Raw genomic sequence first — 43,980 nt, forward strand, 5'->3', positions numbered from 1 at the left:
GGATCAATAACTGTTTTCGCATTGCCGCACACAACCGGCTGATGAAGACTTTGTTCGGAACTGCTGCCCGATTCATCTGCCCCATCCTCACGAAGAAAGCTTGCTATGAATTCGCACCGCCCCGACCGAAAGGCCGGATGGGGGATCGTGCTCGTCGCGGTCACCACGTTGCTCGCCGCCTGCGGCCAGAACAACTCGACTCCGGCGCCGGAGTCCGACGACCCGGTGACCATCACCTTCTTGTCCTACACCTACGGTCAGGCCAACCCGCTGGGCGACGGCATCGCGAAGCTGATCGACAACTTCCAGGCGGCCAACCCGAAGATCACGGTGAAGCCGCAGTCGGTCCCGACGTCCGACGCGCTGACCAAGCTGCAGGCAGGCGTCGTAGCGGGCGATCCGCCGGACGTCGCACAGATCGGCTGGAGCAAGGTCGCGCAGGCCTCGCAGACTTTGCCGCTGCGGTCCCTCGAGGACATCGCCGGTGCCGACGAGTGGAACAAGCACATGGCCGGGTACGTGCCGTCGGTGCTCGAAGCCACCCCGACCGCAGGCTCCAAGAAGCCTGTCGCGATGCCGTTCATGATGGCCACCCCGGTCATCTTCTACAACGCCGACCTGTTCAAGGCCGCGGGCCTTGACCCGGCGCAGCCACCCAAGACGATGGCCCAACTCGCGCAGGCCGCGCGGGCGATCAAGGACAAGACCGAGGCCCAGGGCGTGTACGTCTCGGCCGTCGACCCCGGCAAGTCCGACTACCTGACCCAGTCGCTGGTCAACAGCGCCGGCGGCGCCTTGGTCTCGGGCAGTGGTGAGGTCACCGTGGACTCCGCACCGGTGATCACCGCGCTGTCCGCCCTCCAGGACTTGACCAAGTCCGGCGTCCAGCCCGCGGTCGACTTTGCCTCGGCGCAGAGCGCTTTCAGCGCAGGCAAGCTCGGCATGCTGGTCACCACCGGTGGGGGCCTGCTCACCCTCGACCAGGCCGCCAAGGGCAAGTTCACTCTGCAGGTGGCACCGCTGCCCGGCTTCGACAACCTGCCGGCCCGACCCACCTTCTCCGGCTCCGGCCTGACGATCGTGGCCAAGGACGCCGCCAAGGCGAAGGCTTCGTGGAAGTTCGTGCAGTACCTGACCAATGACGACAGCTTCAAGCTGATCGCCTCGCAGATGGGCTACCTGCCGCTGCGCACCGCGGCCGCCTCCTCGGCCGACCCGCGCCTCGGCTCCGCCGTCGAGCAGATGGCCGACCTGGTTCCCTACACCGCCTTCCCCGGCAAGCAGTCCAACCAGGGCGTCGTAATCCTCCAGGACGAGGCAGTCGAGCCGATCGTCCTGCGCGGCGCCGACCCGGCGGCGACCCTGAAGGCCGCGGCGTCGAAGATCCGCGGACTCAACTAGTTCCGTAAGTCCACCGTTCGCCCATATCGAAGAGAGATAGACGGTTGTCACACCAGGTTTTCCTCGAAACGCCGCCGGCAGGCTCCGAAGGCGGTGATGTCGCGAACAAGATCGGACTGACGATCAACCCGTGGGCGGGCAAACAACTCCTGCGATCCGATTTCGACGAGATGCGCGCGTTCCTCGACGAGGCTGTGGTCGCCGGGTTCGGCTATGCCGAACTCGGCGGCTGCGGCTTGGGCGTCGTCATCGGCGGGCAGGTCCAGCCCGCCCGCATCGCCGCTCTGCGCGACGCGCTCGACGGCTGTCCGCTGCGGCTGACCCTGCACAGCTCCTGGCACGCCTCCGGGCGCACCGGCAACCTTCTCGACGCCACCTCGGCCTCGGCCCAGCAGCTGGGACTGCTGGCCGATCTCGAGATCGCCCAGGCGATCGGCGCCGAAGTGCTGGTCTATCACGCGGGCGTGCTGCCCAGCCTCTACAGCGACGGCGATGCCCTGCACGCCGGGATGGCGGCCGAACGCACGATGTTGCGCATCCTGGCCGACGACGCCGGCGCCAAGGGCGTCACGATCGCGATCGAGAACCGGGCGCCGTCCTCGGCCATCCTCACCCGCCGCTCCTACGGCATGCGGCTGGACATGGTTGCCGAGCAGGTCACCGAGATCGACCACCCCGCCGTGACGATGTGCCTGGACACCGGTCACGCCTTCCTGGCCGCGCGCTACCTGCGTTTCGACTTCCTCGACGCGGTCCGCGAGGTCGCCCCGGTCGTCGGTCACATCCACCTGCACGACAACTTCGGCCGGATGGCCCAGCAGCCCGACGCCAACCCCTACGAGCTCGAACTACTGGGCGAGGGCGATCTGCACCTGCCGCCGGGCTGGGGCACGATCCCGCTGGGCGAGGTCCTTGTCAACACCTTCCCGCTCGACCCGGCTGTCATCATCGAGATGCGACACACCCGGCACTACGCCGAGGCGCTCACGAAGACCCAGGACATGCTCGACAGGCGAGCCCGATCATGACGCTGTCGACCACGTTGCCCGCGCGCCGCGCGCCACGCACGGATTCGGCCATGGCGTGGCTGTACTTCTCGCCGACCATGATCTCGCTGATCGCCTGGGTCTACGGCCCGCTCGTGTTCACCGTGGTCCTGAGCTTCCTGAGCTGGGACCTGGTCGCGCCGGACATCGAGTGGAACGGCCTGTCGAACTACGAAACCCTGTTCACCGAGCCGGAATTCGGCAACGCGGCATGGAACACACTGAAGTACGCGCTGTTCGTGCTCCCGTTCGCGACCGTCGTCCCCTGCGCGCTGGCCATCGCCCTGTGGAAGCGTCCGGGCCGGATGAGCGAGTTCTATCGCATGCTGCTGTTCCTGCCGGTCGTCCTCGCGCCGGTGGCCAACGCGCTGTCCTGGCAGTTCATCCTCGACCCGTTGCACGGAATCCTGAACCGGCTCGTCGAGGCGGCTGGTGGGGAGCCGATCAACTGGCTCGGTGATACCGCGACCGCGCTGCCGACCGTCGTGGTCGTCACCGCGCCGAAGGTGATCGCGCTCAACACGCTGCTCTTCGGTGCCGCACTGGCCAGCCTCGACCGCCGCACCGTCGACGCCGCGCGCCTGGACGACGCCACCGAGGGCGAGATCACCCGATCGATCATCCTGCCCCAGCTGTGGCGGCCGCTGTTCCTGCTCGGCCTGCTGTCGATGGTGGTGGTCTGGCCGTGGCTGTTCACCAACATCGGGGTGCTGACCCGCGGCGGCCCGAGCGGCGCCACCGACAACGTGTACTACCGGCTCTACACCTACGGTTTCACGTTCTTCGATGCAGGCACCGCCTCCGCGGCGGCCATCGTCATCACCCTCGCCTTCGGGCTGCTGCTGACCGTCTACACCCTGATCTCGAGGAGACTCCGTGCGACGCGGTGATGCGCTGGGACGGCACCTGCTGCTGATCACCGCGATTGTCCTGATGTTGTTCCCCGTGGCGCTGGCGCTGGCCACGTCGTTCAAACCGGTGAACACGATCTTCGATCTCAATCCCCTCCCGATGCCGGCCAGCGTGGAGAACTACGACCTGGCGCTCGGCCGGTTCCCGATCGGCCGGTTGCTGGCCAACACCTTCGTGATGGCAGCGGGCGTCACCGTGGCGACAATGCTGGTCGCGCTGCCCGCGGCCTACGCGCTGGTGCGGTTCGACAACGCCCGCGGCCGGGGCATCGTGCTGGCCGTCATCGGCATCTCGCTGCTGGTTCCGCCGCAGGCGCTGATCATTCCGCAGTTCCTGATGACCGCCCGGCTCGGCTGGCAGGGCCACACCGTCGGTGTGATCATCCCGCAGCTCGGTGTCAGCGCCCTGGCGGTGCTGCTGCTGCGCGACCACATCCGCTCGATTCCACAGTCGCTGATCGGCGCTGCGGTACTCGAGGGCGCGTCGACGTGGGAGATCCTGCGGCACGTGGTGCTCGGCGTCCTGCGTCCGGCGCTGGGCGCGGTCGCGATCTTGTTGTTCATCAGCACGTGGAACGAATACCTGTGGCCACTGCTGGTGATGCCCGATCCGGAGGACACCACGATCCAGCCGGGTCTGGCGCTGTTCGTCGGGCCCGAGAGCGCCCAGTACGGCCCGATGCTCGCGGCCGCGATGCTGGCCTCGTTGCCGGTCGTCGTCATCTATGTCCTGGCGTCGCGGCGGATCGCGGATGCCTTCCTTCACTCAGGGGTGCGGTAATCCTCATGACCAGTCTCGCCACGACCGAAGCCCCCGCACCGAGGGGCGAGCACGACCTTTCCTCCGGCGTGCTGCTCGATGGGATCATCAAGCGTTACGACGACGACCGCCCCGCGCTCGACGTGGAGCAACTCCACATTCCCGGCCGGTCGCTGACCGTGCTGGTCGGCCCCTCCGGCTGCGGTAAGTCGACCGCGCTCGGCATCGTCTCCGGCCTACTCACCCCCGACGAGGGCCGCGTGCTGATCGAGGGCGCCGACGTCACCGGCACACCGCCCGGACGCCGTGGCGTCTCCATGGTGTTCCAGGACTTCGCGCTCTATCCCCACATGACCGTTGAACGCAACATCTCCTTCGGTCTGCGGCTCGAGGCCAAGCACCACCGCAAGGCCGGGCTCGACAAAGCCGAGATCGAACGTCGCGTCGCCCACGCCTGCGACAGCCTGGGCCTGAGCGAACTGCGCCACCGCCGCCCCGCCCAGCTCTCGGGCGGTCAGCGTCAGCGCGTAGGCCTGGCCCGCGCGATCGTGCGCCGGCCCCAGGTGCTGCTGCTCGACGAGCCGCTGTCCGCACTCGATGCTCAGCTGCGCCAGCAGGCCCGCGTCGAATTGGTGCGGCTGCACCGCGAACTCGGCAACACCGTCGTCCTGGTCACCCATGACCAGCTCGAGGCGCTGTCGATGGCCACCCACCTGGTTGTCATGAACAACGCCAAGATACTGCAGGTCGGCAGCCCCGCCGAGGTGTACCGACGTCCGCTGGACCTGTTCGTCGCGACGTTCCTGGGCAGCCCGCCGATGAACATCGCCGAGGTGACCCTCGACAAGGCCGGTGACGCCATCACCGCTCCGGGTCTGACCGCGCGGCCTGCCCGCCCGATTTCCGGGATCGCGGGCACGTTGAAGTTGGGCTGGCGGCCCGGCGACGGCCTGCTCGCGCACGACGCGCAGCCGGGCCGACCGGGTCTGCTCATCGACGGCGTCGTCGAGTTGGTCGAGTTCACCGGTGACTCGCTGGTCGTGCAGTGCGGTGGCGAGGCCGGCCGCTGGGCCGTGACGCTGCCGGCGACGGGCTCGGCGCCGGCGGTCGGAACCCCGCTCACCGTGCACGTCCCGGCCGATCGCCTGCACCTGTTCGTTCCGGAGACCGGTGCCCGAGTGGAGGCCGCCGATGCACCTGCTGATCACCAACGATGACGGCTACCGCGCGCCGGGTCTGCTGGCGTTGGCGGCCGCCGTCCGGATGCTCGGGCTGCCTGCGACGATCGTCGCCCCGAGCGTGCCGATGTCGGGTGCCGGGCAGTCCCGGCGCAGCGGAGTTCCGTTCGAGTGGGCGTGGGCCGAACCACTCGCCGGCATCCCGGCCATCCATCTCGGGTCCACCCCGTCGGCCTGCGTGGTCTTCGCATTGACCGCCGGGGTGGTGCCCCCGGTCGACCTGGCACTCAGTGGCGTCAACGCGGGCGAAAACCTCGGGGCCACACTGGGTGTCAGCGGCACGTTCGGCGCCGTGGCCGAAGCAGCGGCGCGCGGGATACCGGGTGTCGCGCTGTCACGGGAGTTCGGTGGCGCGTGGACCACGCCCGAGACGTGGGACTGGAGCTGGGTCGCCGACGCGTCGGCAAATATTCTCACCATTCTGCTGGCTGCCCGGTCGAGCTGGCTGACCGCCAACGTCAACCTCTCCGGCACCGACCGCGGTACCGACCCGGCCTACACCCGGCTCAGCCGCGAGCTCTACTACACCGACGGCTACGACGCCGGGACCGGCGCTATCGAGAGCCGGATCGGCTACCGCGCCGGGCATCTCGCGTCCGACGACGACATCACGGCCTTCGCCGAACAGCGGCGGACGAGCATCACCCTGACGGCTCCAGCCGGATTCCGCAACGCCGCGCTCCACCGGTATGGAACTCGGGACCCAACTGTCCCGGGCTCTGAATCTCGTTCCTGGCGGCGGCGCTGAGGTTCCGCGCGTCGAACGCCACCATCGCGATCGGGCTCGGCATCGGGCGGCTGGTGGTCCGGGCGCTCACAGCGTTGAGGGTTGAACCGGAACACGCCGTCATCGCGGGTCCGACCTTCGACGAGTGGCTCGAGCGACGTAAGCGCCAGCGCCGAAACGGGTATCAGCGCCACCTGGATACCCGGATCGGGTTCGGCGACGATGGACCGATGAGTGAAGTGGTCGACATGCGCTCGGTGCGCACCGAGCGCAGGGCGCATGTCGGTGCGTTCCTGAGGTCGCGCCGGGCCAAGATCGCGCCAGGGGATGTCGGGCTGCCGCCGGGACCGCGCAGGCGCACATCAGGGCTCGTGAACATGCCGGTGGTGGGGTCGTGAGCATGATCAGTACTGTTGTGCGACTTGAATTTACGGAAGGAGTCGGCATGCCCGCCTATATGCAGACGTCTGACGTCGTTCGTGCCGCGCTGACCGATGCCGCCGCAATCCTTGCGCCAGACCGATCGGATATCGTCCAGCTGTTGCGCCTGGTCCTGGATGAGCCGCAGACGTATCTGGACACCTATCCGGCCTCGGACTATCTGTGCTCCGACCAAGGCGATCTGGCCCGCAGCGGCCTACTCGACATGTTGCACGGCGACGAATTCGGCATCGGCCCGGCGTTGCTGGCACACTTCGACTGGAAGGACGACGTCGAAACAATCCAGCCCGCGCTGGAAGCCCTCGAATCGTGTCCCGATGGTCTGACGTGGGACTGGTATCCAGACTTCGCCTCTCAGACCGAAGAGAACTCCAGCCACACGGTCGAGATCGCGGAGGACTTCCGAGCTGAGACGGGTGACCGTTGTCTGGCGCTCGACGTGGCGCTGATCGCGATCCACGTCGGCGATTCATACCATCTGGGCTTCTGCCCGGCATCCCATGCCGAAAGGGTTGTCTCACTGCTTTGCCAAGCCGGTTACGACGGCGCGAACATCGAGCAGTCGACCGAGCGTGACTCCTGACGATCCAGGGCTGACGCGGCAGACCGCGCAGGTACCGGGTGCGGTTCGGGCGGAACTGGCTGCCGATTACTCACCGGCGTCAAGAGTTCCGTTCCCCCTTCGCCGACGCGTCGGTCGACCGGGGTTGCTCGGCAATCGATCGCCGGCTCGAAACGCGAAAGTGTGAGAAACGGGCAACCACGTCAAATCTGCGGGCACAGGAAGCCCCCTCCGACCGAGGTCAGAGGGGGCTTTTGCCTGTCGGTCTGACGCTGAGCCCATGTCCCTCAACCCGGCGGATGACCAGGGCCCGCGGCCCGTTCATCCGTTCTTCGCCGACCACGTCGGCACCCTGCAACAGCGGTGCGAGCCACTGCGGAAGTTGTCTATCCGGTGTGGACGTGAGCGATGGGCGCGGCGTCGACCAGGTTCGTGATGGTGGCCCATTTGTCGAGTTCGGCGAGGCGTGCGGTGAGCGCGGTGCGCATACTGTCGGCGCCGGCGATGCCCAGGGCGAGGCGGCGGGGTGGGTTGTCGTCGGCCACGGCTGTGCGGATGCCGGCGGCCACGCGATCGACGCCGGAGAACGCCGACGCCGGCAGTGCTTGGATCGCCTGCTGTAGGACGCGCACCGTCTGGTCGTAGTCGGCGTGGGTTGCTGTAGCCGCGTCGAGGTTGGCCAGGAAAGGTGTTGCGGTGAGGCCGGGCTCAACGAGAGTCACGTGGATCCCGAGTGGCGCCACTTCGGCTGCGAGCGCGTCGGAGAGTCCTTCGACGGCGTACTTGGTGGCTGCGAGCAGCCCGACGCCGGGATCTGCGGTCTGGCCGTAGTAGGACGAGCCCTGCAGGATGTGCCCGGACCGCTGGCCCCGCAGCACCGGCAGTGTCGCGCGCAGCACGTTGAGGACGCCGAAGACGTTGGTATCGAAGATTGCCCGTGCCTGCCCGTCGGCTGCTTCCTCGACCGCCCCGAAGAGTCCGTAGCCGGCAAGGTTGGCGACGATGTCGATGCGGCCGAAGCGAGCCACGCTCTGCTCGACCGCCTTCGCGACGGCTACCTCGTCGCGCACGTCTGCCTCGACCGCGAGCAGTCGGTCGTGTTCTCCCAAGTCACCAAGGGTTTCGGTGCGTCGCGCCACAGCAACCACAGCTTCTCCGGCTTCCAGCGCCTGAACTGCGAGCTCGCGTCCGATACCTGAGGAGGCGCCGGTGATGAACCAGATCGGCGGGGTGTTTCTTGCATTCGTCATGTTGTGAGCATAAGCGGTTAGCTAACAACATTGCAAGCGGTTTCAGTGCAGGTGTTGTGATCAACCGGGTTAGCCGCTTGTCGTGTTGGTATCGTGGGGGAGTGGAGGCTACACAGGAGGCACCGAAGTGGAGCGACGATGCCGCTGCTCTGGTGGTGCAGTTCGTCAACACCAGAGCCGACGGCGCGGGGCGCGTCGAGGTCTTCGGCACGGCTTCGGGATTCGCGGACTGGGCGATCGAGCAGGGCCTGCTCGATGCCGCCATCGTGGTGACCGACTCCGACGCGGCGGCCGCGCGTGAGCTTCGCGACGCGCTGGTCACGGTGCTGCTGACACACGCGGGTGATCCAGATATCGGTGACGCCCGGGTCGCCGAGGCGGAACGGTATCTGCGGCAGGCCGGCGTTCGCTATCCGCTCACAACGGTCATCACCGCGGAAACGGCGCAGCTCCTCGCCGGATCGACCGGTGTCCCCGGCGCTTTGGGTGCCGTTCTCGCCGCGGTGACCGAGACGGCGCAGCGCGGCGACTGGATGCGGATCAAGGCATGCTGCAATCCGCCGTGCCACTTCGGCTTCATCGATCGCACCCGCAACCGGGCGGCACGCTACTGCAGCCCCGGATGCGGATCGCAGGTGTCGATGCGCGCTCTTCGGCAGCGCCGCAAGCAAGCCGGCTCCTGAACAACCGCGCTTCTGCCAGCTCGTGGGTGCCGGAAATCGGTTGCTACCTGTGGTGGTTCGGAGTCGGGTGGTGATGATTCGGCGGCGACGTGAGGTCGTCGACCACCACCAGGTTCCCGCCGGATTGTTTGGCCCGGTACATCGCCGCGTCGGCGGATTGCAGCATCCGGTCCGGAGTCGGGCGTGGACACTGCGGGCAGATTCTTGTGTCGAAGACCGCCACGCCGACGCTCGCGGTAACCACCACAGCGGTCTCCGGCGGTTCGGCGACCACTCGGCACAGCCGTTCGGCCTCGATTCGAGCGGCCGCTGCGGCGATTGGGGCGGCCACTACGAATTCCTCTCCGCCGGTGCGTGCCACCACTGCCAGCTCCCCGGCGGCGTCGCGCAAGCGGCGCGCGGTTCGTTCCAGGACGGTGTCGCCGATACCGTGGCCCCAGGTGTCGTTGACGTTCTTGAACCGGTCGAGGTCGAAACAGATGACACAGATCGCGGGACTGCGGTCCATCAGTTGCGGCAGCCGGTTCTCCAGACCTCGGCGGTTGAGCAGTTCGGTCAGTGGGTCCGACAGCGACTCGTTGCGTAGAAGCCAATAGAGGAGCTGGTACGCGGGCATCGCGCCGGCCACCGACGCGAGGAGGAGCGCGACTGCGAGTGCCAGGTGGACATCGCCGCCGCCGGTGGCGATGCGCACCGACAACACCAGTACCGACAGCACCGACCAGGCCGAGTGCACGGCCAGTGCCCGCGCAGTGTGAAAGAAGCTCAGGTAGCTGCCGGTGACCAGGAGAAGTACCGTGCCCATCGCCCCGAACAGCCGATCCTGCAGCTGGAGGAATTCGACTGTGAACAGCACGTCGGCACAGGCGATCAGCACCAGCGACTCGGTTTTGCTCGGCCACGGCAGCAGCCACCAGCGCGCTGCCCAGAGTGCCCCCGACAGCACTCCGATCATCGAAGCGATGCCGGGATCGCCGGGCGGACCTACCGGGGTTCCCGTGATCACCGCGCCCATCGCCGCGATCACCGCTCCCGCGCTGCCGATCAGCAACTTGAGCGGTCCCAGCGCTGATCGCGCCGACAGGGTGCTGACCAGCCACCGGTAGTCGACCGGGTCCTTCCACCAGGCGCGCAGCGTCTTGCCGTCCTTCGTTGCACGGCCCTTGGTCCCCGGCCGTGTTGCCGACTGCCGTCTGTGAGAAATCCAGAAATCCCACCAGCTCATCGGCAGTAGTCTAGGTCGGCCCCGTTCATGCCCGACGTGTGCGTCTGTGTCGCGGCCCACTGCGGGCTTGTCGCCCAGTCTTGGGGCAGGTCGCCGAATGCCTCACGGTTACAACGAGTTTGGGACGTCCGGATCGGTCGTCGACCGACACAGGCTTGATGCAAGAGATCGACGTGCCGGCTCCGCACAGCTTTTAGTCACTGGTCATCGGCATCGCCCAGGCGCGCGCAGATGATCAACCGCTATCTCTCGGTCGCCGTTAGATCCTTGGCTCGCGGCGATTCGTACGGCGCGCGATGAAGCGGATGCTGGGCTCCACTCCCGTCCTGAGCTGATCACCCACCGGGGTAGGGGCATGGACGATAGCTCACCCGGGCGACGACCCCTTTGAAGGGCTGCAGTGGCTCACGTCACATTAATTATGCAACTTATTGCACAAAGACTTGTTGAGATCTACGCTCTGATCGCAGCCTTCAGCCGTCCCGCGTCCGGCGGTGACGCTCTCCGACCTGCTTCCGTTCGACACTTATAGAGAGACTTCATGGACATCCAGTTCGATTTCACCGGCAAGACGGCCGTCATCTTCGGCGGCACCACCGGTATCAATTTCGGAATAGCCGAGGCCTTCGCTTCCCGCGGTGCGGCGGTCGCCGTGGTCAGCCGCAAACCCACGAACGTCGAGGCCGCAGTCGAGAAGCTCAACGCCTACGGAGTACCGGTCAGCGGCTTTGTCGCCGATGTGCGCGACATGGAAGCCGTACAGGACGTTTTCGTTGCGATCCGCGAAGAGTGGGGCGCCATCGATGTGCTGGTTTCGGGTGCCGCCGGAAACTTTCTCGCCGAGGCCTCCGCGCTGTCGTCGAACGGGTTCAAGGTGGTCGTCGATATCGACCTCAACGGCACCTTCCACGTGATGCGCGCGGGCCTGGACTACCTCGCGTCCGGCGCCTCGGTCATCAACATCACCGCTCCCCAGGCGTGGATCCCGGTTCGCTACCAGGCCCATGTCTGCGCGGCCAAGGCCGGCGTCGACCAACTGACTCGGGTGCTGGCTTTGGAATGGGGGGCGAAAGGGATTCGGGTCAACGCTATTGCTCCGGGGCCGATCGCCGGCACGGAGGGGATCGCCCGGCTCACACCCCACGACGACGACGGCACCGCCGTGACGACGGTTCCACTCGGCAGACTGGGCACGAAGGACGATATTGCTGCTCTGGCGATGTTCTTGTCCTCCTCGGCCGCGCGCTTTATCTCGGGAGCGATCATCCCGTGCGATGGCGGCGGTTCGGGAGAGAGCGTTCTGCAGATTCAGGAAGCGGGCCGCTTTCTGGCTGCATCTGCCACGCCTCGCTAAATCGCTTCTGCGCAAACATCTTCCGCCTCGAGCCTGCGCGGGCCGCGGTTTTGCGGTACCCAGTTGTGCTCTTCGACTCCAGGATTGACATGAAACGGCTCATCTTCGACACCGAACACAATGACTTCCGCGAACTCGTGCGCACGTTCCTCGCCAAGGAAGTTCTGCCGCATTACCCGCAGTGGGAAAAGGACGGCGTGGTTTCCCGCGAGGTGTGGCTTGCCGCGGGACGACATGGTTTGCTTGGCCTGTCGGCGCCGGAAGAATACGGCGGCGGCGGGACAACCGACTTTCGGTACAGCGCCATCATCGCGGAGGAACTGTCGTCGGCGGGCGTGCCAGGGCTTGCTCTGGGCCTGCACAATGACATGGTCGGCTCGTACCTCATCGGCCTGAGCACCGAAGAGCAGAAGCAGCGCTGGCTTCCGGGCTTCTGCAGTGGCGAGAAGATCGGCGCTATCGCCATGACCGAGCCCGGCGGTGGCTCCGACCTGCAGGGCATCAACACTCACGCCGAAGACCGCGGCGATCACTGGATCCTCAACGGTTCCAAAACGTTCATCTCCAACGGATACCTCGCCGATCTGATCGTCGTCGTCGCGAAGACCACCCCCGATGGCGGTTCGCGGGGACTGTCCCTGCTCGTCGTCGAACGGGGCATGAAAGGGTTCGAACGGGGACGCAACCTCGACAAACTCGGCCAGAAGGCGCAAGACACCGCCGAGCTGTTCTTCAACGATGTCGTTGTGCCCAAGGAGAATCTGCTGGGCGAACTCAATGGGGCGTTCCTGCATCTGGTGACCAACCTGGCCACCGAGCGCCTGCACATCGCTGCAGCAGGAATCGCGGTAGCCGAGCATCTGCTCGACATCACCAAGGGCTACGTGAAGGAGCGTGAAGCGTTCGGGCGCCCGCTGGCCAAACTTCAGCACGTGCGCTTCGAGATCGCCGAGATGGCCACCGAATGCGCGGTCACCCGTGCATTCATCGACCGCTGCATCGTCGAGCATTCCGCGGGTCAGCTCGACGCGGTCCACGCTTCGATGGCCAAGTGGTGGGCGACCGAACTGCAGAAGCGTGTCGCGGATCGCTGCCTGCAGCTGCACGGCGGCTACGGATACATGAACGAATACCCGGTGGCCAAGGCCTTCGTCGATGGCCGTGTCCAGACCATTTACGGCGGAGCCACCGAGATCATGAAGGAGATCATCGGCCGCTCCCTGCTGGCCTGAGCTCTCACCCGTCGCGTCTACACGCGTCACAAACCTGGCGGCAACCAGCCGCCGGGACGGTTCACCGGTCCGAGTAGTCCTTGCACAAGCCCGTCGGACCGGTGAACTGGTCCACCCACAATTGAGACAACCATGACTGCAGACGATCTTTGCACGCCCTACCTCGCGATACTCGTCCGACTCATATCCGGGAGCGTTCGGCGATGACGAGAACGTGGGATCCGCAGGTACGGAGATACACACGCGCGGCCCGGCGATCACAGCTTGTGGAGCAAGCCGGGGCGATCTTCGTGGCCAACGGCTATCGGGCGACGAGCATGAGCGATCTCGCGCGAGGAAGCAACATAGCCAAGCCGACGCTGTATACCGAGTTCTCCGGAAAACTCGAGCTGTACCTGACGGTGCTGCAAGGTGCGATGGATGTGCTGGCAGCGACAGTTGACACTGCACTGCACTCGGCAGAAGGCAGGCGTGAACGGATCGAGGCGCTGGTCACAGCCCTGTTCGAGTTGACCGATACCGACAGCCGCGCGATTCTGGTAATCCGGCCAGACGACACGGGTGAGCCGTCCGTCGAACTCCGCATCCGTCGTATGTTGAGTACGTGTGCCGCCACAATCGGTCGGGCCCTCGGGCCTGAGAGTTCCTCGGCCGCGGCACAGATGCTGGCAATGACTCTTCTCACGCTGGTGCCCAGGTGTGCTCAGGATTGGGTGAATGCGGGGCGCCCGATCTCTCGTGAAGAGGCGATCGACACGATAAACATGTTGTGCTGGAACGGCATAGGTGATGCTCTGCGGGCATGCACGGACACCGCGGGAGTCACTTCGATCAGGCCCTCGCAGAGGCAGAGTGCTCCAGCATTCCGTCGATGACAGCGAGCGCTTCCTGGCACCACTGCACCCAGGTACGTTCCAAGCCGATTCCTCCCTTCAGCACTAGATGTCTGAGGGCGGCGGCATCGTTGTCGATGGTGGCGAAATCGCGGCCTTCGATGGCCTCGTACTCGGAGTGGAGGCGTTCATGCACCTCCAGGTGATGAGCGATCACGGCTCGCACACCGCTCAGGTCGCCGACGACCGCTGCGGCGCGTACACGCACAATCAGTGGCTCACGCAGGTGAACGGGCTCGTCGATCTCGCTCACCCAGTCACGCAGATTCGACCTGCCTGCGTCAGTGATAGCGAAACGCTTGGGCTGCCCGCGTTCGGCGCGCTCGGGCTGGGGAACTTCACAAATCAACTCGGCAGTGCTGAGGCGGTCCAACTCGCGGTAGATCTGCTGGTGCGAGGCTGCCCAGAAAGCCCCGTAAAGACGGTCGAAGCGCTTGGCCAGCTCGAAACCGCTCGCCTCCCGCTCAGCCAGCGCAGTCAAAATTGCGAACCGTAGTGCCATGCAACGATGCTAGTCGGCGTCGATGGCCCGCTCGGCGCCCCGCTTGCCGGGAGTGGTGTGAGAGTCGGAGTTGAAGCTCCAGATGCCCACGCGATCGCCCTGCGATACACCGTGTTCTCTCAAAGCACCGGCAAAGCGCGCGACTCGGACTTCTCGGAAGATCCGCGCTTTGCGCACCGAAGACCGCCATCACTCCATCGGGCTGCTGCTGGACTGCGCGGTGCCGGCCCCTGAGTCGGATACATCGTCAAACCTCCAGGTCATGCCTTCGAAAACTTGGGTTGTCGTGCTCTGCAATGGACTTCAGTAGTGCCCCGGCGGGGAGGGCTGGCAGGCATGTCGACTCAGTAATGTGACCACGGACACAAGGATTGTGCAACTTATTGCATAAACTTGTAGGTGTGGCTTAGCGTGGGGCCACCCACGGTCACAGCGTGTGTAGCGCAGCGCTATCGCCCAGTGGCGACACCGCCCCCAGAAGTTTGTGGCGATGGGTGGCCGAACCGACCGTGGCCATCATCCGAGAGGACCCGATTTCGAATGAACAGCAACTCGCTGGTCGACGTGCAGTCCCATGCGGCTGTGACGTCTATTCGCATCAACCGACCCGGGAACGCGAACAGTCTCGACACCGCCACCCGAACCGAGCTGGGTGCCGCACTGCAGGCCGCATCCACGGACCCTGGCGTGAGAGCGGTGGTGATCACCGGAACCGGGTCGGCATTCTGTGCCGGACAGGACCTGCGTGAACTGCAGCAGCCCGCAGAGGAAGAAAGGCCGCTGGGTGAGCTGGTGCGGGAAAACTACAATCCGCTCGTCCGCATGATCGCGACCATGCCCAAGCCTGTCATCGCCGCGGTCAACGGTACCGCCGCGGGCGCCGGACTGGCCCTGGCGCTGGCGGCAGATCTCCGCATCGCCACCGCTTCTGCGCGATTCACCAGTGCCTTCGCCGGAATCGGGCTGTCCTGTGATACGGGAATGTCGTGGACCCTGCCACGCGCAGTGGGTAACGCGACGGCCTTGGACCTGCTGCTGCGGCCCCGGGTGGTCGATGCGAAAGAAGCCCTTGCGCTTGGCCTGGTCCATCAAGTGATCGCCGACGAGGAGTTCGCTGCTTCGGTCTCCTCGATCGCGGCACTGATGTCGGCCGGCCCGACTCGAGCGTTCGCCTCCATCAAAGCCTCTGTCGCCTATGCCGCCACCGCGACATTCGAGGAAGCCCTGGACTTCGAAGCGGTGCAGATGACGCACACCGGTGTCACTCGTGACCACAAGAATGGTGTGAAGGCGTTCCTGTCCAAACAGATTCCCGACTTCCTCGGACACTGACGGACCGGCGGGGGCAGCGTCAGTTCAGAGTTGGTCGTCGCCCGCACTTGCCGCGGTCGTAGACGGGCACGGCGGCAGCAGCCACTTCGTGGTGGCGACCAGGTCGCTCGCCCGAGTGGTCGAACTCATCGTGGACGGCCTCACCAGGATCGCCATCGAATGACGTATCACGCTGCTGCCGGTCGCTGACTGGCTCGACGCATGGCGCGGCATGGGAGACGAAGCGCCGGGTTCCGCCGGCCGGATCGGCGACAGCTGCCGACACGGGGGTCCACGCCGCGCCGGAGCCACGAACTGCGCATCAGCGACAGGTGCGCGAATCCATCGAAGGCTCCTATTCGTTCGACTGCCCAACACGAACGGGGTTGCGTCGCCGTCGGTTTGAAGATCTGGCTCCCCAATTTTAGGCCTTGCCTTGCGTGAAGCGGCACTAGACTAGTTCCATGGTGAGAAGGTCGGATGGAGGGAACACCATGCCGGATCCTGAGGAGAACACAACAGCCGAGGACAGCCCCAGGGAACCGACGACCGACAAATCCTGGCTCGAGCTAGAGAACGTGCGTGGCGATACAGAACCCGACGCGGCCCACGCTCCCCGCGGCCGATTCGGGTGAGCGATCAGGGCAAGACCTACGCCGCCTTCATCGAAGGTGAGCTCAAGACGGAACGAGAACGGCGATCGGCGTATGACGCTCGCGGACAGGTCATCGTCACCAGTTCGGGCGCACTGGTCACCCTGCTGGGTCGGCTCGCCGCTCTGGTGAAGTCCTCCACTGTGGCGACGTTCCCGGCGCCGGTCGTGATCGCTGTGGGCGTCGCGTTGGCGCTGTTCGTCGGCGCCGCAGCATGTGGCATCGTCGCGGGCTGGAACAAGTACTACGCTGCCGCGACCGCTTCGACTCTGGCCCGGATGATAGGGGAGCACTGGACCGACGACGAGGTCGATGCCCGTAACAATGTCGCCGCCGTGCAAGTGCGGACAGTGGACACCTTGCGCCGCGCCAACGCCTTCAAGGCCAGGTGGGTCGGTATCGGCCTGATCGTGCAGGTATCGGCGCTGGTGGCGTCGGGCGTCGCGGCCGGGTTCGTGATCGCCAACCTGTGAACAAGGCAATATGATGCGCCGACGACATAGCGGGGGAGAAACGTTCGAAAAGTTGCTGGCGCGAGTAGATCAACGGCTGTTGCGACATCAGCACACCGAGGATCCGGAGCTGGTACTCGGCGCCGATGCGGTCGCCGACGCGGACGCGCTGTTCCAGGCGGTCCAGCCCGCCCTCGAGGATCGCGGTCTCCCGGATGGGAACGCGCGAATCCTGTCGGCCTTCCACTCCCTTGGCTGGCTACACTTCGCTCGGTTCCGTGCGCTGCCCGATCACCCGGTCACGGAGATGGCCAGGTCGCTGATCTTTCTTCTACCGCTGGGCAAATACCCAGACCTGATCCCGGAGGTGTGGCGCGACGTGGCCGCAGCCCGAAGCCCGGCCGACGCTCGGGCTCAGGCGCGGCTCGGGGCCGAACTGCTGGCGAAGGCGGACGGCTCGCTCGATGAGCCGCTCCTGACGGCGAGCCTGATGCTGCTGATGGCGTCCGCGGACGCACTTGCTGCCGGAACCGCCGAACACACCTCCTGCCTGTCCGACCTCGGTCTGGCCTTCCGGATACGATTCGAGAGGTTCGGTGAGACGGCTGATTTGGCGAAAGCCATCACCCTCGGCGAACAGGTGGTGGCGCTGTCCGCCAGCGATCCGGAACTGGCCGAGGGACTTTCTCGCCTCGGCAACGCCTACGGCCGCCGCTATATTCACGCTACCGACACCGACGACCTCAACCGCGCGATTGCCTTGCACGAACGGGCGCGTGCGCTGGGTGACGAGGCTAAACCGAGTCCCTCGGTGCTGTTCAACCTCAGCAACGGGTACCTGAACCGCTACGAACTCAACGGTGTGACCGCCGATCTCGAGCACGCTCTCGCACTGGTTGAACAGGGATTGGAAATCGTTTCGGCCGACGATTCCCGGTTCCCGGCGTTTCAGTACAGCCTGGGCCGCATGTGTCAGAGGCGCTATGAACGCACCGGTGTGCTGGGCGATATCGACCGGGCCATAGCGGCTGGGGAACAGGCGGTGACAGCTACTCCAGCCGGTCACAGCAACCTGGCCGGGCGGTTGTCCACGCTCAGCGGCGCGTATCGCCGCCGGTATGAGCGCACCAGGAGCGCCACAGACCTGGGGCGCGCGGTCGAACTCAGCGAGCAGGCAGTGCTCATCACCCCGGAATGGAGTGCCGATCTGCCCGTATTCCTGTCCAATCTGGGGGTCGCCTACCGCCGCCAGTACGAGCGGGACCGGGATCCGGACACGATCGAGCGCGCGGTCCGGGCCGGTGAGCGAGCTGTGGCTTCCTTGCCCGAAAGCCATACCGACCAGGCCATTCTGCTGACCAATCTCAGCCTGGCCCATCGGCTACGGGCCGAACACCACGGCACGGGCGCACTGTTCCAGCAGGCCGTCGCGGCCGGGGAAAAGGCCCTGGCCGCGACTCCGGACGGTCATCCCGACGTGGCTATGCACCTGTCCAACCTGGCCCGCGCCTATCTCTCACGCGGACGCTGGGCTGGGCGGGTTCCTATTCGCAGGCTGGCCCGGCGGCTTCGTAAGGCGAATATGGCCAAGGTCGCCCCGCCCCTGGCATTGGTGCGGGCGGGGTGGACGGTCGGTGTGCTGGCTTACAGCAGACGGAAGCGGGCGGCGGCAACGGAGCTATTGGATGTCGCGGTCGCCATGCTGCACTCTCTCGTGCCGAAGGAAGCCGCGTGGCAGGACCAGGAGTTCGGTGCCGGGCAACATCTCGGCTTGGTCGGGGACGCGATCGCCGCACATTGCGCAATCGGTGATCCGGTGGGTGCGCTGGAGACGGCCGAGCTGGGGCGAGGTGTAGTACTGGCCGCGCGGATGGACTCGCGCACTGACCTGACCGACCTGGCGGTCGCGCATCCGGATCTCGCCGAACAGTTCCGCCAGGTCCGCAACCGGCTGAACGCTCCGAGTGCCTCGACTGAGCCGCTGCGGGAGTCCTGGGCCGAGTACGACCGGTTGCTCGCACAGATCCGCGGGATCGACCGCTTCGCAGGGTTTCTCGGTCCGCCTCGGTTCGCCGATCTGCGCGCTGCTGCTGCTGGTGGCCCGGTCATTCTGCTGAACGCGGGCAACGATCGCAGTGACGCGATCATCCTCACCGCCGACGGTTCACCTCGGCTGCTGCCGCTGCCGTACCTGTCGCTCGAGGACGTTCTGGCCTACAGTGCGATCCTGGCCGGGCCCGCTGCGGACCGGCGGGACACGCTCCCGCTCATTTTGGGCTGGCTGTGGTGGGCGGCGGTCGAACCGGTTCTGGATGCTCTCGCGCCAGCGCCCGGAACTCGGGTGTGGTGGCTGCCCACCGGTCTGCTCGGCCTGTTCCCGCTGCATGCCGCAGGGATCGCTGGCAGGCCCGGTGCCCTGGATCGGGTGGTGTCGTCCTACACGCCGACTTTGCGTGCGCTCATCCACGCTCGGGCGCGCGCACGAGCGCAGGTCCGCCGCCAGCTCACAGTCGCCCTCGCCAGTACACCGGGCCTGCCCGATTTACGTACCGCCAGCAGCGAAGCCGAGACCGTGCACCGATCCGGGACGAAGCTCGTCAACGAGCAAGCCACGGTCGCCGAGGTGCTGGCGAGCTTGTCCAAGTCGACCTGGGCACACTTCGCCTGCCACGCCACCGCGGACCTCTCTGCACCGTCCAACAGCGGCCTGCACCTGTACGACGGCGCCTTGTCGATCCCCCAGATCAGCCAACTCCAGCTGGAGCAAGCCGAACTGGCCTACCTATCCGCCTGCTCGACCGCTAACCGCGGATGGCTGGCTGACGAGGCCGTCAATCTGGCCGCGGCCTGCCAGCTGGCAGGGTACCGACACGTGGTGGCCAGCCTGTGGCCGCTGAACGACGCCATAGCCGCCATCGCGGCCCGTGGCTTCTATGCCACCGTATCCACCGACGACGGCGCCGTGAACGCCGCAGCCGCGCTGCACAAAGTGATCTGCGACCTGCGCGCTGTCCATCCGGACCGCCCGGACCTGTGGGCGCCGCTCATCCACACCGGTCCGTGACGACATTCGAACGAACACCAGCCATCGACCTGGACGTCGCCACGGTCGCCGGGCTCGTCGCCGAACAATTCCCCCGATGGAAAGACCTGCCGCTGAACGCCGTCGAGTCGGCGGGCACCGACAACGCGATCTATCGCCTCGGAGCGGACAAGGCCGTTCGTCTGCCGCGCCTGCCCTCGGCGGTTGGCCAGGTGGACAAGGAACAGAAATGGTTGCCCCGGCTGGCTCCGCGCCTTCCGCTGGCCGTTCCGGTTCCGCTCGGCCGCGGCGAGCCGGGGACGGACTACCCGTGGGAATGGTCGATCTATCGATGGCTGGACGGGCAGAGCCTCGGATCGGGGAGACTCGGCGACCCACGCGGTGTGGCGACCGACTTGGGTGCGTTCATCACCGCGCTGCGATCGATCGACAGCGCCGGCGGGCCCGAGCCCGGTGCGCACAATTTCTTCCGCGGCGTCGCGCTCGCCGCGCGCGACCGCTCCACCCGCGAGGCGATCGCCGCCGTGACCGACGAACTCGACGCCCACGCGGTCACCGCGGCCTGGCAAAGCGCACTGGACGCGGCCCCGTGGTCGAGCCCCGGCGTCTGGATCCACGGCGACCTGTCGTCGGGAAATTTGCTCTTCGATGGCGACCGGCTCACCGGCGTCATCGATTTCGGCGGTCTCGCGGTCGGTGATCCCGCCTGTGATCTGAGCGTGGCGTGGGAGCTGTTCGATGCCGACACCCGTTGGATCTTCCGCTCGGCGGCGCGGATCGATGACGCCTCCTGGGACCGCGGTCGGGGATGGGCGCTGTCGATCGCGCTGATCCAGTTGCCGTACTACCGGTCGTCCAACCCGGTGGTCGCGGCACGGGCCCGGCATGTGATCGGTGTGGTCCTCGCCGATCACGACAACCCGTAGCTCGGCGCGGGTAAACCGTTCCCCGATTCTCGCCATCAACGAATTCAGCTCGGCCACAGCCCGATCCGACAACGCCACATGACAGATCTACCAGCACCGGATCACCGGAGTGCAGTTGCGGTATCAGCGCAGTTCCCGGACGACGAGGTGGGCATCGGCCTCGGCCAGTGTGACGGCCCGTACCAGGGAAGCGGGGGCCGTTCTTGTCACAGCCGCGCAGTAGCCTGCCGAACCAAACGATCATTCGTCTGGACGGTTCGCCTCGCCGCCTGTCAGCGGCCGCCGAGCCACTCTCGGACACGACCCGTCTTTTCCACCGGTACAGCAACATTTCGATATCAGGAAGAATCTATGGACCCGCACCTGTCCGCCAGCCGCTACTTCGGCGTTCCCGTACCCGTTCGCGTGGCCGACGCCATGGACGATCAGCTGCTCGAGTATTGGGTGGGTGATCGCGGCTCGCTCGTGGACGCCCACCTGGCGATCAACTACCCGTACTTCGGCGCGATCGACAAATCGCTGAGCGGCTTCGTCGTTCTCGACGACGAGGGAGACGATTACACGCTGTTGGACCTGCGCGGCAGCGGACGGGTGTGGTGGCAGGATCACGAAACCCGGGAACTGGAGCTGTGGTTCGACTCTTTCGACGACTGGTCGGCCTTCCTGGTCGAGCTCGAGCGCGCCGAGGCGAACGACGAGGACGAGCGTTCGAAGTTCGATATCCGAGACTCATTCCGTCCGTCGTCATCCGCCGCGGATACCGGGCCGACCCCGACCAGCGCGGAACTGGCGCAACGCTGCCAGTGGCTGGTATGGCTGCTGGCTCAGCCGCTGCTGCGCGACGGAAAGCCCATGCAGTCCGCCGAGGAGCTGGCCTCCAGCGCCGCCGGGCATTTCGCACATCGGTGGAGCGATATCGATGCCCGGAAGGTGCTCGAGGTGGAATTGCCGCTGCTGCATCGGGATCCGCATCTGGCCATCTACTGGCTGCTGCATACCAGTCTGCTCGCACAGGACGACGAACGCGCCCGCGTACTCGACGAGATCGCCCGTGCCCAGGAGCGTCCCGAACTGCTGGACGCCTTCGTCGATATCTTCGGCACGCTGGGGATCGACGGCGATGTGCCGTCCGTGCCGGATTTCCGCATCCGCCGCTCGCTCCTACAGCAGTACGTCGCTTCCGATGACGAGGCGCTGGCGAGGGCCGCGCTGACGAGCCTGGAGATGGCCCCGGAGCACGAGCCGCTCAGCCGGGCGAGCTGGATCGTCCACGGGCTGAACAGCGGAACGCTCACCACCGAGGCGGTGATGGCCGCCCTGAGCCGCATGCCCGTCACGGCGGGTACGGCACTGCTGCGCGCCGACACGGATCGGCGGGCTGGGCGCGACCACAGCCCGGCCGCCGACACCCTCGTGCGTCTGCTGCCCGCCTCCACCTGCGCGTGGTCGACCCGAGTGTGGGCGCTGTCCACCGCATTGCCGCTGGTACGCGACGGCGCTGCGCTCGCCGAGGCGGCGCGGGAGCTGCTCGCCAAGGACCCGTACAGCAGGGCGTGCCTGACCGCCTTGCGGCGGTCACACGAACTGTGCGCGGCCGAGCCTGTGCTGACCCGTGCGGAGCTCGACCACCGCTGGGAACACGCGGAGGCATCGTCGGCCTACCTGGAGCGGCTGCGCGATGCTGACGGTGACCCCGCCGTGATCCTGGCGGATATCGACAGCGAGCTGAGCGAGGTTGTCGCACAACGTGTTCTGCTGTGCGCGGACATCGCCGAATCGCCCGCCGAGGTGATCGAGTGGGCGCTGGGCATCATTCTGGACGGTGAGCGCCCCGATCGCGCCGCACTGGCCGCCACCGGTCTCCAACTGCTGCCCGCCGAGACTCGCGCCCGCGTTGTCCAGGGGCTTCGGGTGGACTCCCCGGACAGCGTCCTCGTCCCTGTGCTCATCCGGCTGCTCGAGCACACAGTGGAGCCCGATGCCTCCGACATCCTCGGCGAGATGTACAACGACGACCTGAAGAAGGCCGTCTGCCTCGCGCTGGCTCCGGTGGCGCATCACCCGCCGATCTTCGACGAACTGCTGCGGCTGGCGGCACTTCCTGCACCGACCAGCACGGTCGAGGCCCTGTGGGAGCAGCTGTTCGATTCGAGCGAGGAGCGGTGTGTGCTGCGGCGGGTGTCGCCGGAGCAAGCCGTGCGGGCCGCCGTCGCCATGATCGACACCGTACTGACGCATCCCGGAATCGCCGCGCGCAATGCGGCGGGCCATCAGCTGTACCGCTTCCGGCACGCGGGTGCACAGGACTACCTCATCGAGGCGCTCGACGACTACGGACGTCGCTATGCCGACTCCAACCCGGCGAACAGTCCCGTACTCAGCCATGGGCAGACGGTGGACGGTCAGCTCGAGGATGTGGTCGCCAACCTGTATTCAGCTGTGCGAAAACTGGATTCCGACATCGCGCACGCGGCACTGATCGAACGGCTGTTCACCGAACGACGCAGCATCTGGCGCATGGGAAACGCCCTCGGCGAGATCTTCTCGGCCGAGGTGCACCGGGATGTCATGCGGCGGTTGCGCGATCGGCGTGACGCCCGCGCCGCGGCGCACTACGCCAATGCCCTCGCCGATCACGTCGCGCAGCGGTGGCCCCAGGTGGAATTGCTGCGCGAGATCAGCGGCTGGCCCACACCCTCGGACGAGACCGAGCAGCGGGTGTTCAAGTACGCGCTGTCCACCGGCATCCTGGCGGCGCTGGAGGCCGATGACTTCGACCTGGTCCGAACCGCCTACGCGAGTAGAGAATCCATTGCCGCTGCGGCGGTCGGACCCGACAGCCTGTCCCGTGGGCGGGACTGGACCGATCCGCTCGACGCGGACGACCCGCGGACGCGGTTGGCCGAAGTGCTGTCGGGGGATGCCGATTCGGCGCGGCGCGCCCTGCTCGACAAGGGCGAGCGGGCGCGTGCGGCGGGTCGGCCGCTCACCCGAATCGGTGACGACGACCTCGGCGCCCTGGCGGGCACCAGCCTGCGGCGACGTCTGCTCGCCGACCGGGCCACGGGGGAGGTGTGGTTCCTCGATTCGGAGCGAGATGTCTACGCCTTCGACGGTTTCGGCATGGTCGACACCCCCTTTCGGGCGAGCCCGATCAGCCATGACGGTATGCGGGATTTCATCGGCGAGGTGGACGAGCAATCCGAGCGCTCGCTCCTGTGGACGGGTTCAGGCAACGAATTCGTCGAACTGGTGCGCTATCTCGATCGCATCGTGTACCGGTGGGGCGTGAACAACGGCCGCTTCGACACGGTCGGTCTCACCTTCCCCGACCATGCCGCCGCCGAAAATGCCTTCGCCCGAATGAAAGCCACCTGCGCGGCGGCGAAGTACACCGAATCCGACCCGTGGTATCTGCCCGGCCGGGCGGCGATCATGCGCACCTTCCGCGGCGGGCCCGATGCCACCACCGAGCGCCTGATGGCCTTCGACCAGCTCCGGTTCGCCGTGGACCCGGCCGCCGAGGCTGCCCACGAACGCCGGGAGCTGGAGCTGTATCGCGACGGCGCCACACTGTCCTGCCTGGAGTGGGTGACCTGGGATGGTTATCGGGTACGTGAAGAACTGACCGTCGCCGAATGGGTCCGCGCCCGCATCCGCGAGGACAATCAGGACCCCGCCTGGCATGTCGCCGCCCTCGGCGAGATCGCGGAATATCTGGCGGCACAGGGTTTCACCGCGTATTCGACCGGTCTGGACAGGTTCGGGGTGGAGATCGGCCCGCCGGCTGCGCCGGAGGATATCGACGGCCTCGAAGCCGAACTCGGGGCGCCGCTGCCCGAGAGCCTGCGCACGCTGTGGCAGCGCATCGGCCACGCCGAATGGCACTTCGGAGAGACCGGTCTGCGCCTGCTCGGCCCCGCCGAGGTACGGCGGGAACAAGTCCGCATGCGCAAGCTCGGGGAGCAGTACACAGCCACGTTGCGCGGTGAGCGCCAGCAAAAGTGGAACCCCGTACTGTCTGCCATGAACGTGCTGGTGGTGGGCCTCGACGGCACGGTCGACACCGTGTTCTCCGATGTATCACCCGATTCCGACGGCCGGGTCTTCGCTCACCCGGCTAAACATCCGGCCGATGCGTGCTGGGAGCGGTCGTTGTCGTGGATCTTTGCGACCTCGTTCCTGAGCCAATTCTCCTATCACCTCGAACAGGCCGCGCCCGAAACAATGATGCTCTTCGGCGGCCAGCGGCGCGGCCCCCATCTCACCCGCCGGTACTTCGAGGCGACCGGGCCGCACGGCACCAAGTTCTGGGAGATCGTCACCGATCCGGGCCTCGACATCGTCGCTACCCGGCACGGTAGGGAGGGCACCGTGGGGACCGTCGGCGCCAAGCGTTACGCCGACGCGGCCAAGGCGGCCGCGCAGGCAGCGAAAGCGATTGCCGCCAAACAGAAGAGCGGCTATCGGGAGACCGCTGGCTGACGCGCGGTCACATCGCCAACGCGGCGCGTGCTGGATGGGTGTCGGCGATGTGGGCGCAGCGTGCCGCGAGGTCGTCAGCGGCATCGTGGTCGGGAATCGCCGGCGTCCTCACCGCTGCCCGGATTGGGTCGAACTTTGTCGGAGGGATGGGAATAGGACGGGGCGGGTGGACGGTTGCGTCCGGCATGACAAAGCTTGTCGGAGAATACGGTGTGTGGCGCAGGTACACGGGGTTCACCCCGCAGGCCGCGCGGGAGATCGAAGAGCTGGGATTCGGGGCGCTGTGGCTGGGAGGCTCGCCGCCGGCGGATCTGTCGGTAGCCGAATCGCTGCTGGAATCGACGGAATCGCTGATCGTCGGAACCAGCATCGTCAACATCTGGACAGCGCGGGCCGATGAGGTGGCGGAGTCCTTCCACCGGATCGAACAGAGGTTTCCGGGTCGGTTCCTGCTCGGCATCGGAGCCGGTCATCGCGAGGCCAATGGTGCTGACGCGATCAAGCCGTATGACGCCCTGGTGAGCTATCTGGACGCACTCGACGCGGCGGGGGTGCCGAAGGATGGCAGGGCGCTGGCGGCACTCGGGCCGCGAGTGCTGGAACTGGCACGCGACCGGACCGCCGGTGCGCTGCCTTATCTCGCCCCGCCGGAGCACACCCGAATCGCCCACGAGATCGTCGGTGCGGACGCACTTCTTGTCGCAGAGCAGAAGGTGATCCTCGACGGTGACCCCGACCGGGCACGAGCTGTCGCGCGGCAGATGGTCCCGATGTATCTGGGGTTGGTGAACTATGTCAGCAATCTGCGCCGGCTCGGCTTCACCGAGGAGGACCTGGCGACTCCGGGCAGTGATCGGCTCATCGACGTGCTCGCGCTTCATGGCGAACCCGACAGGGTCGCTGCGGGGTTGGCCGAGCACTTGTCTGCGGGGGCAGGCCACGTCGCGATCCAGGTCTTGAACGAGGACTACCTCGCGGATCTGCGCACCCTCGCGACCGTGCTGCCCCTTGCACGGTGAGATGACGACCGCCGCTCAATCCGGCGACCCGGGTTACGTACGACGTTGGCTCCCTAGGCCGCAACCGCCACCGCTCGGGAATCCTCGACCTGCTGAACCCATGCGATAGCGGGTGTTCCCGCGCGGGCTGGGATGTGTAACCGCGTGCGTGCAGCTTGCACGCGGTTACACAGGTGCGCCTCGGTTTGCCCGCTGAGATGGCGGTGTCGATCGAGATGGAAAGTGAAGAGCATTGGGCTGCAGCATCGGCTCAGACGGAGAACTCGACCTGTCCGGACTCGCCGAGGTGGACGGCATCGACAGTGACAGTGGCGACGAACTGTCCGTGACCCGGCTGGAAGATGGACGACTTGGGGTCGCTCACCCAGGCGCCGGGACCGATGGCATGGACAACGCGGATGCCGGTTTCACTGGTGGCGAGATTCTTCCAGTGCAGGGTGACTTTCAGACTGCAAGAGCCGACGCCAATCATGTTGGTACTGACGGTGAATGCGGCCGAGTCCGGGTATCCCGGGCCATGCACCGACGAATCGACCACGGCGATACACGCGCCGTTGGTCAGCGAGTAGATCGTCTCGAATTTGCCGCCCGACGCGGCGGACGCGGGCGCCGCTGTCAGGGCGAGAAGGGTGGCCGACGCAAGGGCGCCGCCAGCGGAGAAAGCCGAAGTTCTGGCCGAAATCATCGGAACCCCTGTCGAATTGGGATGGACGTCGGATCAGGTCAACGATACCGTCGGCGTGACAACCTCGAGGCGAAGCGGCGCAGTCGGTCGCCGATCATGCCGAGCTCCTGTTCCCAGTTCAACACGCACAGGATGTTCAGCGGACGTGTTCGACGCGGGCACGGACCTTGCGGTGGGACTTGTTGTGGTCCGAGACCGCCGCTCGCATCGGTCGCCGCCGTGACCGTCGCGATGTCGGCCGCGGGCTGCAAAGACGCTGCGCCGCACACGACGGGCGTGTTCTCGGGCGCGAGCGTACGCGTGTCCGGCCTCGCAGAGGCCGTCGTCTCCGTGGCGCAGGGGTGTTGCGACGAATCCTCGAACCCACGGCCGTCAAATGGTCCGGAATGGCGTGCTGTTGACACGCGGCTACCGCCAAGGACGCAGCCATCCGCCTCCGCACCGGCGTCACCGACATCATGGCCTCATACGGCTAGGATAGACGCAATTCAAATTGTGCGCGTGAGCTCCGGCGGGTTCTCGAAAGCACCTTTCGAGAACCTTCCGTCGCCGCGCATCCGGTGAACACTGTGCATTGCGCGACGGCATCAAGGAGCACGTATGAGCGAGGCCACCCACCTGAATGTTTTGATCGTGGGCGCTGGACTGTCGGGAATAGATGCCGCTGTCCACGTCAGCCGGGCCTTTCCAGCGAAGAGCTATGCGGTGCTGGAACAGCGAGGAGAATTGGGTGGGACCTGGAGTCTGTTCCAATATCCGGGTATCAGGTCGGACTCCGACATGTACACCCTCAGTTTCGGATTCAGGCCGTGGGATGGGGAAAACGCCATCGCGGACGGCGCCGACATCCTGCGCTATCTGCGTGAGACGGCAGCGGAGTACGGCGTGGATCAGCGGATCCGATACCACCACCGAGCTACCAGATTCTCCTGGTCCACAGACGAGAAGTGCTGGACGGTGGCGATCGAACACGTCGATACCGGTGAAACGTCGACGCTCACCTGCGACTTTCTGTTCTCCACGAGTGGCTATTACGACTACGACCATGGCTATACACCCGACTGGCCAGGCCTGGACGCCTACCGCGGCACACTGGTGCATCCACAACACTGGCCGAAGGATCTGGACTACACCGGTAAGCGGGTGGTCGTGATCGGTTCGGGCGCTACCGCGGTCACTCTCATCCCATCGATGGCCCGCGAGACTGCACATATCACCATGTTGCAGCGGACGCCCACCTATATCGTGAGCCAGCCTCGAAAGGACCCATTTGCCCAGGTACTGTACAAGATCCTGCCCGGCAAGCTGGCTGCCAAGGTGATCCACGCACGCTATGCCGCCGTGACAATCGGTTTCTACGAGTTCTGTCGCCGTAGCCCCAAGACGGCCAGAGCCTTGTTGGAACGGTGGGCGAGGGTCCATCTACCTGACGGTTTCGACTACGCCAAACACTTGCGCCCACCGTATGATCCGTGGGATCAGCGGCTGTGTGTGGTGCCCGGAGCCGACCTGTTCAAAGCGATCCACAGCCACAAGGTCGACATCGTCACCGACCTCATCGACCGGTTCACCACGAATGGCGTCGCGCTCACTTCGGGCCGCGAGCTCGAGGCCGACATCGTAGTGACCGCCACCGGTCTCGAGGTGGTCCCGATGGGTAAGGCCGAGTTCTACGTCGACGGTGAGCAGATCGAACTGGGCAATACGTTCACCTACAAGGCGATGATGCTCAGCGACGTCCCGAACTTCGCCTTTGTCGTCGGCTATACCAATGCTTCCTGGACTCTGAAGGCGGATCTGGTCTGCGAGTACGTCACGCGATTGCTCGACTACATGGACCAGCACAACCTGAAGGTTGTCGTCCCGCGGCTGGCGGAGGGTCTCGAGCCGAAGCCGTTGCTCGACCTCACCTCGGGCTACCTGCAGCGCGCGGCCGGCAAACTACCCGTCGCCGGTGACCGCGACCCATGGCGGCTGAAACACAACTGGTACTTCGACAAGAAGGCGCTGCGGCACAGCCGGATCGACGACAGCGTGGTGGCGTTCTCCGAATGAGCCCGCGCCGACCGCGCGCCGCGGCTGACGGACAGGAGGATCCCCGCTGAACCCCGGGTATCACACTGTGCGGCTCACATCTGGGGGCGGTGCGATGCGATGTCGGTGTGCGGGGGACACCGCGGGGCCGACCTTCGACGAGTGGCTGGAGCGACGTAAGCGCTGGCGCCGAAACGGGTATCAGTACCACCTGGATACCAGGATCAGGTTCGGCGACGATGGACCGATGAGTGAAGTGGTCGACATGCGCTCGGTGCGCACCGAGCGCAGGGCGCAGCTCGGCGCGTTCCTCAAGTCGCGCCGGGCAAAGATCGCGCCAGGGGATGTCGGGCTGCCGCCGGGACCGCGCAGGCGCACACCGGGTCTGCGGCGCGAGGAAGTCGCCCAACTTTCAGGCATAGGAGTCACCTGGTACACCTGGCTCGAGCAGGGTAGGCCGATCAATGCCAGCGTCCAGGTGCTCGATGCCGTCGCACGGACGCTGTGCCTCGACCCGGTCGAGAAGGCGCACCTCTACCGGCTCGCCGATGTGCCGTCCGTGCCGAGTTCGGTCGTGCAGTCGGCGTTGCCGCCCGGCCTGCCGGTGATCCTCGATCAGCTCTCTCCGCTGCCCGCGGTGCTGCTCAGCGCGAAATACGATGTGCTGGCGCACAACGACGCCTATCGCGCGTTGTTTCCCCGCTGCGCCGATGGCGAGCAGAACATCCTGCGCCACGTGTTCCTGACCCCGGAGTGCTGCAACCCGTACCGGCACAACGTGCACGACCTGCGTCGCATGGTCGCCTATCTGCGCGGAGCCTACGTCAAGCACCTCGACCACCCGGAGTGGGTGGCCCTGGTCGAGGAGCTGTGTGGGGCGAGCGCGGAATTCGCCGATCTGTGGGCCCGCAACGATGTCGCGGTCCCGGTGAACGTGGTCAAGGTGATCCAGCACCTGGCCGTCGGCACGCTCGCGATGCACATGACGAGTATGTCGCTGCCGGTGGTCGAGGGCGCCTGGATGCAGATCTTCACCCCGGTGGACGCGGCGGCGACGGAGACGATGTCGAGATTGCTCGCGATGACCGACGAAGAGCGGCTGGCACCGGTGGATGAGCATGTCGCGCGCTCGCACGCGCTCGGCTGACCTGCGGTGACAGCCGATTTCCCGGGTCGCTTCAGCGCTGAAAACTCCACCACGCGCTTGCAATCCGCAATCTGCGAACCTCGGGTACTATCGCCGTCGGGGGAGCGCGAGATGTCCGATGGTCTGCTTAGTATGTCGCAGGCACCGGCAGCTTCGGCTGCCTCACCAACGCCATACACGACATCTCCAGGGGATGAAACTTGATCGACATGACACCGAACCCCACCCCCCGGAGCCGCTTCTCGCGGCGCTCCGGCATCACCTCGATCGTCGCGGTCGCCGCTGTCTGCGCGGCCCTCGTGACCGGTTGCAGCACGGATGACGCCGCCACCACGACGGCGCCGCCGACCGGTCAGCTGCCTGATGGCGCGCAGCTCGTGAAGGAGTCGGCGAAGACCACGCAGACCCTGCGTACCGTGCACCTGAACATCGACGTGAAGAACCTGCCGAACCTGCCGGTGGAAACCGTCTCGGCGGACGTCACCAACGAGACCCAGGGTTCCGGCGCCGCGATGGGTGAGGCGAAGGTCAAGCTCACGCCGGAGTCCGCGTTCACCGAGGCGAAGTTCCTTGTGGTGGACAAGGTTCTGTACACCCAGACCGGCGGTCGCTACGTGCCCGCGGGCCCGGCCGAGAAGGTCTACGATCCGGGCGTCATCCTGGACAAGGACAAGGGCATCGCCAACGTGATCGCCAACGTCCAGAACCCCAAGGCCGAGAGCCGTGAGGTCATCAACGGCATCAACACCGTCAAGATCACCGGCACCATCGACGCCGCCGTGATCGACCCGATCGTGCCGCGCGTCGGCGAGAACGCCGGCACCATGCCGATCACCCTGTGGATCCAGGACACCGCCCCGCCTGCCTCCGACTCGACCAAGCCGTCGGATGCCGCGTCCACCGGTGAGGGCCCGAATCTTGTTCGCGCCGTGGTGAAGAGGGATCAGGGCGAGGTCATCGTCGGCCTGTCCAACTGGGCCAAGCCGGTCAACATCGTCAAGCCCGCAGGCTGATCCGAGCCGGTCGAACCGGTTCTACCCACACCGGTCCGGGGACCGCGGAACCTGGCACGCAGTGCCGTCCGCAGCCCCGGGCCGGTGTGTCGTCTGGGTGTCGCCTGCGGTAACTCGAGCTCCGAACGCACGCACGCACAACCAATAAGAGAATGTTCAGCGAGATGCAAGGCGCCACAAGGACTATACGTGTCGGGACGCTGGTCGGCAGGCAACACGCATCGAACGCCGATCGACACGGAGGAAGAACAAATGACGATCGATGATCGACCTGATGAAGAGGAGCGCGAGCTCCCGCCACCGCCCGGCCCTGGGGGTCGGCCTCCCGTCAACAACGTATGGGTTTATAACGGCAGAGCCTACGACCTGAGTGACTGGATCTCCAAGCATCCAGGCGGTGAATTCTTCATCGGCCGCACGAAGAACCGTGACATCACCTCGATCATCGGTTCCTACCACCGTGATCCGGAAAAAATCGCGCGGATGATCGAGCGTTACAGCCTCGGTCGCGATGCCACTCCCGAAGACATCCATCCGAAGAACAACGCCCCCGACTTCCTGTTCAAGGAAGGCTTCAACAGCTGGGACGACACCCCGAAGTACAAGTTCGACAACAAGAACGACCTCCTGCACAAGGTCAAGGCCCGGATCAAGGAACCCGAGCTGGCCGCCCGGCTGAAGCGGATGGACCGCGCGTTCGACATCGTCGTCGCGGTGCTGATCTTCCTGTACTTCGCGGTGCAGGGCCTGCGTCTGTGGGACACCAGCTGGATGCCGTTGCCGGTCTTCGTGATCGCGATGGTGCTGCTGCGCAGCTCGCTGGCGGGCTTCGGTCACTACGCCATCCACCGGGCGCAGAAGGGCCTCAACAAGTACGCGGTGAACGCGTTCGACATGAACTATGTCGCACTGTCTTTCGTCACCGCCGACGGCCACGCGCTGCTGCACCACCCGCACACTCAGAGTGAAGTCGACATCAAGAAGAACGTCTTCACGATGATGATGCAGGTGCCGCGCCTGTACCGGGTGCCGGTGCACACGGTGCACAAGTTCGGACATCTGTTGACCGGCATGATCATTCGGCTGCTCGACGTCTGCCGGCTCACCCGCAAGGTGGGCATCAAGGACATGTACGGCACCTGGGGTGGCGCGCTGCCGCACTTCATCGGCTCCTTCGGCGTCCGATTCCTGCTGGTGGCCGAGTTCGTCGTCTTCACCGTGGCGGGCGACTTCTGGGCCTGGGCACTGCAATTCGTGATCACGCTGTGGATCAGCACCTTCATGGTGGTGGCCAGCCACGACTTCGAGGTGCCGACCGAGGAACTGCACACCGAGACCGAGGACTGGGCGGTCAACCAGCTCGAGCAGGCCTACGACCTGACCGTGGTCGGCAACAAGTACGTCGACTGCTTCCTCTCGGCCGGTCTGAGCTCGCATCGGGTGCATCACGTACTTCCGTTCCAGCGCAGTGGTTTCGCCAATATCGCCACCGAGGACGTGGTGCGCGAGGAGGCCGCGAAGTTCGGCGTGGAGTGGCTGCCCGCGAAGAGTTTCTTCGGAGATCGTTTCCCCAAGCTGTGCCGGACCTACCTGCTCGCGCCGTCGCGTGACGCCGAGGAGAACCGGTGGGGATTCGTGCGCGAACACTGCGCACCCGCAGCGCTGAAGACCTGTGTGACCTACACGGTGCAGGGCTTCACCGGCATCGGAACCGTCTGACCCGACTCCGTTGCCATGTTCGTATCTGTTTCGAAAGGATTTGTGCCCGTGTCTGTTTCCTTTGACCTGCTCCGCACGGCCGACGTCGAGCGCGGGCACGACCTGCTACCGCCCGCCCCGCCGACCACCGTCGGTGTGATCGAAGCGGTCGCCACCGGTTCCCCCCAGCGCGTGGTCGACCAGGCCGTCAACGCGGGCCGGGTCGCCGAACTGTTCTCCGATCCGGCTCAGCGCCAGCGCATTCCGCGGATCTACCAGAAGACCAGGATCGACACCCGCCATCTGGCGATCGACCCGCTCGACCCGGAGTTCCTCGAGTTCAGCCGCCGCCCCGGCACCATCAGGGAGCGGATGAACCTGTTCTTCGAGTACGCGGCGCCGCTGGCCGTCGACGTCGCCCGCCGCGCCGTCGCCGGACTGGACAACCCCGCCGAGGACATCGGCCAGCTGATCTTCGTGACCAGCACCGGCTTCATCGCCCCCGGCGTCGACGTCGCGGTCGTCAAGCAGCTCGGCCTGTCGCCCAAGGTCGGCCGCATGGTCATCAACTTCATGGGTTGCGCGGCCGCGATGAACGGCATCAGGGCCGCCACCGACTACGTCCGGGCGAACCCGGACAAGAAGGCGATGGTGCTGTGCATCGAATTGAGCTCGGTGAACGCCGTGTTCGACGACGACGTCAACGACGTCATCACCCACAGCCTCTTCGGTGACGGCTGCGGCGCGGTGGTGATCGGCGCCAACCAGGTGCACCAGCCGCTGGCGCCGGGCAGCATCGTGATCCGCGACAGCTTCAGCCACCTGTTCGACGACGCGGAGGACGGCATCGTGCTCGGCATCAAGGACGCGGGCATCACCTGCGAGCTGGCGACGAGCCTGCCCGACTACATCTACCGCGGGGTGGATCCGGTGGTGACCGAGGTGCTCGCGCGCAACGGGCTGGACAAGAGCGATATCGATCTGTGGGCGATCCACCCCGGTGGTCCCCGCATCATCGAGGAGTCGGCCCACTCGCTGGGCATCCCGGCCGAGGCGGCGGCGCCGAGCTGGGACGTACTCGCCGAGCACGGCAACATGCTGAGTGTCTCGCTGATCTTCGTGCTGGAGCGGATGATCCGCGACGCGCAGTCGGCGGCACCGATTTCCACCGGGGTGGCGTTCTCGTTCGCGCCCGGTGTCACCCTCGAGGGCATCGTGTTCGATGTCATCCGCAGCTGAGAGCACACGTCATGCATCTACTCCGATTTCTCGCCGCGCTCTCGCCGGCCAGGATCGCTGCCGTGGTGGTCGCGGGCCTGATCTGCGGTGTGGCCAACACCTATCTGGTGACGCTGATCAACGCGGTCGTCTCGCCGAAGCCGCAGCCTGATCAGCTGTTGCTGCGGTTCGGGCTGACCGGCCTGGTGATCCTGGTCAGTGGTGTCGCCTCGCAGGTGCTGTTGATCCGGTTGTCGCAGGACGCGATCTACCGGCTGCGCAGCGACCTGAGTTCCGGCATCGTCTCCGCGCCGCTGGAACACCTGGAACGGCTCGGTATGCACCGCCTGATGGCGACGCTCACCGAGGACGTGCGTTCGCTGTCGCAGGCGGTGACCGCCATCCCGTCGATCTGCGTCGACGTGGCGACCATCATCGGCTGCTTCGTGTTCCTGTTCATCGTGTCGGGTCCGATCTTCGCGGTGACGGTGGCGGGCACGCTGGTCGGTATCGCGTGTGTCGAACTGGTGCTCAAGCGGGTGCGCGGGATCTACCGCGAGGCTCGCGAGAACGAGGACGCGCTGTTGCGTTCGTTCCAGGCCGTCACCCTCGGCATCAAGGAACTGAAGCTGCACCGTGGCCGCCGCCGGGACTTCATGGACCGGCATCTGCTCGGTTCGGCGGGCACGCTGCGCGATCAGAACACCGACGCGGGCTCGAAGTTCTCCTACGCGCAGGGCTTCGGTCAGGCGCTGCAGCTGGCGACGATGGCGCTGATCCTGTTCGTCGTCGCGGCGGCGCTGGATCTGCCGCGGGACACGATGGTCGGCTACGTGCTGGTCACCACGTTCCTGGCGATGCCGATGCAGAACTTCATGCACCGCATCCCCGATCTGCTGCGTGGTGATGTGGCGCTGGCCAAGATCCGGGCGATGAATCTGTCGATGGAGACCCTGCACGACGAGGAGCTCCTGCCGTACACCGAGCGTCCAGCGGCAGGGGAGGCCAAGCTGGAACTGACCAATGTCAGCTACGTGTACCGCTCCGAGGCTCCGTCGCCGGTTCCGCCGCCGCCCGGTTCGCACCCGGACGGGCCGCCCGAGCGTGGTGGGCATCCGCCGCGTCCCGGGATGCCGCCGCGGGCAGGTAACGGCCACCCCGGTCCCGGGGGGCCGCATCCGGCGCATCCCGGTGCGCATCCGGCCGCCGGTCAGCCGGATGTGAACGGCAAGGCCTGGGTCGACCACGGCGGCAACGATGTTCGGCCGCTCGCGCCACCGCCTGGTCGCGACGAGTCCGAGGACGCGGGCTTCCGGCTCGGTCCGATCGACCTGGTCTTCGAACCGGGGCAGATCACGTTCATCGTGGGCGGCAACGGCAGCGGCAAGTCGACGCTGGCCAAGCTCATCACCGGTCTGTACGTGCCACGCTCGGGGTCGTTGTCGCTCAACGGGGAGAGGATCGACCACGACAACATCGAGTGGTACCGGCAGAATTCGTCGGCGGTGTTCACCGATTTCCATCTGTTCGAGGACTACCTGGGCTTCGACCGTCCCGGTATCGATGGTGAAGTGCAGCGCTATCTGGAGGAGTTGCAGATCGCGCACAAGGTGACCGTGCAGGACGGGCGGCTGTCGACCGTCGACCTGTCGCAGGGGCAGCGTAAGCGCCTTGCCCTGCTCACCGCCTTGCTCGAGGACCGCCAGATCTACGTCTTCGACGAATGGGCCGCCGACCAGGAGCCCCGCTTCCGCGAGGTCTTCTACCGTGAGATCCTCACCGACCTGAAGCGGCGCGGCAAGACGATCATCGTGATCACCCACGACGACCGCTACTTCGACTGCGCCGACCAGCTGGTGAAGCTCGACTTCGGTTTGGTCGCCGTGTAATTCACGCACTATGAACGCCGGTTCGGTCCGACAGGGCCGGGCCGGCGTTCGCCGTATCGGCGGGCGAGCTCGTGATCTTGGGTAGGTCAGGTGCTCGCGCGCTGGGCCGCGATCAGCTGTGTCATCGGTGGGCGGTCGGTGAGGCTGACCTCGGACGGTGTTCGCTGCCAGCCGGTTTCACCCGGCTGGAACTGCACGAGCCCGATCCCGGAGTCGCGGATGCCGAGCCGGTCGAGCAGGGTCGCCACGACCTGTCTGCTCATCACCGCGAGTTCGTGGGTCGGCCTGCTGCGGTGCACCCGGGTGCCGAGGTCGACCTGGGCGATCGCCGAGAGTCCGTGCCGCTGCCAGCAGTCGATGAGGATCCCGATCTCCGCGCCGTATCCGCTGGCGACGGAGATGTCACCGAGAAACGTTCGGGTGGCGGCATATTCGCCGCCGAGCGGCTGCACGATCTCGGCCAGGGCTGGGGCGAGGGCGGTGAGCAGCGGGCGGGCAACCAGCTGCGTCACCCGTCCGCCGCCGTCGGCGTCGACGCCCGTCGCGCTCGCCAGCGGCCGCCGGTAGTACCCCTTCACCAGCGCCAGACCGGGATCATCGAGCAGCGGCGCGAGCAGGGAGGGCACGAACGACGGATTCGGCTCGACGAGATCGGCGTCGAGGAAGACGATCAGATCACCCGTGCACACCGCGAGCGAGCGCCACAGCACCTCGCCTTTCCCCGGCCTCGGGACCACGGCGGGCAGCGCCTCCTCCCGGGTGTAGACCGTGGCGCCCGCCGCCCGTGCCCGTGCGATGGTGCGATCGGCCGAGCCGGCGTCGAGGACAAGTAGTTCGTCGACCAGCCCGCCGAGCCAGGGCCGCGCGGCGGCGATCACCCCGGCGACGGTGTCCTCGTCGTCGAGTGCGGGCACCACCACCGAGACCCGGCGACCCAGCTTGTGGTCGATCAGTTCACGGACGTCCATGCAGACCAGTGAACGACAGACGGCTGCGCACCGCCACTGTTCCCCGCGATTGCTGTGATCGAAGCCAACGAGCCCCGAGCTCACTGGTGCGGACGCAGGGCCGATCCCGCTCCGCGGGAGTACCGTTGGCCTGATCGCGCTGGTAGCGGTTGCTCGGCGCGGCAATCGACCGGTGGAGGGCGGCGTCATGACGGAGAGCGCAACGGTGGCCGAGGTGGCCAAGGGGTCCAAGACCGATCTGGTCGAGGGCCGGTACACGGTGCGCATCGACCTCGACGGCCCGGCCGGAGCGGTGGATGTGTCGGCGGTGCTGGTGACGGCCGATGGCCGGGTGCGTTCCGACGCCGATTTCGTGTTCTTCAACAATCCGGCGGCGCCGGGTGTGCGGTTGGAGTCCGATGCCGTGGTGTCGGTGGATCTTTCGGGAGTGCCCGCCGACATCCATCGGGTGGTGATCGCCGGCAGCACCGAAGCGCAGGGCATGCGGTTCGGGGAGGTCACCGGGTTGCGAGTGTCGGTCACGGGCACCGCGCAGACGCTGAGTTTCGTACCATCCGGACTGGATTCGGAGACCGTGCTGCAGGCCGTCGCGTTGTATCGTCGCGGGAGCGGATGGCGGCTCGACGCGATCGGGCAGGGATACAGCGCCGGGCTCGCGGCGTTCGCGACCGAGCACGGGATCGCCGTCGACGAGGAGCCGAGCGTGCCGCCTGCTGGTGTGCCGCAACCTGTTCCGGTCGCGCCCGCGGTCGATCTGCGCAAGGTCGACGTGGTTCTCACCAAGGACTCGCCCGACAAACGCGCCAGCATCGACCTGCGCAAGGGCGACCCCGGCTACGTACTCACCGTCGGTCTCGAATGGGACGGGCGCGGCGCGCAGTACGACCCGGCCGGGCGCGTGACGAAGTTCGGCAAGGGCGACCTCGACGTGTACTTCTTCTGCCGCAACGAGATCACCGGCGACTACGTGGTGATCAGCGGTGAGAAGGGCCACCAGGGCGACCTCGCCGCCTGGCCGTTCATTCACCACCAGGGCGACAGCCGCGGTCCCGGCGCGCACAACCTCCCCGCGACCGAGCAGGTTGTCGTGCGCCCCACCGAGAACGGCGATCTGCTGCTCAACGTCTACCAGTCCGTCGACAACGGCGCGGGCGCCATCGACGCCTTCGGGCGGCCCCGCGTCCGAGTCCGCTACGGCCGCCCCGGCCCGGACGGTTTCCCGGGCCCCGACGCCGACCAGATCACCGTCGTCATCGGCAACGGCAAGAACTCCTTCTGGGCCACCGTCGCCCACATCGATGTCCGTGACGGCGTTCTGACCGTCGACGGCACCACGCGCTACAGTCGCGCCTTCAGCGAGAAGATGCCGGTCCTCGACACCGCGGGCACCTGGTTGCGCTCGGCCAAGAACGGTCCGGTCGGCCGCAGCAAGAGCAGCAACGGCCTGGGCCTGAGCCACTACGCGGGCCGCTGCCCCGACCCACGCTGATCCCCGAATAGTTCCGCGCGCCGCTCGTCGACCGTGGCGCGCAGGGCATCGACGACCGCGGCGACCTCGGGGCGGCGCAGTGTCTCCGCGCGTGTGACGAGCCAGTAGGTGAGCCGCACTCGCACCTGCTCGCCGAGCACGCGCACCAGATCGTCGTGGCGGTCGGCCATGAAGCAGGGCAGCAGTCCGATCCCCGCCGCGGCCCTGGTGGCCTCGACGTGGACGAAAACATTGGTCGAGGAGACGGATTGGCGCATGGCGGGTGCGAAGCTGGTGGCCAGGTCGAGATCGTCGACCTGCAGGATCGATTCGATGAAGTAGACGAGCGGGTAGCGGCGCAGGTCCTCGATCGTCTCCGGTGTGCCGCGGTCGGCGAGGTAGTCGCGCGCGGCGTAGAGGCCCAAGCTGTAGTCACCCAGCCTGATCGCCTCGGCCCGATGGACCTGGGGCTGGCCGACCACCACCTCGATATCGAGCCCACTGCGCTGGGTGGACGCGCGCCGTGTCGTCGCGATGATCTCCACCGCCACTCGCGGATGCTCGCGCTGCACGCGCGCGGCGGCCGGGGCCGCCAGATACGCGCTGAAGCCGTCGGTGGCCGAAAGCCGAACCACCCCTTCGAGTTCCCGCTCGCCACCGGTCGTACCGAGCGAACGCACCGCGGCCTCGATCGTCTCGGCCGCCGACAGCGCCGCCCGCCCCAGGTCCGTCAGTTCCCAGCCGCTGGTGGCCTTGGTCAGCACCCGTCCGCCGACCGCCCGCTCGAGTGCGGCGATCCGCCGCGAGATCGTCGTGTGGTTGATTCCGAGTTCCTCCGCGGCGGCGACATACCGCCCCGACCGGCCGACGGCCAGGAGAACCAGCAGGTCGTCGGCGCTGGGACGCCGACCCGGATCAGGCGAGGTCGCGCTCATTTCTGCATCCTTGCAGATGCGCGGTGCGAACTTGGCCATTGCGACCGAATCCGATCTGCACGAATACTCTCCCCAGTGCTAGTGGGCCATGTCACATTCATGCGGTGGTGTGGTCGTGATCACCAAGGAGTAGTGATGAGCGTCAGCAACGCGACCAAGCAGGCCGGCGACGATCCGGGCGGGGCACCCAGCGGTCTGCGCCGGGTGGTGGCCGCCTCGATGGCAGGCACCGTCGTCGAATGGTACGAATTCTTCCTCTACGGCACCGCCGCCACCCTCGTCTTCAGCAAGGTGTTCTTCGCCAAGGGCACCAGCGATCTCGATGCCATCCTCGCGGCCTTCGTCACCTACGCCGTCGGCTTCGCGGCCCGCCCGCTCGGCGGCATCGTCTTCGGCTACTTCGGCGACCGCTACGGCCGCAAGCAGCTGCTGCAACTGAGTCTCGTCCTGGTCGGCGCCGCGACCTTCCTGATGGGCTGTCTGCCCACCTTCACCCAGATCGGCTATTGGGCGCCGGCCATGCTGGTGACGCTGCGGTTCATCCAGGGCTTCGCGATCGGCGGCGAATGGGGTGGTGCGGTCCTGCTGGTCGCCGAGCACAGTCCCAGCCGCAGCCGCGCGTTCTGGGCGAGCTGGCCGCAGGCGGGTGTGCCCGCGGGCAATCTGCTCGCCACCGTCGTGCTGCTCGTGCTGACCTCGACGCTGTCCGAGGCCGCGTTCCTGAGCTGGGGCTGGCGGGTCGCGTTCTGGCTGTCGGCGGTGGTCGTACTGGTCGGCTACTACGTGCGCACCAAGGTGACCGACGCCCCGATCTTCGTCGAGGCGCAGCGGCACAGGGAACAGGTCGAGGCGACGTCGTTCAGCGTGTTCGAGGTGCTGCGCCGCTACCCGCGTGGCGTCTTCACCGCGATGGGACTGCGTTTCGGCGAGAACATCATGTACTACCTGGTCGTCACGTTCTCGATCACCTATCTGAAGGTGCACGTGCACGCCGACACCACGACGATCCTGTGGTGGCTGCTGGCCGCGCACGCCGTGCACATGGCGGTCATCCCACTGGCGGGTCGTCTCGGTGACCGCGTCGGCCGCCGCCCCGTCTACCTGGTCGGTGCGGTGGCCGCCGCGACCTGGGGCTTCTTCGCCTTCCCGTTGATGGACACCGCCAACAGCGCGCTGATCCTGTCGGCGATCATCATCGGCCTGGTCTTCCACGGCCTGATGTACGCGGGTCAGCCCGCGATCATGGCGGAGATGTTCCCGACCCGGATGCGGTATTCCGGTGTGTCGCTGGGCTATCAGGTCACCTCGATCGTGGCGGGTTCGCTCGCGCCGATCATCGCGGTCAAGCTGCTCGACTCCTACGGTTCCTCGGTCCCGATCGCGGTGTATCTGGCGGCGGCGTCGGTCGTCACGGTGATCGCGGTGCTGTGCGCCAAGGAGACCAAGGGCATCGACCTCGAATCCCTCGACGCCGCCGATGCCGCGACCACACCGGTCAAGGTCGTGTCGGCATGACCGACCTCATCGGACGCAAGGCGCTGGTCACCGGTGCGGCGGGCGGGATCGGGGCGGCCTGCGCGCACGAGCTGGCCGCGCGCGGGGCGGCGGTCACCGTCGCCGATATCGACGAGGTCGGCGCGAAGACCGTGGCCACCGAGATCGGCGGAAGTGCCTGGGCGGTGGATCTTCTCGACGTCGGCGCGCTGGCGGAGCTGAGCCTGTCGGTCGACATCCTGGTGAACAACGCAGGCGTACAGACTGTCAGCTCGATCGAGGACTTCCCGCCCGAGCGGTTCCGGCTCATCCAGACGCTGATGGTGGAGGCGCCGTTCCTGCTCATCCGCGCGGCGCTGCCGCACATGTACGAGCAAGGATTCGGGCGCATCATCAATATCTCGTCGGTCCACGGGCTGCGCGCGTCCCCGTTCAAGGTGGCGTACGTGACCGCCAAGCACGCACTGGAAGGGCTGTCGAAGGTGACGGCGCTCGAGGGCGGCCCGCACGGCGTCACCAGCAACTGCGTGAACCCCGGCTACGTGCGAACACCGTTGGTGGACAAGCAGATCGCCGAGCAGGCCGTCGCACACGGCATCCCCGAACAGGAAGTGGTGGAGAAGGTGCTGCTCACCGAGAGCGTGATCAAACGGCTGATCGAACCGGAGGAGGTCGCGCGACTGGTCACCTGGCTGGCGTCCGACGACGCGGGGATGGTCACCGGCTCCTCCTACGTCATGGACGGGGGGTGGAGCGCGCGATGACGAGCGTGACCGTGGCGCCGCAGTGGGTGCCGACCGAGCAGGACATCGCCCAGGCGCGGATCACCGATTTCGCACGGTTCGTGGAGTCGCGGCACCCGGTCGCGCTCCCGGACTACCAGGCGCTGTGGCAGTGGTCGGTCGACGACCTGGCCGGGTTCTGGGGTGCGCTGTGGGACTACTTCTCCCTGGGGGAGCGGTCTGCCGTCGTGCTCGCCAACGCGGACATGCCTGGGGCACAGTGGTTTCCGGGTGCGCGGCTGAACTACGTCGACCAGGTTATCCGGCAGGCACGGACTGATCGGCCCGCGATCATCTCGGTCGACGAGGGCGGCACGGTCACGGAGTGGTCGTGGGACGAAATGCTGGGCAGAGCAGCCGGATTCGCGCGGACCCTGCGGGAACTAGGTATCCGGCCCGGCGATCGGGTAGTCGGCTACCTGCCCAACATCCCCGAGGCGGTGATCGCGTTCCTGGCGACCGCCGGCCTCGGGGCAGTGTGGAGTGCCTGCGGGCAGGACTACACGGCAAAGGCTGCCATGGATCGGCTCGGTCAGCTGGAACCCGCCGTGCTGGTAACCACCGACGGCTACCGGTTCGGCGGCAAGGAACACCACAGGGTCGCCGAGGTCGAGGCACTGCGCGACGGTCTGCCGGGGCTGCGGGCGACGGTGCTGGTGTCGCGGTTGGGTGGCGTGGTCGACGGCGCGCTCGACTGGGACAAGGTGAGTGCCGACGACGGAACGCGGTGGCGCACCGAGCAGGTGGCGTTCGATCACCCGCTGTGGGTCCTGTACTCCTCGGGGACGACCGGTCTCCCCAAGGGCATCGTGCACGGCCATGGCGGCGTGCTGCTCGAACATCTCAAGGCGATGGCACTGCAGTCCGATATCGGACCCGACGACACCTTCTTCTGGTACACCAGCCCGAGCTGGATGATGTGGAACTTCCAGGTCGCCGGACTGCTGGCCGGCGCGACCATCGTCTGCTATCCGGGCAGCCCGACGGCCCCGAAGCCGGATGCCCTGTGGGACATGGCCGCCCGCCTGCGCGTCACGGTGCTCGGCGCCAGCCCCGGCTATGTCCTGGCGTGTGCGAAGGCCGACGCGGTCCCGCGGCGCGACCACGATCTGTCCGCGCTGCGCCTGATCGGCATCACCGGTTCCGCGCTGCCCGCCAGCTCGTCGATCTGGTTGCGCGACAACGTCGGCGCCCACATCCCGGTCGCCTCGATCAGCGGCGGCACCGACGTCGTCTCGGCCTTCGCCGGCGGTGCGCCCACCGTCCCCGTGCGGCCGGGCGAGTTGTCCGCGCCGTACCTCGGCGTCGCCCTGGAAGCCTGGGACGACCAGGGCAGGCCCGTCCACGGCGCAGTCGGTGAACTCGTCGTCACGAAACCCATGCCGTCCATGCCGATCCATTTCTGGAACGACCCCGACGGATCCCGCTACCGCGCCGCCTATTTCGAGGATTACCCCGGTGTCTGGCGCCACGGAGACTGGATCACGGTCACCGACCAGCACAGCGTCATCGTCCACGGCCGCTCCGATTCCACCCTGAACCGGCACGGCATCCGCATGGGCAGCGCCGACATCTACCAGGCTGTCGACCGACTCCCCGACATCGTCGACTCGCTCGTCATCGGCGCCGAACAGCCGGACGGCGGCTACTGGATGCCACTGTTCGTGGTCCTGCCCACCGGCACCACTCTCACCGACGACATGAAATCCCGCATCATCGTCACCATCCGCACCGAAGTGTCGCCTCGCCACGTCCCCGACGAGATCATCGCCGCACCCGGCGTGCCCCGCACCAGGACCGGAAAGAAGCTGGAGGTTCCCATCAAGCGAATCCTGCAGGGCGCTACCCCATCCCAGGTCCTCGACACCTCCGCGGTCGATCACCCGGCCCTCCTCGACTGGTATGCCCAGGTCCGTCGCCCCTGACGCTGCGTGGGCGACGACCACGGTGCGTAACGTGCGGTCTACCGGATCCGATCCGCAATCGTGTGATCCGATATCTCGATGAGGGGGCAACGTGCGCGGGACGGCAGGTCTGACGAGACGAATTCTCACAGCGGGGGCCGCGGGATGCCTCGGCCTGCTCGGCGACAGCGGTGTCGCGGCCGCCGAACCGGGACTCACCACACGCCTGGGGGCGAGCATGATCGGCGAAGCTGGGGATTGGCCCGGCGGGAATGGGATCTCCGGGGCGCAGGGAGTCGGAGGAAACGGCGGCGTCCAGCTGGCGGCTGGACCGGGCGGCAATGGCAATGGGGGTGGCAATGGAAATGGGGGCGGGAATCAGGGGAACAACGGGAACTCGAACCCGGGAAGCGGGAACGGTAACCAGGGCAACGGGGGCGGGAATCAGGGCAACCACGGCAACCCGAACCCGGGTAACGGAAATGGTAACCAGGGCAACGGGGGCGGGAATCAGGGGAACAACGGGAACTCGAACCCGGGAAGCGGGAACGGTAACCAGGGTAACGGGGGCGGGAATCAGGGGAACAACGGGAACTCGAACCCGGGAAGCGGGAACGGTAACCAGGGTAAC

At 66.5% G+C, this 43,980-nt stretch carries 34 protein-coding genes; 28 read left to right on the forward strand and 6 right to left on the reverse strand.

The features are described 5' to 3' along the window. The first annotated feature begins 105 nt into the window (after positions 1 to 105). From ACFWF2_RS20370 to ACFWF2_RS20405, 8 genes are all read left to right on the forward strand, one after another. Entirely contained in the window at positions 106 to 1,401 is a 1,296-nt protein-coding gene (locus ACFWF2_RS20370; RefSeq protein WP_379308991.1) for an ABC transporter substrate-binding protein, read from the forward strand. A gap of 44 nt (positions 1,402 to 1,445) precedes the next feature. Continuing rightward, positions 1,446 to 2,429 (forward strand): sugar phosphate isomerase/epimerase family protein, encoded by a 984-nt coding sequence (locus ACFWF2_RS20375; RefSeq protein WP_379308992.1) that lies wholly within the window; start codon positions 1,446 to 1,448, stop codon positions 2,427 to 2,429. Continuing rightward, on the forward strand, positions 2,426 to 3,337 hold the full coding sequence (locus ACFWF2_RS20380; protein ID WP_379308993.1) for a carbohydrate ABC transporter permease: 912 nt from the start codon (positions 2,426 to 2,428) through the stop codon (positions 3,335 to 3,337). The genes ACFWF2_RS20375 and ACFWF2_RS20380 overlap by 4 nt, the downstream gene beginning before the upstream one ends. Further along, complete coding sequence (locus ACFWF2_RS20385) at positions 3,324 to 4,139, forward strand: carbohydrate ABC transporter permease (RefSeq protein ID WP_379308994.1); 816 nt, start codon at positions 3,324 to 3,326, stop codon at positions 4,137 to 4,139. Before ACFWF2_RS20380 ends, ACFWF2_RS20385 begins: the two co-directional genes overlap by 14 nt. Positions 4,140 to 4,144: 5 nt before the next feature. Further along, on the forward strand, positions 4,145 to 5,335 hold the full coding sequence (locus ACFWF2_RS20390; protein ID WP_379308995.1) for an ABC transporter ATP-binding protein: 1,191 nt from the start codon (positions 4,145 to 4,147) through the stop codon (positions 5,333 to 5,335). Then, complete coding sequence (locus tag ACFWF2_RS20395; protein WP_379308996.1) at positions 5,310 to 6,104, forward strand: 5'/3'-nucleotidase SurE; 795 nt, start codon at positions 5,310 to 5,312, stop codon at positions 6,102 to 6,104. Before ACFWF2_RS20390 ends, ACFWF2_RS20395 begins: the two co-directional genes overlap by 26 nt. A gap of 209 nt (positions 6,105 to 6,313) precedes the next feature. Further along, positions 6,314 to 6,481 (forward strand): hypothetical protein, encoded by a 168-nt coding sequence (locus ACFWF2_RS20400; RefSeq protein ID WP_379308997.1) that lies wholly within the window; start codon positions 6,314 to 6,316, stop codon positions 6,479 to 6,481. Positions 6,482 to 6,528: 47 nt separating this feature from the next. After that, positions 6,529 to 7,107, forward strand: a complete 579-nt coding sequence (locus tag ACFWF2_RS20405; protein ID WP_379308998.1) for a hypothetical protein — start codon at positions 6,529 to 6,531, stop codon at positions 7,105 to 7,107. A 365-nt stretch (positions 7,108 to 7,472) separates the two neighbouring features. Here ACFWF2_RS20405 and ACFWF2_RS20410 read toward each other — a convergent pair whose 3' ends face one another. Continuing rightward, positions 7,473 to 8,336: an SDR family NAD(P)-dependent oxidoreductase gene (locus tag ACFWF2_RS20410; protein WP_379308999.1), complete on the reverse strand. Its 864-nt coding sequence runs from the start codon at positions 8,334 to 8,336 to the stop codon at positions 7,473 to 7,475. Between the two features lie 101 nt (positions 8,337 to 8,437). On the opposite strand from ACFWF2_RS20410, the gene ACFWF2_RS20415 reads away from it, so the two are divergent. Then, complete coding sequence (locus ACFWF2_RS20415; protein ID WP_379309000.1) at positions 8,438 to 9,019, forward strand: CGNR zinc finger domain-containing protein; 582 nt, start codon at positions 8,438 to 8,440, stop codon at positions 9,017 to 9,019. Between the two features lie 43 nt (positions 9,020 to 9,062). Here the strand turns inward: ACFWF2_RS20415 and ACFWF2_RS20420 are convergent, their stop codons facing one another. Beyond that, on the reverse strand, positions 9,063 to 10,244 hold the full coding sequence (locus ACFWF2_RS20420; protein WP_379309001.1) for a GGDEF domain-containing protein: 1,182 nt from the start codon (positions 10,242 to 10,244) through the stop codon (positions 9,063 to 9,065). Positions 10,245 to 10,785: 541 nt separating this feature from the next. On the opposite strand from ACFWF2_RS20420, the gene ACFWF2_RS20425 reads away from it, so the two are divergent. From ACFWF2_RS20425 to ACFWF2_RS20435, 3 genes are all read left to right on the forward strand, one after another. Continuing rightward, positions 10,786 to 11,598 (forward strand): SDR family oxidoreductase, encoded by an 813-nt coding sequence (locus ACFWF2_RS20425; RefSeq protein ID WP_379309002.1) that lies wholly within the window; start codon positions 10,786 to 10,788, stop codon positions 11,596 to 11,598. Between the two features lie 89 nt (positions 11,599 to 11,687). Further along, complete coding sequence (locus ACFWF2_RS20430) at positions 11,688 to 12,830, forward strand: acyl-CoA dehydrogenase family protein (RefSeq protein ID WP_379309003.1); 1,143 nt, start codon at positions 11,688 to 11,690, stop codon at positions 12,828 to 12,830. 266 nt (positions 12,831 to 13,096) lie between these two features. Then, positions 13,097 to 13,705, forward strand: coding sequence for a TetR/AcrR family transcriptional regulator (locus ACFWF2_RS20435; protein WP_379309004.1), 609 nt, complete (start codon positions 13,097 to 13,099; stop codon positions 13,703 to 13,705). Here the strand turns inward: ACFWF2_RS20435 and ACFWF2_RS20440 are convergent. After that, on the reverse strand, positions 13,662 to 14,225 hold the full coding sequence (locus ACFWF2_RS20440; RefSeq protein WP_379309005.1) for a PadR family transcriptional regulator: 564 nt from the start codon (positions 14,223 to 14,225) through the stop codon (positions 13,662 to 13,664). The two genes, ACFWF2_RS20435 and ACFWF2_RS20440, sit on opposite strands and share 44 nt — an antisense overlap. A gap of 540 nt (positions 14,226 to 14,765) precedes the next feature. Between ACFWF2_RS20440 and ACFWF2_RS20445 the strand changes: the two genes are divergently transcribed. The 6 genes from ACFWF2_RS20445 to ACFWF2_RS20470 all read left to right on the forward strand — a co-directional run bounded on the left by ACFWF2_RS20445 (position 14,766) and on the right by ACFWF2_RS20470 (position 26,114). After that, positions 14,766 to 15,557, forward strand: coding sequence for an enoyl-CoA hydratase-related protein (locus tag ACFWF2_RS20445; RefSeq protein WP_379309006.1), 792 nt, complete (start codon positions 14,766 to 14,768; stop codon positions 15,555 to 15,557). Positions 15,558 to 16,167: 610 nt separating this feature from the next. Then, positions 16,168 to 16,662: a hypothetical protein gene (locus tag ACFWF2_RS20450; protein WP_379309007.1), complete on the forward strand. Its 495-nt coding sequence runs from the start codon at positions 16,168 to 16,170 to the stop codon at positions 16,660 to 16,662. A gap of 10 nt (positions 16,663 to 16,672) precedes the next feature. Next, entirely contained in the window at positions 16,673 to 19,705 is a 3,033-nt protein-coding gene (locus tag ACFWF2_RS20455; protein WP_379309008.1) for a CHAT domain-containing protein, read from the forward strand. Next, positions 19,702 to 20,610 (forward strand): aminoglycoside phosphotransferase family protein, encoded by a 909-nt coding sequence (locus ACFWF2_RS20460; RefSeq protein WP_379309009.1) that lies wholly within the window; start codon positions 19,702 to 19,704, stop codon positions 20,608 to 20,610. Before ACFWF2_RS20455 ends, ACFWF2_RS20460 begins: the two co-directional genes overlap by 4 nt. A 351-nt stretch (positions 20,611 to 20,961) precedes the next feature. Next, a complete protein-coding gene (locus ACFWF2_RS20465; RefSeq protein ID WP_379309010.1) occupies positions 20,962 to 25,095 on the forward strand; it encodes an SMI1/KNR4 family protein in 4,134 nt (1,377 codons plus the stop codon). Positions 25,096 to 25,280: 185 nt separating this feature from the next. Further along, positions 25,281 to 26,114 carry an LLM class F420-dependent oxidoreductase gene (locus ACFWF2_RS20470; protein WP_379309011.1) on the forward strand — a complete coding sequence of 278 codons (834 nt, stop codon included), beginning with the start codon at positions 25,281 to 25,283 and terminating at the stop codon, positions 26,112 to 26,114. Between the two features lie 250 nt (positions 26,115 to 26,364). Here ACFWF2_RS20470 and ACFWF2_RS20475 read toward each other — a convergent pair whose 3' ends face one another. Then, on the reverse strand, positions 26,365 to 26,799 hold the full coding sequence (locus ACFWF2_RS20475) for a hypothetical protein (RefSeq protein ID WP_379309012.1): 435 nt from the start codon (positions 26,797 to 26,799) through the stop codon (positions 26,365 to 26,367). 600 nt (positions 26,800 to 27,399) lie between these two features. Between ACFWF2_RS20475 and ACFWF2_RS20480 the strand changes: the two genes are divergently transcribed. From ACFWF2_RS20480 to ACFWF2_RS20505, 6 genes are all read left to right on the forward strand, one after another. Beyond that, positions 27,400 to 28,854 (forward strand): flavin-containing monooxygenase, encoded by a 1,455-nt coding sequence (locus tag ACFWF2_RS20480; RefSeq protein ID WP_379309014.1) that lies wholly within the window; start codon positions 27,400 to 27,402, stop codon positions 28,852 to 28,854. A 226-nt stretch (positions 28,855 to 29,080) separates the two neighbouring features. Beyond that, on the forward strand, positions 29,081 to 29,980 hold the full coding sequence (locus ACFWF2_RS20485) for a helix-turn-helix transcriptional regulator (protein WP_379309015.1): 900 nt from the start codon (positions 29,081 to 29,083) through the stop codon (positions 29,978 to 29,980). Between the two features lie 209 nt (positions 29,981 to 30,189). Next, positions 30,190 to 30,993, forward strand: a complete 804-nt coding sequence (locus tag ACFWF2_RS20490; protein WP_379309016.1) for an LppX_LprAFG lipoprotein — start codon at positions 30,190 to 30,192, stop codon at positions 30,991 to 30,993. A gap of 252 nt (positions 30,994 to 31,245) precedes the next feature. Further along, positions 31,246 to 32,712: a cytochrome b5 domain-containing protein gene (locus ACFWF2_RS20495; RefSeq protein ID WP_379309017.1), complete on the forward strand. Its 1,467-nt coding sequence runs from the start codon at positions 31,246 to 31,248 to the stop codon at positions 32,710 to 32,712. Positions 32,713 to 32,727: 15 nt separating this feature from the next. Then, on the forward strand, positions 32,728 to 33,930 hold the full coding sequence (locus tag ACFWF2_RS20500; protein ID WP_379309018.1) for a type III polyketide synthase: 1,203 nt from the start codon (positions 32,728 to 32,730) through the stop codon (positions 33,928 to 33,930). 11 nt (positions 33,931 to 33,941) lie between these two features. Then, complete coding sequence (locus ACFWF2_RS20505) at positions 33,942 to 35,798, forward strand: ATP-binding cassette domain-containing protein (protein ID WP_379309019.1); 1,857 nt, start codon at positions 33,942 to 33,944, stop codon at positions 35,796 to 35,798. Between the two features lie 86 nt (positions 35,799 to 35,884). Here the strand turns inward: ACFWF2_RS20505 and ACFWF2_RS20510 are convergent, their stop codons facing one another. Further along, entirely contained in the window at positions 35,885 to 36,766 is an 882-nt protein-coding gene (locus ACFWF2_RS20510) for a glucosyl-3-phosphoglycerate synthase (RefSeq protein ID WP_379309020.1), read from the reverse strand. 187 nt (positions 36,767 to 36,953) lie between these two features. Between ACFWF2_RS20510 and ACFWF2_RS20515 the strand changes: the two genes are divergently transcribed. Further along, a complete protein-coding gene (locus tag ACFWF2_RS20515) occupies positions 36,954 to 38,255 on the forward strand; it encodes a TerD family protein (protein ID WP_379309021.1) in 1,302 nt (433 codons plus the stop codon). Here the strand turns inward: ACFWF2_RS20515 and ACFWF2_RS20520 are convergent. Next, on the reverse strand, positions 38,225 to 39,169 hold the full coding sequence (locus tag ACFWF2_RS20520) for a LysR family transcriptional regulator (RefSeq protein WP_379309022.1): 945 nt from the start codon (positions 39,167 to 39,169) through the stop codon (positions 38,225 to 38,227). The genes ACFWF2_RS20515 and ACFWF2_RS20520 overlap by 31 nt on opposite strands. A 135-nt stretch (positions 39,170 to 39,304) precedes the next feature. On the opposite strand from ACFWF2_RS20520, the gene ACFWF2_RS20525 reads away from it, so the two are divergent. Genes ACFWF2_RS20525 through ACFWF2_RS20535 form a run of 3 tightly spaced genes read left to right on the forward strand, consistent with a single transcriptional unit; the run spans position 39,305 to position 43,370 of the window. Next, the gene (locus tag ACFWF2_RS20525) at positions 39,305 to 40,684 is read left to right on the forward strand and encodes an MFS transporter (RefSeq protein ID WP_379309023.1); all 1,380 of its coding nucleotides are present in this window, start codon (positions 39,305 to 39,307) and stop codon (positions 40,682 to 40,684) included. Further along, the gene (locus ACFWF2_RS20530; RefSeq protein WP_379309025.1) at positions 40,681 to 41,427 is read left to right on the forward strand and encodes a 3-hydroxybutyrate dehydrogenase; all 747 of its coding nucleotides are present in this window, start codon (positions 40,681 to 40,683) and stop codon (positions 41,425 to 41,427) included. Before ACFWF2_RS20525 ends, ACFWF2_RS20530 begins: the two co-directional genes overlap by 4 nt. Then, positions 41,424 to 43,370, forward strand: a complete 1,947-nt coding sequence (locus ACFWF2_RS20535; protein ID WP_379309027.1) for an acetoacetate--CoA ligase — start codon at positions 41,424 to 41,426, stop codon at positions 43,368 to 43,370. The genes ACFWF2_RS20530 and ACFWF2_RS20535 overlap by 4 nt, the downstream gene beginning before the upstream one ends. Positions 43,371 to 43,980 lie beyond the last annotated feature (610 nt).

Source organism: Nocardia sp. NPDC060259, from assembly GCF_042728775.1.
In the GTDB taxonomy this organism is placed as follows: Bacteria; Actinomycetota; Actinomycetes; order Mycobacteriales; family Mycobacteriaceae; genus Nocardia.

Bases quoted from the DNA above. Each gene is read 5' to 3' on its own strand.
- ACFWF2_RS20490 (WP_379309016.1), top strand. From the start codon at position 30,190: ATGACACCGAACCCCACCCCCCGGAGCCGCTTCTCGCGGCGCTCCGGC.
- ACFWF2_RS20515 (WP_379309021.1), top strand. From the start codon at position 36,954: ATGACGGAGAGCGCAACGGTGGCCGAGGTGGCCAAGGGGTCCAAGACC.
- ACFWF2_RS20520 (WP_379309022.1), bottom strand. From the start codon at position 39,169: ATGAGCGCGACCTCGCCTGATCCGGGTCGGCGTCCCAGCGCCGACGAC.
- ACFWF2_RS20430 (WP_379309003.1), top strand. From the start codon at position 11,688: ATGAAACGGCTCATCTTCGACACCGAACACAATGACTTCCGCGAACTC.
- ACFWF2_RS20425 (WP_379309002.1), top strand. From the start codon at position 10,786: ATGGACATCCAGTTCGATTTCACCGGCAAGACGGCCGTCATCTTCGGC.
- ACFWF2_RS20480 (WP_379309014.1), top strand. From the start codon at position 27,400: ATGAGCGAGGCCACCCACCTGAATGTTTTGATCGTGGGCGCTGGACTG.
- ACFWF2_RS20500 (WP_379309018.1), top strand. From the start codon at position 32,728: ATGTTCGTATCTGTTTCGAAAGGATTTGTGCCCGTGTCTGTTTCCTTT.
- ACFWF2_RS20475 (WP_379309012.1), bottom strand. From the start codon at position 26,799: ATGATTTCGGCCAGAACTTCGGCTTTCTCCGCTGGCGGCGCCCTTGCG.
- ACFWF2_RS20420 (WP_379309001.1), bottom strand. From the start codon at position 10,244: ATGAGCTGGTGGGATTTCTGGATTTCTCACAGACGGCAGTCGGCAACA.
- ACFWF2_RS20395 (WP_379308996.1), top strand. From the start codon at position 5,310: ATGCACCTGCTGATCACCAACGATGACGGCTACCGCGCGCCGGGTCTG.
- ACFWF2_RS20485 (WP_379309015.1), top strand. From the start codon at position 29,081: ATGAGTGAAGTGGTCGACATGCGCTCGGTGCGCACCGAGCGCAGGGCG.
- ACFWF2_RS20510 (WP_379309020.1), bottom strand. From the start codon at position 36,766: ATGGACGTCCGTGAACTGATCGACCACAAGCTGGGTCGCCGGGTCTCG.
- ACFWF2_RS20465 (WP_379309010.1), top strand. From the start codon at position 20,962: ATGGACCCGCACCTGTCCGCCAGCCGCTACTTCGGCGTTCCCGTACCC.
- ACFWF2_RS20405 (WP_379308998.1), top strand. From the start codon at position 6,529: ATGCCCGCCTATATGCAGACGTCTGACGTCGTTCGTGCCGCGCTGACC.
- ACFWF2_RS20380 (WP_379308993.1), top strand. From the start codon at position 2,426: ATGACGCTGTCGACCACGTTGCCCGCGCGCCGCGCGCCACGCACGGAT.
- ACFWF2_RS20410 (WP_379308999.1), bottom strand. From the start codon at position 8,336: ATGACGAATGCAAGAAACACCCCGCCGATCTGGTTCATCACCGGCGCC.
- ACFWF2_RS20530 (WP_379309025.1), top strand. From the start codon at position 40,681: ATGACCGACCTCATCGGACGCAAGGCGCTGGTCACCGGTGCGGCGGGC.
- ACFWF2_RS20390 (WP_379308995.1), top strand. From the start codon at position 4,145: ATGACCAGTCTCGCCACGACCGAAGCCCCCGCACCGAGGGGCGAGCAC.
- ACFWF2_RS20455 (WP_379309008.1), top strand. From the start codon at position 16,673: ATGATGCGCCGACGACATAGCGGGGGAGAAACGTTCGAAAAGTTGCTG.
- ACFWF2_RS20495 (WP_379309017.1), top strand. From the start codon at position 31,246: ATGACGATCGATGATCGACCTGATGAAGAGGAGCGCGAGCTCCCGCCA.
- ACFWF2_RS20505 (WP_379309019.1), top strand. From the start codon at position 33,942: ATGCATCTACTCCGATTTCTCGCCGCGCTCTCGCCGGCCAGGATCGCT.
- ACFWF2_RS20445 (WP_379309006.1), top strand. From the start codon at position 14,766: ATGAACAGCAACTCGCTGGTCGACGTGCAGTCCCATGCGGCTGTGACG.
- ACFWF2_RS20370 (WP_379308991.1), top strand. From the start codon at position 106: ATGAATTCGCACCGCCCCGACCGAAAGGCCGGATGGGGGATCGTGCTC.
- ACFWF2_RS20535 (WP_379309027.1), top strand. From the start codon at position 41,424: ATGACGAGCGTGACCGTGGCGCCGCAGTGGGTGCCGACCGAGCAGGAC.
- ACFWF2_RS20470 (WP_379309011.1), top strand. From the start codon at position 25,281: ATGACAAAGCTTGTCGGAGAATACGGTGTGTGGCGCAGGTACACGGGG.
- ACFWF2_RS20400 (WP_379308997.1), top strand. From the start codon at position 6,314: ATGAGTGAAGTGGTCGACATGCGCTCGGTGCGCACCGAGCGCAGGGCG.
- ACFWF2_RS20440 (WP_379309005.1), bottom strand. From the start codon at position 14,225: ATGGCACTACGGTTCGCAATTTTGACTGCGCTGGCTGAGCGGGAGGCG.
- ACFWF2_RS20525 (WP_379309023.1), top strand. From the start codon at position 39,305: ATGAGCGTCAGCAACGCGACCAAGCAGGCCGGCGACGATCCGGGCGGG.